Source organism: Streptomyces sp. CB02056, from assembly GCF_001905545.1.
In the GTDB taxonomy this organism is placed as follows: domain Bacteria; phylum Actinomycetota; class Actinomycetes; order Streptomycetales; family Streptomycetaceae; genus Kitasatospora.
In genome coordinates this window covers 396,289-446,528 of the sequence record NZ_LIPD01000006.1, presented here as the reverse complement: position 1 = coordinate 446,528, position 50,240 = coordinate 396,289, and the positions used below count along the sequence as shown (strand labels likewise).

The window sequence follows — 50,240 nt, the reverse complement described above, 5'->3', positions numbered from 1 at the left end:
ACAACATCACACAGGCCCTAGGACACCGGGGCCGAAGCGGGCGGCCCGGTCGGCGGCGGCCCGCCGCCGTCACGCGCCGATCAGGGCCCGCGGGTCGAAGCCTTCGTCGTCCCAGCCGTAGGTGGAGAAGCCCCTCCCGCCGGAGAGGTGGTGGGTGAGGGCGGCGTGGGCGGTCGGGAACATCGGCAGCGGGAGCCCGTCGGCCGGGGACCAGACCGCGTCGAGGTGCTTGTCCGGCTCGGTGTTCGTCAGCTCGCCGCGCCACGCGGTGGCGAGGAACACCGACAGCAGGAACGGGTGCTCGCCGTCCCAGCCCGTGCGGACCTGGACGGTGTGCACGAGCCGCAGGTCCGCCGGCTCGACGAGCAGCCCGGTCTCCTCCCGCAGCTCGCGCGCGGCGGCCTCGTCGAGGCGCTCACCGACCTCGACCTTGCCGCCGGGGATCGTCCACGCCGACGCCGTGATCCAGCTGTTCGCGGCGTAGTGCAGGGTCGCGACCAGGTTCCGGTCGCGGTCGTGGGCGATCACGGCCACGGCCTGGAGAAGGCTCTCCACGGTGCTGCCTCCGGGGTGGGTGAGCGGACAGTGGTCGGGGCTTGAGGAACATCCATGCCAATGCCGGCCCTGTCCGAGCCACCGACACGGCGTCAAGCATCATCGCGCCGCCACGGCGCCACCTTCAACGGTTGGACTGTCCGTCATCCGCTTCGAGCTCGGTCGCCGGCGCCTGGTGGGTGGCCGCCCACGAGGCCAGGAGCGCCAGATTGTCAGCGGTCGGTGTGCCCGCGGGTGCTGTGTAGACGTTGAGGAGCAGGCCGGGTTCGGCGGGCAGTTCCAGGGACTCGACGTCCAGGTCGAGCCGGCCCACGATCGGATGGCGAACACGCTTGCGGCCGGACCGGTGCAGTCGCACGTCCTGGGATGCCCACCGCTGCCGAAACAGCTCACTGCGCGTTGACAGTTCGCCGACCAGGGCGATCAGCTCCTCGTCGTGCGGATCGCGGCCGGCTTCCATGCGCAGCTTCGCGGCCACGTCACCGACGATCTGGTCGTAGTCGATAAAGAAGTCCCTGGCCGCCTCGGGGTTCAGATAGACGAACCTCGCTGTGTTCGCGGGCCGTCGCGGGTCGGCCAGCACCGGTGAGAACAGTGCGCGAGCGAGGTTGTTCGTGGCGAGCACGTCATAACGGCCGGTACTGATCCAGGCCGGTGCGTCGGAGATCGCGTCGAGCACCTGCTGCAGCGTCGAGCGCACCGTCACGGCGGGCCTACGCCGGCGTGGGCCGCCGGGCGCCCTGGATCGGCGCGCGAGGTGGAACAGGTGGTCGCGCTCGGCCTCGTCGAGTCGCAGGGCGGAGGCCAGCGCGTCCAGCACGCCATCGGAGGCACCGGCGAGGCTGCCGCGCTCCATGCGCACGTAGTAGTCGACCGATACCCCCGCCAGTAGCGCCACCTCTTCGCGGCGCAGACCTTTGACCCGACGGTTGCCGCCGTAAGCGGGCAGGCCCGCCTGCGCGGGTGCGATGCGGGCGCGACGCGAGCTGAGGAACTCCCGGATCTCGGTGCGTGGATCCATCGTGGCCGTCTCCTCACCGTAAGTCCGTCCCGCAGTCTAGGGGGTACCCGATGCGGTCGTCGCGATGCCGCCGTCCACCGGGATCACGGCGCCCGTGAGGTAGGAGCCGGCCCGGCCGGCGAGGAACACGGCGATGCCCGCCATGTCGTCGTCGCGGCCGATTCGGCGCAGAGGGGCCGCCGCCGCGATCGTGTCGCCGATGGCATCGAGTGCGGACGCCGTCATCCGCGACGGGAACACTCCCGGTGCTACCGCGTTCACCGTGACGTGCTGGGGGCCCAGCTCCCTGGCAAGCACTCTGGTGAGTTGATGGAGTGCCGCCTTGCTGCTGGCGTACGAGTAGTTGGGCGACTCGGCGACGTGGATGGCGGCGATACTGCCGATGTTGATGATCCGCGCGGGATCATCGGCGGTGCCCGCCCTGCGAAGTGCGGGGAGCAGCGCCTGCACCAGCCAGAACGGCGACTTGAGGTTGAGGTCGATCACCGCGTCCCAGGCCTCGTCCGGGAACGTCGCCAGCGGCTCGCGCCACATCGCTCCCGCGTTGTTGACGAGGATGTCCAGGCGTTCCGGGTCGCCCTTGACGAGATCGGCGAGGCGCTGACACTCGTCGTGCCTGGACAGGTCGGCGGGGATTGCCTGAACGTCGCCGAATTCGGACAGTAGACGCTGTGCCCCCGCGCACCTGTCCGCGTCGCGTGAGCTGATGACGACGCGGGCGCCCGCCTGGAGAAGGCCGCGCGCCATCATCATCCCGATGCCACTGGTGCCGCCAGTGACGAGGGCGTACTTCCCACTCAGATCGAAAAGCTCTGTGTGAGTGGTGAATTGCTTGTCCGCCATTGGTCTCCGTCCCCTTCTGTCGTGGACGAACGCGCCGACATGGTCGCGGATACGGGGCAGCTGAATCGACCTGATGGAGGTAGAGCTGCGGTGCGTGTCCATGGAGTGGTGTCGGCGCGTTCGACTCAACCAGGTTGGCAGGCGTTTCGGACGTCTGGGAGGCCCTGGTGATCCAGGTACTGTGAGAACCCCCGATGCTCGGCGACGGCCGGGCCCGCCGGTCAGTCGATGCCTTCGATGATGCGGAAGTCGCGCTCGACGCTGCCGGAGAGGGCCACCAGCGCCTCCTGGTACGCCTCGCTCTCGTAGGCCGCGACGGCCTGTTCGAAGCTGTCGAACTCGATCAGAACGACGCGTTGCGTGATTCCGGCCTCGTGGGCGACGACCCGACCGTCAAGGGACAGGAGGCGCCCGCCCCCGGCCCGGACTGCCGGACCGGCCAGCTCCGCGTAGGCGGTCAGCCTCTCGGGGTCGGAAACGGCGGGGTAGACACTGACCCAGTAGCCCTTGGCCATGGAAACCTCCTGTGTTCGGCCGGGCACGTCCGACGTCGGACCGACAATCGGATCGATCGATCCCGGCATCCGCAGGCTAGGGCTTGACGGGCGGTCGAGGGAAAGACCGGTACGGACTAGGCTCAGAACGGATCGTTATCAATCGGCGGGGAGGGCGCGTGGCGCCGGACACGGTGAGCCTGCGGTACTTCCTGGTGCTGGCACAGGAGTTGAACTTCACCCGCGCGGCCGCACGGATCGGCATCGCACAGCCCGCACTCAGCGCCCGGATGCGCCGGTTGGAGGCGGAACTCGGGACGGCCCTGCTGGTCCGCACCACGCGCAGCGTCGAACTGACCACGGCCGGTGCGGCTTTGGCGGAGTCCGCTCCGCCCGCGCTGGCCGCGCTGGACCGGGCGTGGGACACCGCCCGGAGCGCGGCGGCCGGCGCACTGGGCACGCTGCGCATCGGATACAGCCTCAGCGCCGGGGCCGAGACGGCACCGGCCCTGGTGGACAGGCTGATGCGCGACAACAGCGGACTCGAGGTCGGCGCGGTCCCGATGGCGACACCGGAGATCTCCCCGGCGGTCGCCGACGGCCGCATCGATGCCGGGATCACCCGCGGTGAACAACCGGGCGATGGCGTGCGCCGGTTCCTGCTGCGGCGTTCGCGCATCGGGGTCCAGCTGGCGCAGCACCATCCGCTGGCCGAACGCGCGGAGATCGAGATCGCCGACGCGGCCGCGTACCCGCTGCGGCTCCCGGACCGTGCGGCCAACCCCGTGGTCCACGATCAGCTGTCCGCGCTGTTCCGGGACACCCGACCGCACCCCCGGTTCCACACGCCCGCTGTCGCTTTCGACCTGTCCCAGCGCGACCTGCGGGACGGGGTCACCCTCGCCCCGGCCGGAGAAGCCGCGGCCACGGTGCAACCGGCCGGTCTCACCTGGCGACCGCTGCGGGGCGCGCCCGGCCTGACGCTCCACCTGGTCCTCCCACGCGAGCAGTCGCCGCTGCACCGCCGCATCCGCGCCGCCGCCGAGGCCCTGGCACACGAACTGCACTGGCTGCCGGACTGACGCACGGGAGGTCAAGCGAGGCGGACCTCCGCGGCTGGTCGGTGCGAGGGGGTTCGGTGGTGCCGGCGTCACACCGGCCAGCCGTGGGCGGAGAGCCGGTTGCCGTGGGCGATCTCGCGGAGGGCGTGCGCGGTGTAGGGCACGGTGTCGGCCGGCAGCCCGTCGAGCGGCCACCAGCGCAGTTCCGCGCACTTGTGCGGCTCCGCTTTGCGCACCTGACCGGTGTGGCGGGCCGGGCGGAAGAACAGCTGGAGGCGGCTGTGGTCGGTGTCGAGGTGGTGCAGGGTGTGGACGAGTTCGAGGTCCTCCTCGGCGATGGTGATGCCGAGTTCCTCCTCGGCCTCGCGCGTCATGGCGCGGGTGACCGGCTCGCCCCGCTCCATGTGCCCGGCCGGGAGGTGCCACAGCCCGTTGGCGTAGCTGGTGTTGCGGCGCCGTCCGAGCAGCACCGTGCCGCCGTCGAACAGGACGAGGTGGACCCCGACGACCAGCATGAGCGGGTCCGTACCCGGTGCCCCGGCGGCCGTGTCCGCGAGGTGGCCGGTGTGGTCGGTGGGGTCGGTGCGGTTCATGCGGTGCTCCCGGTGGACTGGTCGGCCGCGGCGGCGAGCAGGGGCAGGTAGTGGTGCAGGTAGGGCGGGACCTTGAGGCCGAGCACCTCGTCGAGGGGGACCATGCGGACGGCCAGGCCCTCGTCCCCGAGCCGCAGGTCGCTGTCGGGGCCCTCCCAGACGGCGTGCAGGACGCGGGTGAGCGGGAGGCCGTGGTCGTGGTGCGGGTCGGGGAGGGGCCGCAGGCCGGTGATCTCGAGGCCGGCCTCCTCGCGGACCTCGCGCACCGCGCTCTCCCGGGCGCTCTCGTCGGCCTCCCGCCAGCCGCCGATCGGAGTCCAGTGGCCGGGCCAGGCCATGCCCGGCCTGTCTTCGCGCAGGTTCATCAGCAGCCGACCGGCGCGGTCGGTGACGAAGACCAGGACGCCCTCGAAGTCGTCGTCGGCCGGCGTGGGGCGCTCCAGGTAGAGCGGGACACCGGAGCGGTGGGCGCGCAGCACCTGCCGGAGCCGCTGGTACCGGGCGGGGGTCATCCGGGCGTGCCAGTCGTGGGCCGTCTCGAACCGCCACTCGGTGTGCTCGGCCGGATCGAGGCGGATCCGGGCCTGCTGCTCGCGGGTCAGGACGCCGCCGTCGAAGACGAAGCCGCAGGCGGGGACGGGCTGCTCGGCGCCGGCCTGTTCGTGGATGACGGCGACCAGGCGCCTGCGGGCGACGGCTTCGGGATTCTCCGCGGCGAGGTCGAGGCCCAGCTCCTCCCGGGCCTCGCGCAGGGCGGTGGTGAAGGGGGTCTCGCCGTGCTCGACGTTGCCGCCGGGGAAGTTCCACACACCGGGGTCGACGGCGGAGCGCATCCCGAGGACGCGGCCCCGCGGGTCGGTGACCAGGAAGCAGCCGTAGGCGCTGGGTCGGGCGACGGTGGTGAGGTAGCCGCCGGCCGGCCGCCAACCGGGTACGGCCAGACGGCCGGTGAGCCACTCGATCACCGCGCGCTGCCCTTCGCCGGTCGGCGGCAGCCGCTCGGCGTCGGCCCACTGGTGGCCGTCATGGTCGGGCGAGAGGACGACCGGGGTGCCGTCCGGCACGACGGCGGTGAAGACGAACTGGCGTACGCGCAGGCCCCGTTGGCTGCTGAAGTCCAGGTGCCGCGCGTACTCCAGCGGCAGGCCGGTGAGCCCGGTCTCCTCGGCCAGTTCCCGCGCCGCCCCGGCAGGCACGGGCTCGCCGTCCTCCCGCCCGCCGCCCGGGTACTCCCACAGGCCGGGCAGGACGTCGTGCGCGGCCCGGCGGATCATCAGGATCCGGCCGGAGGCGTCGCGGACCACCACGCCGACGCCGATCCGCTCGACGCCCTCGCGGAAGGCCAGCTCGGTCAGCACCTGGAAGTCGATCACCTGGCGGACTCCTCGGACTCGCGGGCGGGCGCGGGGGACTGCTGCTGCGGCACCGCTCTCGTCAAGACGCATACCCGGAAGTCGAGTTCGGGTATGTGCCGGGGACGTCGCAGGCAACCGATGATGGAGCTGTTCGAATCCGGCGTTCAAGTGGATCGGCTCCGGGCGAGCCCGGGTCGAACGGGGAGTTTTCGAGCATCCACGGCACAGGGCAGGGCAGCCTCCGACCGGCCTTGTCCCTCATGACCGGTCTCAGAACCGGTGGCATTCCCCCGTGAGGGTGAGGTCGGATCAGGCGGTTTGCCAGTGTCGGCCGAGTACACCAGGCTGAGCTCGAAGCACGAGGACTGCCGGCGAGCCCGGATCGCGCACCGATGAGATTCCCGAGCCGCGCTGGTCCGTACGCCGGACACCCACGGACGGAAGGCTGGGCCATGCGGAAACTGGTCTACGGCATGAACCTGACCCTGGACGGCTACATCGCCGCGGCCGGCGACGACATCGCCTGGAGCGGACCGCCGAGCCCCGAGCTGTTCCAGTGGTGGCTCGACCAGGGGCGGGCGAGTGGCCTGTCGCTGTACGGGCGCAAGCTGTGGGAGACGATGAGCTCCTACTGGCCGACCGGCGACCAGCAGCCCGACGCCACCCCGGCGGAGGTCGAGTTCGCCCGGAACTGGCGGGACACGCCGAAGGTGGTGTTCTCCTCGACGATCAGCGAGGTCGACTGGAACACCCGCCTGGTCACCGGCGACGCGATCGCCGAGATCGCCCGGCTCAAGGCCGAGGACGGCGGCCTGATGGACATCGGCGGTGCGACGCTCGCCGGGGCGGCCATGCGCGCCGGGCTGATCGACGAGTACGTGATCGTCACCTATCCCGTCCTGGTGGGCGGCGGCACGCCGTTCTTCACCGCGCTGGACAGCTGGGTGAACCTGAACCTGGTGGAGACGCGGACGTTTCCCGGCGGCGTGGTCCTGACCAGGTACGAGACGAGGCGCTGAGCAGCGCCACCCACGCGCTGGTCTCGTATACGACACGGTCTATGGATGACGACATCAGCCGCGCGCCGCCGCCTGCGCGGCCGCCGCCCATCAGCGGCCGGGGTGGGCGGTCACGGTCACGGGGAGGGGCGCGGGGCCGAGGGTGGCCGCCGCGACCGGCCGGGGGCGGCTCCCCGGGACCGGGTCCAGCTGCCAGGTGGCCGAGACCGCCGCCGTCAGCAGGGCGAGCTCCGCGAGCGCGAAGTCGCCACCGGGGCAGCCGTGCACGCCGGCGGCGAAGGGGAGGTAGGCGCCGCGCGGGGGATCGGGCTGCCGTTGCGGGTCCCAGCGGTCGGGGTCGAAGGTGCCCGGGGCGCGGTACCAGCGGGGGTCGCGGTGCAGGGCGTACGGGCTGTAGAAGATCTGGGCCCCGGGGGCGAACCGGTGGCCGCCCAGTTCCACGGTGCCGGTAGCGCGGCGGGGGAACAGCCAGATCGGCGGGTAGAGCCGGAGGGTCTCCCGGACGACGCGGTGGGTGAGGACGAGCGCAGGGAGGTCGGCCGGGTCGACGGGGCGGTCGCCGACGACCCGGCCAACCTCCTCGCGGACCCGGCGGCGCAGTTCCGGGTGGCGCGAGAGCAGGATGAACAGCCAGGCGGCGGCCGCGCCGCTGGTGTGGGAGCCGCCGATCAGCAGGGAGGTCACGTCGTCGTGGAGCTGCCGCCGGTCGGCGCCGGCCGACAGCCGGGTCAGGCCGGCGTTGTGCGGGTCCGCGTCGATGAGGGCGTCCACGACGCCGTGGATGTCGTCCAGGGCGGTGCGGTAGCGCTCCCGCTCGCGGCCGGGCAGCCGGTCGAGGAGCGCGGCGGCGGGCCCGTAGGCCCTGCGGCCCACCCCGGCGACGACGACCGGCAGGGCCCGGTGGACGACGGCGGCGAAGCCGGCGGGCAGCGGACGGCCGAAGAGGGTCGCGGCCACCACGTCGATGGTCAGTCCCGCCATCTCGGCGTTGAGGTCGAGCCGTTGGCCGTGGTGCCAGGAGGCGGCGCGGGCGGTGGCCAACTCGGCCATGGTGTCCAGGTATCCGGGCAGACGGGCGGCGCTCAGGAGGGGCTGGACGATGCGGCGACGGTCCCGGTGGTGGGCGCCGTCGGCCACGGCGACGCCGGCGCCGAACAGGGGGCGGGCCTTGGTGAAGATCTCGCCGCGGTCGAACCGCCCTCCGGGCCCGGTCAGCAGGGCCATCACCAGGTCGGGGTGGTTGAGGAGGTAGGCGGGCCGCGGGCCGATGCGGAACTCGACCACGTCCCCGTACCGGCGCTGGGCGTCCAGGAAGGCCAGCGGCGCCCTGGCCAGGCGGAGCGCGTGCCCGAGGAGCGGGACGGCGCCCGGGGCCCGGGGCGGACGACTGCCGGTGGGGTCACCGGAGGCGTCGTCCGTGGAGGTGTCAGTGGGTGTCGGCATGGGGATCCTCTCCCGTCGTGATCGTTCCAGACCGGTACCGGGGCGTGCCCAGGCCCCACTCCAGGTGGCCCCGGGCCCAGCCGAGGAGCGCCTCGGCGCAGTGGTCGGCCTGCCGCCGCGGGCCGGGCGGCACGGCCAGCGCGCGGGTGAGGTCGGCCAGCTCCCGGCGGGCCCGCGCGTGGGCGTGCAGGCGTTCCTCGAAGGCGTCCGTCACGAGGAGGGCGGCGGCGTGCCGGTCTGTGCCGCCGTGGTGGGCGGTGACGAGTACCAGGTTGTGGGGGTCGCCCTGGGCGGCCTCCTTGTCCACGGTCATCAGGTCGTTGGTCCAGCACACCAGGTCCGCCGCCGCGACGAGGAGATCCTGGAACGGACGGGAGTAGTACAGGGACGGGGGCAGGACACAGCCGTCCGTCCGCTCGACCAGGTCGAACGAGGGCATGATCGCCCCGAAGGCCCGGCGCCAGGCGGGGAACCCGTCCAGGCGCGGGACGTGGGAGGCCTGCCGGTGGGCGGCCTGCCAGACACAGGCGGACAGGTAGTCGGCCACGTGGCGGCGGAACCGCAGGGCCCAGGGGGCGGGCATGCCGTCCGAGGCCCGCCCGACGATCTCCGCGAGGGCCCGTCCCACGGGCGAGGTGGGCTCGGAACCGCACGAGACGATGCCGAGCGGCTCCCGCAGGTACCCCTCCAGGAGGTCGGCGTCTCGCCCCAGTTCGCCCTCGTCGATCCGGTCGTCGAGGAGGAACAGCCAGGCCATCCACATCGCCACCAGCACGCTGTCCGGCCGGTCGGCCCGTGGATGGCACCACGCCGCCAGCAGCCCGGGGCGGATGCGTGCGAGGTTGCGCAGCTCCGCCGGGGTGTCGCAGAGGCCGGCGGCCTCGGCCCAGCGCAGAGCCTCGGCGTCGGCCGCGTCGGCGTGGGCGCCGCGGTGGGCCGTGACGTCCCGGATCGCGGATTCCCTGAGCGCGTCGGTCCTCACGCGGGCTCCTGGTCCGGCTGTTGTGCCGTCTGCTTCGGTCGGTGTGTCGTCCGGTCCGGCCGTTGTGCCGGCGGGCGTACGCCCCACATCGCGACCATGGCGTGCGCCGTGTCGACGAACCCGGGGCGGCGCAGGTGGGTCAGGGCCTCGGCCCCGTCCGCCTCCGCGAGGACCCCGGTGTGCGCCATCGCCGGCAGGAGATCGGCGATCGACAGCGCCCACGCCCGTCCCGCCGCGTTCGTCGCGGTCAGCGTCGGACAGTGCACCCGCATCCCCACATCCACGAGCCCCAGGCCCCGCAGTGGGGCGGGGAACGACCGGGCCCAGGCCGACACGTCGCTGCCGAGGGTCGTGGCCAGGGTGGTGGTGACGGCGGTCCCGAGACGCCGTACGACCGGGTCGGGGGAGGAGGAGGCGGGGAAGAACGAGGGGTCCTCGATGTACAGGCGGCCGCCCGGCTTCAGCCAGGACGCCATGCGCCCCGGCAGCGCGGCACGCTCGGGCAGGTGGCACAGGACGCTGCGGGCGACGACGAGGTCGAAGGTGCCGGGCGGGAACCCGTCGGTGCGCACGTCGTGCCGCAGCACGCGCAGCGCCGGGTGGCGCAGGCCCGTCAGGAAACGGAGGTCGGTGTCGGTGGCCGTCACCTCGCCATCGGGGTGGCGGCGGGCGAGCCACAGGGCCAAGGTCCCGGCCCCCGCCCCGATTTCCAGGCAACGGGCGTCGGCCGGCAGGTCCCAGCGCGCCAGATCACCCGTGGTCGCGGGGTCGCAGGAACCGGCCAGGGCGTCGAGACGGTCCGTCTGCGCGGGGTGGGCGAAGGCGAACACCTCCTCGCCGTACGCCGGGAGTTCACGTTCTTCCGGCGCTTCCTTCCGCATGCGATACCTCCTTTTCCCTTTTGATATGACCAACGCCTTTCGATTTGGGCCAGCAGGTTTTGACCAGACCGGCGCCCTGCGATCGGACCGGCGGTTTTCCGATTGGACCAGCGTTCTCGCGTCTCCCTCTTGACGACACGCCAGGGCGCTCAGTGCGGCGCACCGGATTTCATGCTTCGCTGTGCGCGCGGGAGACAGCGGCGGGCGGCGCTGGGCCGTGGATACGGCGAGGCGGGCAGCAGATCGAACGGCCAACTCCACGCATTTCCACCGCATTCCAGCCCGAGCAAAAGAAACCCGGGTGACCGGGATGTCCGAGGAGGCGTCACATGGCCGAAACCGCCACCGAGAACCGGGTGATCGTGGTCGGATCCGGAATCGCCGGAACGGCCGCCGCCTTCCGGCTGCGCCAGGCCGGCCGCGACGTCACCCTGCTCGAAAAGGAGGACCACGTCGGAGGCCGGATGTCCTCCCGCGAGGTTCCGGTCGGAGACGTCCGGTACCGACTCGATCGCGGCGCGAGCTGGCTGTCCCGGAACTACGCCCCCATGATCCGGCTCCTGGAGGACGCGGGGATGGCGACCCGCATGCTCCCGTGCTCGGACGAACTCGGCGTCCTGCGCGACGGCCGCGTGCACCGCCTCTCCCTCGTCAAGACCTCGGGACTCCTGAGCACCGGACTGCTCGGGTGGCGCGCCAAGCTCAAGGCCGTCAACCTGCTGCGCGACCTCGGGGCCGCCCGCCGCCGACTGCGCTGGGAGGACCTGTCCGGCGCCGCCGGGATCGACGGGGAGAACGCCCGGGAGCATGCCCTGCGCCGACTCGACCGGGAACTCCTGGACTACCTGATCGAGCCCCTGTGCAGCACCCAGTTCCTCGTACCCGCCGAGGAGGTCGCCGCCGTCGGCGCCTTCTGCATCATGTGGGGCACCTTCGGAGCCGCGAGCTTCACCTTCGACGGCGGGGTCGGCCGCCTCCCCGAACACCTCCTCGCCACCCCCGTGATGCGCTCCCCGGGCACCCGCCTCGAACTGGGCGCCCACGTGACGGAAGTGCGGGCGGAAGGGACCGGGGTCGAGGTGGTGTGGGAGCGGGACGGCGAGGTCCGGACCGAACGGGCCCGCGCCTGCGTGGTGGCCGTACCCGCCCCGGCCGCGGCCCGGATCGTCACCACCCTCGACGCGGACCAGCGCCGGTACCTCGACGGCGTCCGGTACGCCAGCGACGCCCACGTCACCTTCGGGCTGCGCCGGGCACCCGTCGAGACGGCACTGGGCGTCGCCGTACCGTGCCGGGAGCACCCGGACCTCTGCGTCGCGCTGTACGAGCACAACCTCGGCCCCGGCCGGGCGCCCGTCGGCCGGGGCCTGGTCACCCTGGTCTTCCGGCACCACTGGAACACCGCCCGGATGCACCTCGACGACGAGACGGTGATCGCCGACGCCCGCAAGGCCGTGGGCGAAGCGCTGCCGGACCTGGCCGCCCACATCGACGAACACCGCGAGATGGCGGTCGTCCAGCGGTGGGAGCACGCGGTCCTGGCCCGCCCGGCCGGCGGATACCGGGACCTCGCCGCCTTCACCGCGGGCCTGGACCCGGCCTCGCCCGTCCAACTCGCCGGGGACCACTTCGCCTACAGCACCACCAACTCCTCGCTGGCCACCGGCGAACGTGCCGCCCGCCGCATCCTGGAGCTGCTCTCCGCGCGGTGAGCGGGCGCGGCGGGAACGCGAAGGAACGCGAAGGAACGCGAAGGAACGCGCGGGAACGCGAGAGGACCCGGGAGCGTAGCCTGCTCCCGGGCCCCTGTTTGCCGCCCAATTGCGCACACCGGCACGTTTAAGGGTCGCGGATCAGGTTGAAATCGACGCGTTCTACCTTTGAACTACCGTGCCACGGAGCGGCACAGACAGGACTTGAACCTGCATTCGTCGATATTCGTCCGCACCCGGTCGATCCGGTGTTCGGCGGCGAATGCTGAGACTGGAGCGAGAGTCTGAGATTGACAGGGCCTGCCTCTGCCTGATTGGGCTACCCCGGCCGGTGGTGCCGGGGGGAGGGCTCGAACCTCCACTGTGACCCCTGGTCAGCTTCAACGTCAGTGTCAGCTTTTCGCACCGCGCACGGGCCCACCCATCCGGCTTCCCAGGCAGGGGACTTGTCGCGCTCGGCGCACCCGCCCGGCTCCCCGGGCGGGCGATCATGAGGCTACCGGAACAGGTAGCCGAAGACGGCGTCACCCACCCGCTGGTCGGTGACCTCGACGGCGTTGGCCTCCTCGCGGGCGAACTTGACGGCCTGCTGGAGCTTCTCCACCCGCTCGGCGAGCTCGTTCACCCGGCGGGCCGGCAGCGCACCGGAGAACTTGACCGTGGTCCAGTAGCCGACCGCGACGTCCTCGTAGTAGACCTCGACCTGGGCCGGGTGCTTCTCGGTGGCCTCTGCCTTGACGTGGTTGCGCGGCACCTTCTTGGTCCGGATGGTGCGCACCGGCTCGGTCTTCCAGGCGTCGGTGGACGGGTCGAGGTTCCAGGACTCGGAGGCGTCCAGCACCGGGAGCTTCTTCACGAAGGTGAACAGGTCGGTGAGCTGCTTCTCCAGGAAGAGCAGGTACGGCACCGGCACCCGGGAGAGGAGCACCTGGCCGTCCACCACGACGTCGGCGCGGGCGTCGATGTTGGCCCAGTCCTTGGTGGCCGTCACGTCGAAGAGCCGGGTGAGGGTGTTTGCGGTGGACCGCAGGATGTCCTCGGCCTTCAGCTGCACCCGGGTCGACTCCGGCGGCAGCTGCTCGCCCTCCTCGTCCTTGGGCTGGTAGGCGCGGGAGATCCCGGCCAGCAGCGCGGGCTTCTGCAGGTCCTGATGGGCCTGCGTCAGCTCCTGGAAGGACTTGGACTTGACGCCCTTTTCAACGGCGATGATCTGGTTCAGCTTTGCCACGTCCGGGACGCTACCAGTCCCGGACTGATCGGCGACACCCAATTATCGACCGGGTGTTCGGCGCTCCCGCGGGCTGCCTGACCTGGCGCCATGGTGCCGGATCCGCACGAAGGTTGAGCCGATCGCCGGCCCTCATGGCCTGACGGTCGGCCCGGAGCCCATGCATCAAGTGGACTTGAGTCCAGATTAGTATTGCAGTACACATTGATGCTCTGGCGTACCGATCGGGGGATCGGCTGATGAGCGTCCTCCTCCCGGCCGAGATCGCCTCAACCGGCAGTCCTGCCACGGCGGGGCCACTCCACACCTGAAACGGACCCATGGATCCACAACGTCCATCGATCAGACAGAACACCCGCGCCCGGAAGGTTGCCGGACAGCGCGACCGACGGCCCGATGACGCGGCGACCGCAGGTGTGACGCTCCCTCACGCCCGGGCGCTCCTGCGGACCGGTTCCTTCCTGCTGTCCCTCGCGCTGCTTCTGGCCGCCCTCATCCGCCCCGCCCACGGTGCGGCAGCCGAGCCGGAAGCCGGCTACAGGGATCGACTCGCGACGGTCATATCGAATCTGCGTCAGGGGCTGCACGGAACGCCCCACGACTACACGGTCACGGTCGGCGGGACGACCACGGAGGTCAGGAACGTCGAGCTGACGGGCACCGGCATCGCACTGCTCGACATCACTCCTCTCGGGCCCGAGGGCGTGGGAGGCGTCCAGCTGATCGTGAGGGAAGCCAACTCCTACGTCATCGGATTCCACATCGACAGCCGGTACTTCTATCTCCGCAAGGACGGCGGCGCTATCGAGACGGACGGCCCTGGAACCGGTTCCCAACGGGTCGACCTCGGTTATGAGGGCAGGTACCAGGACCTGAGGAAGCTCGAAGATCCGGACTACACCGTCGCGGAGTCCGACATCGAGAGAGCCGTGCAGGCGCTTGCCTTCGCGAAACCGGCGGGTGGCAAGGAACCATACGGCACTCTGCGGGGACCGCTGGGCGTCCTCGTCGTGGCAGTGGCTGAGTCGGCCAGGAACAGGGTGGTCGAGAAAGGCGTGCTGGACGCCCTCGCCGATCCATCCGGGAAGGGGCCCTTCCCCGTACGCGACTACAAGGACCTGATCCTCGAGTGGGGCAAGATGGGGAAGGCGATCGATGCCGGCGCCACCTACAGGGTGATGGGTCCGAACGGGAAGCAATTGGTGATGAACACCGACTTCCTGCGACGGATGCTGGCCATGAAGCGCCCATGCAAGGTCGCATCCCAGCTGTCCGTCCGCGCGGGCTCGGTGTGCTCGGACGATTCCGCCGCCATCGTGTCCATGGGCGACAGCTACATCTCCGGTGAGGGCGGACGCTGGGCCGGAAACGGGGACGCCACGGGCTCCGGATCCAGCCTCGGTACCGACCGCGCCGCGACGGACTGCACCGAGGACGTCGCCGGGGCGGAGGCCTGCCGCTACGACCTGACGAAGGTCTACGGTGACACCTCCTACCAGGGCGGCAACGGGTGCGACCGCTCGGACACGGCCGAGATCAAGGGCGCCGACCTCTACGGCGTCCCGCCGGGGAACCGCTTCAACATCGCCTGCTCCGGTGCCGAGACGAAGCACGTCCGCGGCGAGGGATTCAAGGGCGAGGCGCCGCAGGTCCAGCAGCTGCGTGAGCTGGCGAAGCAGCAGGACGTCAAGGTGATCGCGCTGTCCGTCGGCGGGAACGACCTCGACTTCTCCGGGATCCTGACGCGTTGCGCCCGGCGGTTCATGCTCGGCCAGGGCGCCTGCCACGACGGTGAGGACGGTCCGCTGAAGAGCAAGTTGGCGGGTCTTCAGGGCAGTGTCGAGGGCACGGTCGACGACATCCGCGCCGCCATGCGGGACGCGGGGTACGAGGACGGCGACTACACCCTGGTCGTCCAGTCCTACCCGAGCCCGTTCCCGCAGCCCCTGGGCATGCGCGAGACCGGCGACACCTACGACCGGTACACCAAGGCGGGCTTCCCCTTCTACGACGAGGACGCCGCCTGGACCAACCGCACCGTCACCCCGGCGATCTCCGACGCCCTCAAGAAGGCCGCGGTCGCGAAGAAGGCCGTCTTCCTCGACCCGCGGTCCGCCTTCGCGGGGCACGAGCTGAACTCCAAGGACGCCAGGACGGCCGGGGTGGAGAACTCCCCGCGGTCCCCGCTGGCCGCCGACGCCGCCGAGTGGGTGCGCTGGGTCGACCACCTGCCCGGCGTCCCGAGCACCCGCAAGCAGGGCGAGGCGCAGGAGTTCGTCCACCCGAACGCCTTCGGGCAGCAGGCCCTCTCGGAGTGCCTGAGCCAGACGGTGCGGCAGCACGACGCGCACCCGCAGTACGGCACCTTCGCCTGTGACGGACGGGCCGGGGCGGCACCGGGTGCGGTGACCGTCCGGCACACAGGGCTGGAGAGCCGGGACCCGTGGGACGTGCCGAAGCTGACGGTGATGCCGCTGGGCGACTCGATCACCCAGGGCGTGGGCAGCGCCAACGACAGCCTGGGCTACCGCAAGGAGCTGTGGCAGGCGCTGAAGGACCACACCGGCAGCCTGGACTTCGTCGGCTCCCTCAAGCACGGTGACGGCGGCTTCGACGGCGACCACGAGGGCCACTCGGGCTGGCGGATCGACGAGTTGACGGACAACGCGGGCTACCGCGAGGGGGACCTCGACACTTGGCTGCCGGCGGCGAAGCCGAACGTGATCACGTTGATGGCCGGCACCAACGACCTCAACCACGGCGCCCCGACCACACCCCAGGACGCGCGCGACCGGATGGACACCCTGCTGGGGAAGATCCACGCGATGGCGCCGGACGCGACGGTGGTGCTCGGCTCGGTTCCCCCGACCGACCCCGCCACGCCGTGGGCGCGCTTCCAGCCCCTGTTCGAGGCCTACAACAAGCTCCTGCCGCCGCTGGTGGAAACCTGGCGGGGCAAGGGCATGAAGGTGGGCTTCGCGGACATGGGCGCCGTCACCGCGGGCGACATGAGGGGCGGCGACGGCCTGCACCCGACCCCGAGCGGCTACACGAAGATCGCCGACGCCTTCTACGAGGGTGTCGCCGCCGCGGCCGCCGACGGCTGGATCACCGAGAACGTCGAGGTCAAGCCCGCCCCGTACAGCGGGGGCGTCCTGGGCGACGGCCCGGTGGACATCGACGGTGACGGCAAGGCCGACTACCTGGTGGTCGGCGACGACGGCTCGGTCCAGGCGTGGCTGAACCGGGGCACCGACGCCAAGGGCGGCGGAGGCTGGCAGAGCGTCGGAAGGATCGCCGCCGGGGTCGCGCCGGGCGGCAAGGTCCGCTTCGCCGACCTCGACGGCGACGGGAAGGCCGACTACCTCGTCCTGAACGACGACGGCTCGGTGCAGGCCTGGCTCAACCGGGGGACCGACATGCCGGGAGGCACCGGTGCCCCCGGCGGCGGCGGGGGGATGGACCCGTCGACCGGCTCCGGCGGGACCACCGGCACGGGCACGCCCGGTGGAGGCGGGGGCATGGACCCGTCCGGCGGACCGGGCGGGACCACCGGCACCGGCACACCCGGCGGAGGCGGCTGGCAGGCCATCGGCACCGTGGCGGCCGGCGTCGCCCCCGGCGGCAAGGTCCGCTTCGCGGACGTCAACGGCGACGGCAAGGCCGACTACCTCGTGGTCGAGGACGACGGCTCCGTCTCCGCCTGGCTCAACACCGATGGCCGGGGCGGCTGGACGGGCGTCGGGCGGATCGCGGCCGGAGTGGCCACCGGGGACAAGGTCCGCTTCGCCGACTTCGACGGCGACGGCAAGGCCGACTACCTGGTGGTCGGCGACGACGGCTCGGTGAACGTCTGGCTGAACAAGGGCACCGACATGCCCGGCGGAGGCGGCTGGAGCGGTCTCGGAAAGGTCGCCGCAGGCGTCGCGCCGGGAGGCAAGGTCCGCTTCGCGGACGTCGACGGCGACAAGCGGGCCGACTACGTCGTGGTCGGCGACAACGGTTCGCTGGACGCGTGGCTCAACAACGGAGGCGACACCGCCGAGCGCGGCTGGACCGAACTCGGCCAGGTCGCCACCGGTGTTGGTCTGCCGAGCAAGTACGTGTGGCTGGGCGACTTCGACGGGGACAGGAAGGTTGACTACCTCGCCAGCAAGGGCGGTGGGGTTTTCGACCAGTGCATGCTGTTCAACCGGGGCGGTGACGGGCGCGGCGGCTGGGAGGACCCGGTCCCGAAGGATCCCGCCTGTGACCGAGGTTCCGATGAACTCCCGAACTCCACCTCGTACTTCACGGACTTCGACGGCGACGGCAAGGCCGATCACCTGGAGGTGATGCCGGACGGTCGGGTCATGTGCTGGGCGGGTACCGGGAAGGGCGGCTTCCGCAGCGGTGGCACGGTGGCCGCAGGCGTCGCCCCGGCCGCGAAGGTACGACTCGCCGACTTCGACGGTGACGGGAAGGCCGACTACCTCGTCCTGGAGGACGACGGCTCGGTGAGCGTCTGGCTGAACAAGGGCGGTGACGGGTACGGAGGCTGGGAGGCCATCGGCCGGGTCGCCGCCGGCGTCGCCCCGAGTGGGAAGGTGCGCTTCGCCGACGTCAACGGCGACCGACGCGCCGACTACCTGGTCGTGGAGGACGATGGCTCGGTCAAGGCGTGGATCAACAACGGCGGTGACGGGCACGGTGGTTGGCGGGAACTCGGGCAGATCGCCGCGGGCGTCGCCCCCCGCGACAACGTGCGGTTCGCCGACTTCGACGGCGATGGCAGGGACGACTACCTCGTCCTGGCGGACGACGGCGCGATGAGGGTCTGGCTCAACCATGGCGGCGAGGCCCCGGGCTGGATCGAAGCCGGCCGGATCGCCGCCGGTGTGGCTCCGGCCAACCGGGTCCGGATCTGACCCCTCCGGGCTCCGGATCTGACCCCTCCGCCACGACGACCACGACGGCCCCGGCACGGTACCGCCCGTGCCGGGGCCGTCGTCGTGCCGCCGCCCGCCGGGTGGCATCAGCGCTCCGGCGCCGGGAATGTATGAGGGGTTGTCCGGCATCGGGCCGTGACGATCCGGAACCGGCCCCGGACTCGGCCGGGGCGGTACGAAGGAGCGGCGGCCATGGGCGAACCGGACGGCAGGACGGCACTGGTGACGGGCGGGTCGCGCGGGATCGGGCGGGCGGTCGCGCTGCGGCTCGCCGCCGACGGGGCGCTGGTCGCGGTGCACTACGGCGGCAACGAGGAGGCCGCTGCGGAGACCGTGGAGCTGATCGCCAAGTCCGGTGGCCGGGCGTTCGCGGTGCGGGCCCGGTTCGGTACCAGCGGCGCGCTGGACGAACTGTTCGAGGGCCTCACGACCGGGCTGGCGGAGCACGGCGAGGACGGCCTGGACGTCCTGGTGAACAACGCGGGCGTCCACCTGGCCGGTTCGATCGGGCAGATCACCGAGGAGGAGTTCGACCGGGTGATGGCGATCAACGTCCGCACGCCGGTCTTCGTGATCCAGCGGGCCCTGCCGCTGCTCCGGGACGGCGGGCGGATCGTGAACGTGGCCTCGGCCGCTGCCCGGATCGGCTCGCCCCTCCAGATCGGCTACAGCGTCAGCAAGACGGCACTGGTGGCCCTCGCCGCGCCCCTCGCCAACGAGCTCGGCCGGCGCGGGATCACCGTGAACACCGTCAACCCCGGCGTGATCCTCACCGACATGACCTCCGCGTGGACGAGCGCCCCGGAGGCGATGGCCGGACTGGAGTCCATCACCGCCCTGGGCCGGATCGGCCTGCCGGAGGACGTCGCGGACGTCGTGGGCTTCCTCGCCGGCCCGCAGGGCCGCTGGGTGACCGGCCAGGCCATCGACGCCTCCGGCGGCACCTACCTCGGCCCGATCCCACCGGCGTGACAGGGACCGGGCCCCCTTCGGGGACGTATGGGCGGTCCCGTCACCTGGGCGGGTGAGGGGCGGTCCGTTCGTAGACGGCCCCTCCGGGGATGAACCATCCTGCCTTCTTCCGGACGGCCGGGCTCGGGTCCTGCGCGGAGGACGTGCGCAAGGCGGCGACGGCTCGGGCATCGGTGTGGGCGAACTTGCCGACGAGCTCGGCGGCCATCGCCCTGGCCCGCGGGTCGGGGTCGGAGGCCAGGTGCCGCAGCGCTGGCTCGAGGACCCGGTCCGCGCCCGGTGCGCACGTGTCCCCCTTGCACCGGTCGCACGCCAGGGCGTGGAACGCGGCGATCCTGACCCGGGCGTCGGGATCGTCGGCCATGGTGATGAGCTCGCCCATGGACTCGGTATCGACCAGGTGGTCCAGAAGCCGGCAGCAGCCTTCCCGTACGGCTGCGCTCTCGTGGGACAGGCCGGCGCGGATGGCACCGAGCGCGTCCTCCGCGCGCCGCAGCAGCTCCCGGTAGGCCGCTACGGCACGTTGCGGGTCGCCCAGGCACGAGACGAGGGCTTCGTTGTCGGTCCTGACGAATCCGAGCATGGGCTCAGTGTCGAACCACGCGAGGCGGCCGGGCAAAGGGATTTCGCCTCGGCGGAGGGGCCGTCGGGCTCAGTGGAGGGGCTGCTGGAAGAGGACCTCCGGGTACGCCGTCGACGGGCGGTCGAGCAGCCGCTGGGGGATGCCCTTCAGTTGCAGGTCGAAGAAGGCGCCCACGTAGGACCGGGTGATCTTCTCGGCGCGCAGTGGGGCGAGCGTGGCCTCGGGGTCGGGCAGGCCCGCGCGGGCGCCGATGAGTGGTGCGTCGGTGAAGCTGCCGTGGTCGGAGCCGGTCACGGACAGCCAGCGCTTCCAGCCGTCCGTGCGGGCCCAGGCCTCGTTCCAGGTGGTGTCCCAGCCCGAGGGGTTGTGGACGGACTGGGTGCCGAGAAGCAGGAAGGGCCGTCCGTCCAGGCCGCCGGTGGGGAACGGGTCGAAGAACTTGCCGTCCATGTTGACGCCGGCGCGGATCCGCTGGTCGGCGGCCATCGTGCTGGCCGCGGAGTTGCCGCCGATGGAGTGCCCGGCCATGCCGATCCGGTCCCGGTCGATCATGCGGGCGTGCGGCCAGGCGGGGCGGGGGCCGGTCAGCTGGTCGAGGACGAAGGAGATGTCCTTGGCCCGGCTCGGGGGGACGGCCGCGATCTTGTCGTCGTTCAGGTCCTGGCAGACGGCGCAGGTCAGGGTGCGCCCGTCCGGGAAGGTGGTGCCGGAGGTCTCGTAGGTGTGGTCGACGGCGGCGACGACGTACCCGCGGCTGGCCAGGTCCTCGGCGAGGCCGGTGAGGGTGCCGCGGGGGAGCGTGAACCCGGGGGAGAGGACGACGAGCGGGTACCTGCCCGGCGCCGGGCGCGCGTCGGTGCGGGCCCACGGGTGGAGGCCGGTGGCCGCCTCGGGCGGTATGGTGCCGCCCGGCACCTGGAAGTCCAGCAGCAGCCGGGCCTCCTCGGCGGTCAGGTACGGGGTCGCCGGACCGCCCGTCCCGGGCCGGGCTGGGTAGTACATCGACACCATCAACTGCCGCGCCCCCGCGGCCGGCACCCACGGGTCCGGGCGGTCCCGGTCGACGAGGTGCAGCGTGCTGCGGCCGACGGCCTGCGACCCCGTCGGCCGGGGCAGGTCGAGCTCTGCGGCGGACACCTCCGCCGAGGAAGCGGCGGGAGCGGTGGCGGTGGCCGCGAGCGCCGAACTCGCCCCGGCGATCGGCACCGGCAGGACGAGGGCGAGCACGGCGGCCACGGCGGTGCGACGGAGTCTGGTCATGTGAGAAACGGTAGGTCGCGAACTCCGATCCGACCTCGCCGTGAAGACTGAGACACCGTCATCTCCGCGGCGTAGCAACGCATCACCTCCGCGGATGACAGGAGCCCGCGATTCCCGGCCGGACGGTGGGCAACCGGGCAGCGGGCGTACTGCGCATGCCGTACCACGGCAGCCGTTCAAGGTGTTGCGGGCGAAGGCGTTCGCCCGCGCCCGAGCGAGGGCGGTCGCACCGGCCGGACCGGTTGCCGGTGCTCAGCGGCGGTACGCGGCCGTCGCGATCTCGACGAAGGACCGGATCAACGGGTTGGTGTCGCCCTCGTTCCACGCCGCCACCACGCGGCTCGGCGCCATGTCGGTCAGCGGTACCACGGCCAGCTCCGCGGGCAGGTCGTGTCCGAGCGGGGCCAGGCCGACGCTGCCGTTCCACAGGACGGCCTGCTGGCACTCCTGGACGGTGCGCACCACGGCGCCCTCGCGCGGCCTGCCGCCGTTCCAGTACGACTGCCAGACGGGGTCGGTGCCCTGGGGGAACTGGAACCAGCGGCGGTCGTCCAGCTCGGCGAGCCGGAGTCGGCCGCGGCCGGCCAGCGGATCGTCGGCGCGCAGGACCACGCCGACCGGGTCGCTGCGCAGAGTGCGCACCGTCAGGGCGGTCTCGTCGAACGGTGCCCGGGTGAGGGCGACGTCGACGAGTGCGGCGCGCAGCCCGCAGGTGGGGTCGGTCAGATCGGTGTCGCGGACGCGGATGTCGATGCCGGGGTGGCGTCGTCGGTAGGCGGCAGCCAGCCTGGTCACGCCGGGGTCGGTGAGGTTGCCGAGGATGCCGACGGTGATGGTCGCGGCGCCGGCTGCCGAGCTCACGCGGGCACGGACGCGGTCGGCGTGGTCGAGCAGGGCCCGCGCCTCGTCGAGCAGCACCGTGCCCACCGGGGTGAGCGAGACGCCGGCGGGCGAGCGGTCGAACAGCCGGGCCCCCACCTCGGCCTCCAGCTGCTTGATCGCCCGGCTGAGCGGCGGCTGGGTCATGTGCAGTCGGGTGGCGGCCCGGCCGAAGTGGAGTTCCTCGGCGACCGCCACGAAATACCGCAAGGTACGAAGCTCCACGCTGGAACGATACCCGCCGGGTATCGATACCGCAGGACGGGTCTTGGACACCCGTGAGGCCCCGGCGGTGCACTGGTGGACATGAGCGAAGAGACCACGCCCGAAGAAACCACGCCCGAAGAAACCACGACCGAAGAAACCACGACCGAAGAAACCACGACCGAAGAAGCCATGGCCGAAGGAACCAGGACCGAGGAAACACGGAGCAACGGACCGCAGGTCGGCCCCGCCCTCTCGGTGGTGGGCCCCGGCGGCGGCGAGACGATCGTCCTGGGCACCACGCGCATGCGCGTCCTGGAGGACGGCAGCCACACCGGGCACCGCCTCGCGATCGCCGAGTCCGTCCTCGCCCCGCACACCCAGGGACCGCCGCAGCACCGCCACGCCCGGCACGACGAGGGCTTCTACATCCTCTCCGGCACCGTGCGGTTCACCGTCGGGGACGAGGACCACGACGCCACCGCGGGGACGCTCGTGATGGTCCCGCCCGGTACCCCGCACACCTTCGCCAACCCGACCGACCAACCCGCCACCATGCTCAGCACGTTCACCCCCGACCTGTACGTGCAGTACTTCCGGGACCTCCAGCAGGTGCTCGCCGACGGCCGGCCGCTGACGCCGCAGGCCAATGCCGAGGCGATGAGCCGCTACGCGACCGAGCCCGCCACCGACCTCGCCTGAAGCAGTCGACCGGTCCCCGTAAACCGGTGACACGTGAACAGGAACACCGAACGGAAACCATGAACACCGCCTACTGGATCCTCGCGGGCCCGCTCGCCCTCTTCTACGCCTACGCGGGCACGCTGAAGGCGACCCGCAGCCCCGATCAGCTCCGACCGATGATGGCCTGGGTGGACCGCGTACCGTTGCCCGCCCTCAGGGCGCTGGGGACGGTGGAAGTGCTCGGCGCGATCGGCCTGGTCCTGCCGCCGCTGACGGGCGTCGCGCCCCCGCTGGCACTGGCCGCGGCCGTCGGCCTCGTGCTGCTCCAGGCCGGCGCGGTCGCCGTCCACCTGACCGGCGGCGACCGCCGGATCGCGCTCAACCTCGGGCTCGTCAGCACCGCGGCCGTGACCGTCTGGCTGGCCGCCGGACTCTGGTAGGGCACTGCCCTCCACCAGTGCAACCGCTCAGATCGGCAGGTCCCAGCCCGGGCCGTCCTCCGTACCGATCCACACCCGTTGTCCGGCCGCCGAGACGGTGATCCCGAAGCCTTCCTGGTGCGGCTCGCCGGCCCGCTGCCACAGCCGTACGGCCTCTTCGACGCGGTCCCACAGCCGTAGCGGGCCCCGTTGGGTGACGGTCCATCCTCCGTCGGGGCGGGGTGCGGTGCGGGCCTGGGAGCCGGTGGCGACGTCGGAGAGGATCTGGGTCGCGCCGGTGCCCATGCGTTCGGCGGAGGGGGCGGCGAGCTGGGCGACCCAGCTGCCGGTCCAGGTGTCGACGACGGCCGGGTCGATCAGGCTGGGCCGTTCGTCGCCGGGCAGCATGGCGAGGGTCGAGCGGGGCGGGCGGTCGTGCGGGCGGGCGATCATGAAGCTGGTGTAGCCGGGCAGGAACCGGCCGGTGGCTTCGCCGGGGCCGGTCACGGTGAGCTCGGCCAGGCCGGAGGCGTAGCTCCAACCGGACAGGGTGACCAGGATGCGGCCGCTCGGCTTCACCTGGTGCAGCCAGGGCATCGGCAGGTAGCGGACCGAGCAGGTGGCGATCAGCCGGTCGTAGGCGCCGCCGCCGGGGTCTCCGCGCAGTCCGTCGCCGACGAGGAGGCGGGGCCGGTAGCCGGCGGTCCGGAGTGCGGCGGCGGCGCGTTCGGCGACCCGTGGGTCGTACTCGATGCTGGTGAGGTTCCCGTCCCCGAGCCGGTGGGCGCCGAGGGCGGTCGAGTAGCCGGTGCCGGTGCCGATTTCGAGGACGCGGTGTCCGGTGTCCGTGCCGAGTTGCTGCCACATCCCGAGGACGAGGGACGGCAGGGTGGAGGAGGACGACGGGGCGCCGACCACGGGTTGTCCGTCCGCCTCGTCCGCGCCGGTGTGGCCGTCGAGTTGGGTGATGAGCGTCCGGTCGGTGTAGATCCCCTCGAGCCAGCCGGGGTCGCCCTGCCGGACCGGCCGGTAGGCGGTCGGGTCGCTGCCCTCGACCGGGAGGAAGTACGCCCCGGCGAAGGCTTCGCGGGGGACCGCTTCGGCCGCCTTGATCCATGCCGGGTCGGACAGCGCGCCGTTCTCGGCGAGGTCGGCCGTCAGGGCGGCGCGCAGCTCTTCGGACGTGCTCATGCGTCGGGGCCTCTCTGCAGCTCGTCAGCGAGTGCGTGTGCGATGCGGTCGGTGGTCTCGGGCGGTTGCCAGGCCCACTGGCCGTTGGGGTTGCATTCGAGGAACGACCAGGTGCCGTCCGGCGTGACGGCGAAGTCGAACGCGCCGAACACCAGCCGGAAGTGGCCGAGGTAGTCGGCCACGGACCGCGCGACCGGTTCGGGTACGGCGATCGGCGTGCAGGTCATCAGGTCCTGCCGGTGGCGCCAGTCGAGGTCCGGGCTGTCGATCCGCACGCCGAACAGCCGGTCGCCGACGGCGGTCACCCGGGCGTCGTACGCCTTGGGGACCCGGGCCTGGAACAGGTGCGGGCAGGCCCGGACCGCGTCCGTGATCTCCTGCGCCCGGACGTCCCGCACCCACACGGCCCGCGGTTCGCCGTCGACGGAGTACGGGGTGTTCCACACGGGCTTGTAGACCGCTCCGGCCCGCTGGAGGGCCACGAAGTCCCGTGCCTCCTGCGGGTCGTTGGTGATGAGGGTGTCCGGGACGGCGAATCCGGAGCGCTGCGCGGCGGCGAGTTGTGCGGGTTTGTGTTCGGCGGCGCGGTTCGCCCACGGGTGGTTGACGTAGTGCGCCCCGGGGAGGGAGGCGAGGATGCCGCCCGCGCCCCACACGGACTGCGAGGCCGCGAAGCGGCGTTCCGGGCCGTCGAGGTCGGCCGGCCCCTCGTAGGGCGAGGCCCGGCGCACCCACACGGCCCCCACCTCGGTGAGGTCGAGCTCCCGGCTCGCGGTGCGCAGGGTGCCCCGCCGACCGTCCGTACGGAACGAGGCGGTCAGCGAGGCGCCCGTGTGCAGGTCGGTGCCGGGGTCGAGACGGACCACGGGGGAGCGGCGGTGCGCGAGGACGCGCAGGACCACGTCCGCGGTGACGTCGTAGGGGTTGGTCAGCACCAGCACCGGCCGACGGTGTCTCGGCGTCAACTGCCGCTCTGGTCCTGGTCGTAGGACTCGGTGCTGTCGGCGTCGGTCGCACCGCCCGGCGCGGCCCCGTCGCCGGGGCGGGTGCTGGTGGGGGTGAGTCCACTGGTGCTGGTGCCGTGGGAACCCAGTTCCACCGTGCGGCCGTCCTCGTCCACGACGACCGCGATCTGCGTCTCGGGGTCGATCACGGGCGTGAGCGCCGGGAGCGTGGCAGTGGTGGCCGCGTACGGCGTCATCCTGCCGATGCCCCACGGTACGGGCGTCTGCGTCATGCATCCTCCTCGTATCGATGGTGCCGGTTCACTGGCGACCACTTTGCTGGTGCACGAAGGTGCTTTCAAGCCCGTTCCGGCGGACGGAATATGCCAGGTTGCGGAGGCGATCTCCCGGGCCCCGCCCCGACGGCCACGGGGCGTGGGCCGTCGGCGTCGCCGGCCCGGGGCCCGTCTGCGAGCGCTGCACCGGGGACCGGTCACGGCCGCCGTCGGGCGGGTGGCCGTCGGGGCGGCGCCCCCGGCGGGCGGTGCCTGTGGTGTTCCGTCCGGGGCAACGGTTGGGGCGGCTTGGCGGGTTCACCGTTTCGAGTAGAGAATTCCGGAAAGAGAAGTTGCCTGGTCAAGGGCGTGCGGTGAAGCCGGAGTTGTGAAGTGCGCATGGCATTTCGACGACTTGCCGCCGGCCCGGATCCCGCCAATGCAAGGAATTCGCTCAGTGCTTAGTTGATTCGTGCGAATCCCTTCCGTTCCTCGATCGAATCTGACAGCATCGTCCGCTATCCGGCGACCGATTGCCGGTGATCAGTGCGCCGCACGCGACCGCGATCGCGGCCGCCCCTGCTGCTGTCGGCCTTCCTCATCGGACGCCGCCGTCGAGACGTGGCCGCCCGCCCGCGCCACGTGGAGGAGATGTGACCACCCAGGCCGGCACCCGCGTGCCCACCCCCGACACCGCCCGGCGCCCCGCGCGCTGGGTCCGCACCAGGCTGCGGGCGAACCCGCTGGCCGCGCTGCTCATGGCGGCCCTCGCGTTCGTCACCGTCTTCCTGGCGGCGGCCTTCCCCCTCGTCATGGACCGGGGCGCGGACACGGCGCTCCAGTCCTTCGTCAGCGAGAAGGGCGTCAACCCGACCAGCCTGCGGACCACCTCCAAGACGCGGGAGGACGACAGCATCGCCGAACTCGACCGGGTGCAGCGCCAGCTCGTCGAGCAGGTCGACGGGCGGCTGACGCTGTCCCCGTCGGGTCAGGCCTACGGCGCCCGCGCCCTGGCCGACCGCTACATGACCAACCCGGGGTACGCCCACCTCTCGGACAAGGAGCCGTACCCGGCCCTCAGCCTGCTCTACCTGCACGACCTGGCCGCCCGGGCCACCCTCACCGACGGCACCTGGCCGACCCCCGGCGCCGTCGGCGATCCGCTGCCGATCGTGGTCAGCAAGAAGGCCGCCGAGACCATCCGCATCAAGCTCGGTGACGTCATCGACAACGGCGACGAGGGCGCGGGCGTCCGGCGGACCACCGTGGTGGTCGGCCTCTACGAGGTCAACGACCCCCAGGACCCCTTCTGGGACGACCTCGGCTGCCCGGCCCGCGCCTGCCTGAACACCGACGCCGAGCACGAGCACTGGACGACCAGCGGGTTCGTCGACGGCGGCAGCCTGCCCGCGTTGGTCCACTGGGGTTCGAACGCCGAGAACTTCTGGCGGCTGCCCGTCGACCCCGCCTCGCTGCACGCCGACCAGCTCGACCGTACCCGCGGCGTCATCACCTCCTTCCTGACCGGGCACGACGCCACCGTTCTCCACGACGCGATCGGGCGCCCCGACCTGCACACCGTCTCCGGCCTGCGCGACGTCCTCACCAGGGCGGACGAGCGCTACCGGGCCTCGCTGCCGCTCAGCGTGATCGGACCGGTCGGCGTCGCGGGCGTCGCCACCGTGGTGCTGTTCCTGGCCGCCGCGCTCACCACCGACCGGCGCGCCGCCGAGATCCGGCTGCTCCGGGCCCGCGGCGGATCCGTCGCCGGGGTGCTGCGGCGGTTGATCGGCGAGGGGGCGGTCACCGTCCTGCCCGCCGCCGTGCTCGCCACGACGCTCGCCCTGGTGCTGCTGCCCACCCCCCGGTGGGACCGCGCGGTGCTGGCGGCCCTGGTCGCGACCCTGATCGCCCTGCTGGGCTTCCCGGTCCGCGCGGCCCTGCTCTGGGTGCGCCGGCGGCCGGTCAGCGGACGACGCCGACTGGTCGGCGAACTCGCCGTCCTGGCGGTCACCGCCGCGGCCGTCGCGGAGGTCCGGCGCCGGGGCGTCGGCCACCCCGGGGCCGGAGTGGACCCGCTGCTGGTCGCCGCGCCGCTGCTCCTCGCCGTCACCGGCGGACTGCTGCTGGCCAGGATCGAGCCGGTGGTGGTCGGCCGGCTGGCCGCCCTCGTCGGCCGGGGCCGCGGCCTGATCGGCTTCCTCGGCCTCTCCCGGGCCGCCCGCGACGCCTCGGGCCGCCGCAGGCCCTCCGTGCTGCCGCTGCTCGCCCTGCTGATCGCCGTCACCACGACCGGCTTCGGCGCCACCGTGCTCGACACCGTCGACGACGTGCGGACCCGCGCCGCGCGCATCACCACGGGCGGGGACATCGGCGTCTCCCTCCCGGACTACGCCACCCTGACCGAGCCGTTCACCAAGGCCGCGGCCGCCCTGCCGGGCGTCCGGACCTCGACCGGAGTCTGGATGGAGACCAAGGCCCGGGTCTTCGGCGGCGACCAGGACTACACCGAGGCCAACCTGGTGGTGGTGACCGATCCGATGGCGTACGCCGAGATCGCCCGGGCCCTCGGGGTCGGCGAGTTCGACCCGGCGAAGCTGGCCGGGACGCCAGGCGGCCGGGACACCCCGGTGCCCGCCCTGGTCAGCCGCGACCTGGCCCAGCACCTGGCCGCGGGGCCGTCCCGGGTGCGCACCCTCAACGGCAACGACCTGCGCCTCACCGTCGCCGACACCGTCGGTGCCACCCCCGCGCTGCCGGACCCGGGCAAGCCGTTCGTCGTCGTCCCCGCCGGCCCCACCTGGGAACGACTGCCGGACGCCAAGCGGGTGAACCAGTGGTTCGCCGTCGGCGACATCGACCCCGACCAGGTCAGGACGGCCCTGCGGGACAACGGCGGAGCCAGGCCCGTCGGCCTGGCCAAGCTCATCGCGGACGGCTCCACGGCCACCGGCAAGGACACCCACGGCCTGCCCGCCGGGTACACGGTGCACAGCAGCCGGGAGACCGCCGCCGCGCTCGGCGCCGACCCGCTGCAACACGCCGCCGAGCGGCTGTTCTGGTACGCGGCCGCCGCCGGAGCCGGATTCGCCCTGCTCGCCGTCCTGCTGACGCTCTTCCGGGCCGCACCCGACCGCACGGCCGTGCTCGCCCGGCTGCGCACCATGGGCCTGCGGCCCCGGGACGGGCTGGCGCTGATCATGACCGAGGCGCTGCCGCAGACCCTGGCGGCGGCCGTCGGCGGCGGCCTGGTCGCGCTGGCGGCGGTCGCCCTGCTGGGCGGCGCCTTCGACATCTCGACGCTGGTCGGCGCCAAGGTCGGGGACGTCATCACCCCCGTGCTGCTGCCGGTGCTGCTGCCCACCGCGGGCCTGGCCCTGCTGGTCGGCCTCGGGGTGGTGCTGGAGACGCTGGTCGCCGGCCGGCGCCAGATCGCCACCGAGCTGCGGGCGGGGGAGCAGGCCTGACGGCGGGGCCGGCGCCGGGAAGCCCCGTCGTCGGCCCATCGCCCGGATCGGTCGGCCCGTCAGCCGGGTCACTCGGCCCGTCACCCGGATCACTCGAAGAGGCGATTTCGGTGCGGTGACGCCATGGGGGCGCGGACCGGCGGCCGGGCCGGGCGGCGCCTTACCGGAGCGGCCCGAACGCCGGAGGAGTTCCGTGGACCGGTCGGTGACGATTCACCCGATGGGCTGACAGGGCACCGGCCCGGGGTGGCTCCGACCGGTATACGTGACGTCATCCATCGTTCGGAGAACCACCTGCGAGGGGCCCATGACCGATACGGCCGACACGTCGTCAAGGACGGCCGCCGAGAGGCTGCCGGCCGCCTACGCGCCCCGGGTGGCCCTGATCCGGGGCGCGATGGAGGCCGGGAACACGGCCCTCGCGACCCGCCTGGCCGAGGAGCTCCACCGGTACGTCGCCCTGGAGCGCGGCGCCCTGCACCCCGAGACGCTGCGGGCGCAGGAGGTGCGGGCGTACGTCGCGGCGGTCGGCGGCGACCCCCTGCGGGCGGCCGAGCTGTTCGCCGTGGCCGCCACCGCGTGGGCCGGGCTGGGCGCGTCGGAGCAGTGGGCGGCGTCGCGCAACGCGGAGGTCTGCCGGCGCCGGGCGGAGTCGGCGGCGGCCGCCCCCTCGGCGGTCCCTCTGGTGGTCCCCGTCGGCCGGCGGCCGCCCGGCTGCCCGTCCCCGGTCCGGGCGTTCGGGCGCGGCACGGTCGTCGCGGTCGTCCTCGCGACGGCACTGCTCTCGGGAGCGGCGGACGCCGGCCCGCGGGCCTACCTCGGGATGGGCCCGCGACCGGTCCCCGACGACCAGCCGGCCGCCCCCGCCGTCGTGGGGGTCCTGGAGCGCTCCGCGCCCTCGGCCTCACCGGTGCCGGTCCCCGTGCCGTCCCCGTCGGAACTCGCGACCGCGCAGCCCGTCCCCGCGCCGGACGCCGGGCCCGCCGGCGACCAGGAGGACCAGGCCGCCGACCAGGGCGACGGCGGGCCAGGGCGCACACCGGTGCCGAGCCCGGGGCGGCGACCGGGCTTCCCGGCCGCCGGCTCCCGGCCGCGGCCCGCTCCCGACGCCGGGCGGCCGTCCGGCGGCCCGGCCGCCGACGCGGACCCCTGCGCCGCCGCAGGCGCGTACGGCGGCCAGTTCCTCGGCTCCCTCGTCGAGCTGTGCCACCGCGCCGCCGGGGTGTCGGGCAAGCGGTCACCGGCCCCCTGACCCCGTCCTCCGGAAGGGAGACGAGCCGCGGAAGCCCGGCAGCGGGCAGCGCGGCTCGTCCACGGCAGCGCGGCCACGGCTCCGGCGAGGTCAGCGGTCGAGGGCCCACAGGTCGTCATCGCACAGGCCGGTCCGGCAGCACACGGGCAGCCAGTCGGCCGCGAGCTCCCGGACATGGTGCAGGCGAGCCCTGTCGGGCTCCACCACCGTGAGGATCTCGAAGGCGGTGCCCGCCCCGACGAGGGACCGATTCGCCATCACCTCCCCGTAGAGCAGCCAGAGACCTTGCGCGGCAACGTTTCTGCACAGCTCCGGAAGATCGAGTCCTCGTCGGGCGGACTCCGCGTCCGTGCCCTCGCCCGCCACCAGGCACTGAAGGAGCTCGAGGAACCGCGCGCGGGCCGCCGGTGCGACGTCATCGGCCAGTGCCGCCAGCGCAACGGACGCCACCGCGGGAGCCGGCTCCCACAGGACGACCGGGGACCAGACATGCCATTCGAGGTCGACCTGGCCCGGCTCCGCCCCGGATCCCCCGCCCGCGAGCCGCAGCAGATCCCGGGCCAGGTGCTCCGCCGAACCGCCGCAGCCGCACAGCATGCCCTTCCAGTCCTGCCGGGCTGTCTCCATCTCGACCAGTCGCATAGCTCCCACACCCTAGACGCGCTCGCGAGGCCCGACGACACGCGGGGCGCCTCGGCCCCGTGCCCTCCGGCAGCTGCCCCGTCCGTCCTCTCGGCGTCCCCTCGGCGTCCCATTCCGGCGTTCCAGGCCGGCCTCGTTCCCGCTGGTCAGAGCCCCCTTCGCCGTCCCACCCTCCCTGGTGCCGCGCCAGACGTGGCGGCTGGGACGGACCGTCGCGCAGGCTTCGGCCGTCCGACCGACGCAGCACCCGAGCCCATGCCGAAAGGGGCGCGACCACATGTCCGTCCGTACCTCCCGCACCCGTCTGGTCAGCGCCGCCGCGAGCCTCGTGGTCGCCGCCTTCTCGCTCACCGCGTGCAACGACAGCGGGGTCATCGATACGGCGACCGGCCCCTCGCTCAGGGCTGCGGCGCCCGCCGCTGCGTCCGCCTCGACCTCCATGGCCCCGTCCGTCGACGCCGGTGGCACCACCGGGTCCGCCAGTCAGGAGCCGGCCGCCGCACCCCGGCCCACCGCCCCGAAGCCCGCCACCGGCACCCCGACGCCGAAGACCCCCGCCGCCCCCGCGGCCGCCAAGCCGGCCACCTGCGAAGGCTCCAACACCGCGACCACGGCCGCCCCGCTGAACCGCCCCGTGAACCACCTGCTGCTCACGGTCACCAACACCGGCTCCGGCACCTGCTACCTCTACGGCTACCCGGCCGTCCGCTTCGGCGAGGCCCAGTCCGTACCCCCCGTCATCACCGACTCGAAGCCGCAGGCCGTCGTCACCCTCCAGCCCGGCGAGTCCGGCTACGCCTCCGTGAACCTGTCCTCCACCGACGGCACCGACGGCTCGAACGGCCACACCGTGAACTCCCTGACCGTCTACTTCCACGGCCCCTCCGGCAACGAGAGCGTCGGCACCGGGGCCCACCCGTCGCTGCCCGCGGAGGGCGCCTACGTGGACGACTCCCTCAAGGTCGGCTACTGGCAGCAGTCGCTGGACGACGCCGTCTCCTGGTGACCCGGGCAGCCTCCGACAAGCCGACAGCACCCTACGAGAGCAGGCACACCAGCATGCGCAGCACGCCCCGCAGGATCGCCCGGCTCCTGGTCGCCTACGGCGGCGCGGCCTTCCAGGTCCTCGTCCTGGGCCGTCAGGACGGTCCGGGCCCGGTCCCGTCGAGGAAGCCGCCGTCACCCGGTGCCGGTTCCTGACGCCCCGTCGCAACCCGCCGACCTCGGCAAGCGGGCCCGGATTCCGCGCGCCCGCAGAACGCTGTTTGGAGTCCCCATGGCCCTACGGATAGCCGTCACCGCCGAGCCGATACCGTCGCACGTGTCCGCGCTCGACTTCGTCATCGGCCCGCGCGGTCCGGCGCACCGTCGCGGCGTTCCGGACCACCGCCCCCGAGCGGCCGGACCGTCCCGACTCCTCCCGCCCGCTCGTCTACGTGAGCCTCGGCACCCTGACCACCGCGATGTCCGGTCTGCGCGGTGTCGTGAGGAGCGTGTACCGGGAGGTCATGGCCGCCCTCTCCGCGACCGGCCGCGACGCGATCGTGTCCGCTGGACACCTCGCGCGGGACCTGCCGAGCGCGGACCCCCGCATCACGGTCGTCGAGCACGTCCCGCAGCCCGCGCTCCTGCGTCAGGTGGACCTGTTCGTGACGCACGGCGGACGGGCCTCCCTGCTCGACGCGGTGCAGGCGACGACACCCGTCCTGGGCCTGGGCGTCCTCGCCGACCAGCCCGGCAACACCACCGCGTTCGCCGGGCACGGCCTCGGCCCTCCTCGCCGACTCCCGCTACGCCGTCGCCACGGCCGCCGCCGACGCCGAGCTGTCACGGCTGCCACCGCTGGACATCGCGGAACTGCGGGCGTGTGTGTGAACCGTGGGCCTCAGCACGCCGCGCGCTGCGGGGACGACGTCTGGACCTCGTATCCCCGGATCGCGAGGGGGGAGTACGCCGGATCCGTTCGTCCTTGACGGGCGGTCACCGTCGGCTTCCATCCGAGCGGCTCGCCGACCCGGCTGTGCCCGCTCTCCCGCGTCATCCCGTGGGGGCTTCCCGGCGTGCGGCGCAGACGGTGCCCCGGTTGTCGACGACGGCGCAGGCGCGGGCGTCGGCGGGGCGGGCGGCGCGGACCATCTTGCTGTGGGCGTCGTGGCCGGACTGCTGGCGGTACTCCTCCTGCTCGGGCGGGGTGCCGAAGACCTGGACGCGGTCGCCGGGGGAGCCGCCGCTCATCTTGGCCCAGGCGGCGTGGCAGGAGGGGCTGTAGCGCAGTTCGATCAGGACGCCGAAGTCGCGGTCGGCCGCGGCGGTGGCGGCGTCGCGGTCGCAGACGGTGCCGACCGGGTCGACGTGCAGGCAGGACGCCCCGTCGCAGGAGGCGGCCGCCGTCGGTGCGGGCATCGCCTGCGGGGCGGGCGCGACGGTGGCGCCGGTGTCCGGGCCCGCCAGGGCGTAGAGGAGCGCGCCGGCGGCGGCCGCCGCCACGGCCGCGCCCCCGGCGGCCCACGCCGCCCGGCGCCATCGCCCGCCACGGGGTTCCTGACCGGCCGTCGGTTCGGCACTGGGCGCCGGTGCCTCCGGTGCGGTGGCCGCCGCAGGCTCCGGGACCGGCTCCGGTGGCGGCGCGTCGCCCGTGCCGCCGTCGATCGCCGCCCTGAGCCCGAGCGCGCGGACGAGCGCGCCGTCGGCGACCGCGTAGTACGCGGCCAGGGAGTGGAGCGCCGCTTCCGGTGCCGGGTACCTGCCGTCGGGGTTCTCGTAGCGGGAGAGGGTCGTCTGGGCGATCGCGGTGCGCCGGGACACGGTCACCTGGGTGGGGTTCCCGGCCTCCTGACGCCACCTCCGCAGCGTCCGGGCCAGTTCGGCGCGGGCGGCTGCGGCCGTCGGCTGGTCCGGTTCATCGGCTGCCTGCGGCGGCCGGTTGTGCGTCATCGGCTCGGTCCCTCTTCCCTCGGCTGTGCGTAGGCCCAGGTCAGGGCCGTACGGAGGCGCTCCGCATATGCATGGGTAACCAGGCGTTCACACAGCGTAGGAGTCCGGCGGTCGGGCGTGCAATCGTGGTGGTCGGCCGGAGGACGCATCCCCGGCGGAAACCCCACCCCCTCCCGTGTCCCGGGCAGGCCGCGGCCTGCCCGGGGTGGTGGAGGGCGCATCCAAGGAGAGATCATGAACATGACACGCTCGCGTCTGCTCGCCGCCCTCGTGGGCCGCGCCGGAAGGACCGCCGCCGTCGCCCTAGTGGCCGCCGGGACGCTCGGCGGCCTCGGCACCGCCGCCGCGGCCACCATCGGCCCCCTCCCGGCCGGTGCGCACGCCGTCCGGACCACCACCGACACCGACTCCGCGACCGACTCCGCGACCGACACCGCCACCGTGTCCGACGGCGCCACCGCCCGTTCCGCGCTGCGCGAGCGGATCGTCTCCATCGCCCGCGGCCAGATCACCCCGGCCGGCCAGGACCCCGAGAAGACCGGCACGTGCGACAAGTACTTCGCCTACGCCGACGGGACGGAGAAGCAGAGCAAGTGCGCCAAGACCGCCTGGTGCGCCGCGTTCGCCGACTGGACCTGGCACCAGGCGGGTGTGAAGCCCGCGCCGACCACCCTGTCCGGACGCGGCGTCGGCAAGTGGGGCCAGGAGCACCACCTCTTCCACAACCGGCAGCCCGCGCGCGGCGAGCGCCCCTACACCCCCGTCCCCGGAGACCTCGTCGTCTACGGTCCGCCCGCCTACGCCAAGGGTGGCCACGTCGGGGTCGTCGTCGCCGTCAGCCACGACGGCACCATCGACACCGTCGAGGGCAACGTCGGGGACAAGGTGACGCACCGCCACGTCAAGCCCGCGGACGCCCGCGGCGGTGGGCAGAAGCTCCACATCTCCGGCTACGTCAGCGTGCCCGGCGCCTGACCGGCCCGCCTCCACCAGCGCCGGGGCCCGGGCGGATCATCCGTCCGGGGCCCGGCCGTCGCCGCCTGGCCGTCGCTGCCCGGCCTCGACCGGTAGGTTCACCGTGGCGCGTTCGAGCACGTTCGACGCACTTCACGAGGGGGAGACCACCGGTGGACGTACTGGCGATCATGGAAGCACTGGCCGAACAGGGCATCACCGTGCTGCTCAAGGCCGACGCCGAACGGATGGCGGAGCAGCGCAAGCCGTGGACGTTCGTGGCCAGCGGCGCCCCGCTGCGTGACGACATCCTCGTGCGCACCGATGCCGCCTCGGTGGAGCAGTGCCTCGAAGCCTGCCTGCCCCGCCTGCGGGAACTGGGCATTTCGCTGCCGGAGTGACGAGAGCGGCCCCGCTCCGGTCAGTCGCCGGCCGGTCGGTCGGCGGGTGCGGCCGGGTCGTCATCGACGAGGAGGATCGGCCCGCCGCGGAGAGCGCCGTGTGGGTCGCCTGGGCCGCGACCCTGCCCGCCGACGGGCCCACCGGCGGCGTCTTCTACGACGGCGAGCGCCTCGCCTGACAGCGGGGGCCGGCCTGCCGCCGTGTTCAACCCGGTGTCCCACCGCTGCCGTTCGGAACGGAGTCCACGATGAAGTCAGTACGGTTCAGCCGTTTCGGCGGCCCCGAGGTCCTGGAGGTCGTGGACCTTCCCGACCCGCACCCGGGCCCCGGCCGGATCCGCGTCGCGGTACGCGCCGCCGGCGTCAACGCCAGCGACTGGAAGAAGCGCGCGGGCCTGATGGACGAGGAACTGCCGCAGACGCTGGGACACGAGGCGGCCGGTGTCGTGGACGAGGTCGGCGAGGGCGTCACCGACGTGTCCGTCGGCGACCGCGTCGTCGGCCTGTCCGAACACGGGGGCGCCCAGGCCGAGTCGGCCGTGCTGTCGTACTGGGCGCCGCTGCCCGCGTCCGTCCGCTTCGCCGACGCCGCCGCCCTGCCCGCCGCCCTCGAGACCGCGGCGCGCGGACTCGACCGGCTGGGCGTGGTCGGCGGCACCGTGCTCCTCGTCAACGGCGCCTCGGGCAACGTCGGCAGCGCCGCGGTCCAACTCGCCGTGGCCCGCGGCGCGCGGGTGATCGGCACCGCCGGCCCGGCCAGGCACGCGTACGTCCGGGCGCTGGGAGCCGAACCCGTCGCCTACGGCCCGACCCTCGTGCCGGCGGTCCGCGCGCTGGCGCCCGGCGGGGTCGACCGCGCACTCGACGTCGCCGGCAGCGGAGCACTGCCCGGCCTCATCGACCTCACCGGCGGCCCCGAGAGCGTCGTCACCCTCTCCGACGTCGTCGGCGCCCGTGAGCATCGGGTGGCGTTCAGCCGCGGCGACGACGGCCGGGCCCTCTACGTCCTCGCCGACCTCGGCGAGCTCATCGCCACCGGACGCCTCGCGCTCCCTCAGGTGCACACCTTCCCGCTCGACCAGGTCGCACGGGCGCACCACTTCGGCGAGAGCGGCCACGCGACCGGCAAGATCGTCCTGGTCAACGCCTGACAGGGGTCGTACGCCGGGTCTCCGCAGAGGACGACCTGATCCTGCGGGGCCCCGGCCCGCGCCCTCGGTGGTCCGAATCATCCGAACTGTCCGGGGCGTCCGGTCCCGCCTCATGGGATACGACACCGCAGGTGGGGGCGGTGATCAAGTCCGTCGGAGCCCTCGTCATAATTACTCTGCCTGCGATCCACGCGGCCTGACCCACCCGACCGGGCCCGTGCCCACCAGGTCAGACTCCTGTCCCTTCTCGGAGGACCGCACCGTGCGCCCCAACCGAACCAAGGGCCTGCTCGCCGCAGGCCTCGTCACCGTGCTCGGTGGCATTCCCACCGCCGCCACCACGGCTTCCGCCGCCACCACCGGCTCCGCCGACGACGCGCCCGGGGTGCTGCGGGTCGACGCCTGGGACCCGGCGTGCTCGGACTCCGGGACGGGGACGGCGGCGAAGCCGTTCTGCTCCGTCAACGCGGCCGCCGCGGCGGCGCTGCCGGGGCAGACCGTCGAGGTGGCCCGGGGCACGTTCGGCTCCGGCACCGCGGTCACGAAGTCGGGTGAGCCCGGCCGGCCCATCACCATCCGGGGCGCGGCCGGCGGCACCGCGGTGGGCGGCGACGTGCGGCTGTCCGGTGTGCACGACGTCGTGGTGGAGTCGATGCACGCCCGGGAGGTCCTGGTCACCGGTTCCAGCCGGGTCACGGTGGTCCGCACCGAGGCCTCCGGGATCAAGGCCGTCGACAGCCCCGGGACGACCCTCACCAACAACACGGTGGCCGACGGCTGCACGGCCGGCATCGAGCTGGCCGGCGACTCCTCCGGGTCGAACCTCTTCAACAACGTGGTGCGCAACCACTTCTCGCCCTCCGCGCCGTACTCCTGCCCGAACCCCGAGGGTGCGGAGATCGTGGTCTCCGCCGCCTCGGCGAAGGACACCCGGGCCGGCTCGAACACCGTCGCGCCGTACTGGACGAACTCCGGCAACGGCACGCCGTACGTCTGGGCCGGCACCCGGCACCAGACGCCCGAGTCGCTCGCCGCCGCGACCGACGGCCGGGCCGGCAAGCACGACTACGTGGTGCCGCGCTGGCAGTCCGGCAGCGCGCTGAACAGCGAGGTCGTCGACTCCGCCGACGAGACCGCGCCGGGCTTCGTGCCGGCCGCGCACCCGGCCGACGACCCGTCGCGGCCGAACCTCGGCACCGGCCTGGGCTACCACGACCGCGGCGCGACCGAGCGCCAGGAGCCCATAACCTCGGCCCAGTTGACGGCCGACCAGCAGCGGGCCCCGTACGGCACCGAGATCACGCTGACGGCGACCACGGGCCCGGAGAAGGCCCACTGGCCGACCTCCGTGATGACCTACCGCTACGACTTCGGCGACGGCACCCCTGCGGTCACCTCGAACTCCCCGGTGGTCAAGCACACTTACACCAAGCCGGGCACCTTCTCCGCGAACGTCACCGTGGACACCGGCGGCGGCCAGCCGTTCACCGGCGGGTACGGCGTACAGGTGCAGGTCACGACCCCCGGGCCGCTGACCGCCGGCGCCACCGTCCAGCAGGTCGTCCCGGACCGGTTCGATACGGCCGACGCCCCGCCGCTGGGCGTGCGGGTCGACCCGTCGGGGACGTCCTCGCCGTGGCAGGTCTCCAAGGTCGTGGTGGACTACGGCGACGGGACCCCCGCCGTCACCCGGAACACCCTGGACGCGGTCGTCCACGGGTACGCCTCGCCGGGCGACTACACGGTCACGGTGACGGTCACCGACACCGCCGGCCGCACCAGCACCGCCGCGTACCCCTTCCGGGCCGCGTACGCCCCGACCGGGTTCCTGCGCACGGAGGCGTACCGGCTCGTCGACACCCGCCAGGACCCGAACCTGGACCTCCGGGGCGGCGCCGAGGTGCCCTTCACGGTCCCGACCGGCAGCGCGCCCGGGGCGAACGGCGTGCCCGGGAACGTCACCACGGTCGTCCTGAACGTGACCGTCACCGACGCCACCGAGGACACCCACCTCACCGTCTGGCCGACCGGCCAGGCCCGCCCGATCACCTCGAACGTCAACGTGGCGGCCGGCCGCACCTCGTCCAACCTGGTCACCGTGCCGATCGGCGACGCCAAGCGGATCAGCACCCTGCTCAACTCCGGCCGCGCCGAGGTGATCGTCGACGTCGTCGGCTTCTACCGCCCCAACGGCGGCGACCTGTTCACCCCGCTGGCGCCGAGCCGGCTGGTGGACACCCGGGAGAGCAGCAAGCTCGGGTCCGGCGAGACGCGTGCGGTGAAGGTCGCGGGCGTCGGCGGCGTCCCGGCGGACGCCACGTCCGTGGTGCTCAACCTGACCAGCACCGACACCGCCACCGACACCCACCTCAAGGTGTACGCGGGCGGCGGGACCAAGCCGGTCAGCTCCAACCTGAACCCGGAGCCCGGCAAGGACAAGGCCAACCAGGTCATCGTCCCGGTCGGCCCGGACGGCACCGTCAACGTGTACAACCACAACGGTTCCACCCACGTGATCCTCGACGTCTTCGGGTACTACTCCCCGAACGGCAAGGCCACGTACACGCCGACCGTGCCCGTCCGCCTGACCGACACCCGTACCGGCCCGTTCGCCAAGCCGGGCCCGGACAGCACCACCGTCGTCGGCGGCATCCCGGCCGGCGCCCGGGCGGCCGTCCTCAACGTGACGTCCACCAACACCACCGAGGACAGCTACCTCACCGTGCACGCCCACGGCGCCCCGCGCCCCGGCACCAGCAACCTCAACCTGCTCGCCGGCCAGACCGTGCCCAACCACGTCACCACGCCGGTCGGCGCGGACGGCAAGGTCGACATCTACAACCACGTCGGCAGCACCGACATCATCGCCGACCTGTTCGGCTACTTCACGGACGCCTGGCCGCAGTCCTGACGCCGTAGCCCTCTGACCGCTGGTGGGTCCGCACCCGAGCCCGGGTGCGGACCCACCGGCGGTCCGCCGTCGGACGGGTGACGGTCAGGGCGAGCAGCGGCGACGAGCGTGGTGCCCTGCCCTGTGGACTGCCGGAAAAGGTGTTGCTCGCGCCCCCGGGCCCCGTGGCACCCTGACCCGGTGCTCAACACGCTCCACCCCACAGACCTGACCTGGGACGACGTCGACCCCGCCGACCACCCATTCGACCCCGCCTCGGTGGCGGGGGTGATCCGCTCCCTCGGGCCAGCGCGGCGGGTGCCCTCCCGGCTGGACCCGGCCATCGATCTGACCAGGGTCAACTGGGCCTGGGAGGTGGCCAAACCCTGGTCCGACGCCATGACGCACGTGCTGATGGAGCGCTACGGCCGCTGGGCGGCCGGGTGGCGCTGGTCGCTCGGCGAGGGGGACGTCGACGGCGGGCCGGTCGGGAACTGGTGCTGCGGATCGCACTCGATCACCAACCCGGAGCAGACCCTCGACCGGGTCGTGGCGGCGCTGTGCGAGTGGCGTGACTGGCTGGAGCGGCTCGCGGAGTGGTTCGAGGCCTACCCCTTGGACCCGGAGACCCTGGACGCGGACCGGATCCTGTGGGAGCGCGCCGCCCGCAACCTGATCCTGCAGGTGGCCGACCGGACGGGCGCCGAGAGCGGCTGGTACGGGCACTGCCGGCAGGTCCTGGAGTGGTTCCTCGGCTACTGGGGCGTCGCCCCCGAGCCGGCCGAGCGACTGGTTCGACAGGCGGTCGCCGGCCGGTTCAAGAGCTGGACCGCACCCGACACCGTCCTGGCCGACGAGGTCGCGGAGCGACTCGTCGGCCCACTGCGTCCGCAGGACATTGACTGGTCGCCGGACCCGGGCGAGCTCCCGGACCACCTGGAACGCTGGCTCGCCGTGCGCGAGAGCGTGCCGTGGTCGGACGGTGCCGACGGCGAGGACGGCACGGACAGCGGGCCGGTGACTCCCGCCCGCGACGGAGCGGCGGAGGACTTCCGCTTCTTCGACGCCGCCGTGGACCCCGCCCGCGCCGCCGGCCTGCTCACCGCACTGGAGCTGGTGCGGGCCGACGCGGCGCGTGGTGCCGTGCTCGACTTCGAGCTGCTGCGCGGCTGGCAGCAGCACGTGCTGGGCACCCCCGAGCCGCCGCCGCTGCGCACCCGCCCCGCCTTCGCCAAAGGCGGCGAAGAGCGCTACGGGATCGGCCCGGACACCCGTGCCCGCCTCGACGCGTGCCTGGCGCAGGCCGCCGACGGCCGGATCCCGCTGGCCGCGAGGGCGGCCCGGGTCTACCTGGATGTCTGCTTCTTCCACCCGTTCGACGACGGCAACGCCCGCGCCGCCCTGCTCACCCTGCTGTTCGTGCTGGCCCGCGCAGGCGTCACCCTCGACTCGGTGCTGCTCATCCGCCGGTTCGGCTACCGGGCCGACGACCCGCACGACGCGCTGAGCCTGTGCCGCTCCGTCGAGATCCACCTCAGGCAGAGCCGCGCCGCCGCTCAGTGACCGGCGGCCGTTGACACGGGGCCCAGTGGGGGCGGCTACAGGTCCGCGAGCCAGGGGTGCCCCGGGTGTACGCGGGCGAGCAGGCCGGTCAGGGTCTCGCGCTGAGCCGGGGTCAGGTGCGGGACGGTCGCGTCGAAGTCCGACTGGTCCTTCTCGCGGACGTGCTTGGCCTTGAACAGCAGGACCAGTTCGGGGGCCAGATACGGGATGCCGTCCCGGGTGTGGTGGATGATCTCGCGGTAGGGGAGCCGGATCGTCTCGTCGCGCCGGCAGATCCAGGTGTCGCCGTCGTGCGGTTCGCGGAACACGTCGAGCAGGTAGTCGCCGGTGGCCGGATCGCGGAGCCAGGTCTGGTGGACGGCGGCCAGTACCTCCGGCGCGGCGTCCGCCCAGATCCGGCCGCTGCCCGCCGCGTCGAAGGCGTACCCGGGGAAGCGGTCGCGGACCTCGGGGAAGCCCGCGGCCGGAATCCCGATCTCGATGTCGCCGTGAGCGCGCGTCCGCCTGCCGCGGAACAGGTCCAGCGCCCACCCCGCGGCCACGTACCAGGGCGTGCCGATCCCGGCCAACCGCTGCGCGACCTCACCCGGAGTCCAGCAGGACGACCACCTGGCGGGGAGGGCCTCGATCTCGTCGGGGGACAGTTCGACGCCGCCGTCGGGCAGTTGCTTGCTCATCGCTGGAACCTATCAGTGGAGGGCCCGCCGTGGCCGTGGGCGGCGTACGTCCCGCGACCGATCCGCTCTGCCACGGCCCCGCACGGCCCGTCAGCTCACGGGCCGCCGCGCCCAGAACAGGACGTGGCCGCTGTCGCCCTCGGGGACGAACTCCTCGTGCGCCACCTCCAGGCCGGCGCACAGCAGCCAGGACCGGTTGGTCGCCGCGTCCGCGTGACTCCACCACATCGCGGCCCCGCCGCCGAGCCAGTCCTCGTCGGTGCCGGTCCAGGCCTGGTGCCCGGTGGTGACGAGGAGCCAGCCTCCTGGCCGCAGCCACGAGGCGATCCGCCCCAGCAGAGCCGGCTGCTCCCCGACCGGAATGTGGATCAGCGCGTACAGGCAGACCACGGCGTCGAAGGCCTCCGGCGGGAACGCCAGGGTCGTGGCGTCCGCCCGGATGAACTCGGCCTCCGGCACCAGCTCCCGTGCCCGCCGGATCTGGACGTCGCTGATGTCGACGCCCGTGACACGGCGCCCTGTTGCGGCGAGGGACCGGGCCACGGGGACTCCGGTCCCGCACCCCACGTCCAGCACCGTGCCCGCTTCCGGGAGCCGCCCGAGCAACTCCTCGATCCACGATCCGTACTTCGTCTCGCTGTTGAACGCGCGTTCGTAATGCGCGGACAGCAGGTCGTATCCACGCCGGACCAGGTCCTTCGGGTCTTCGTCATCCACAACGGCGCACCGTAGCCGTCCCTGACCGGCGGAGCGACAGCATTTCGGCTGCCGTCGGCCTCGACGGGTGCCCTCCCCCCGGCAGCGCTCGGGAGGCTGACTGTGCGTGCTGACAGTGTTACGCTCCCAGTAAAAGAGAGTTGACTCTCACTTGTCGGCCGGAAGGGCACTCGTCCGCCCTGGTCCGGACGGGCAAGGAGAGCACGGCTCCGTCAAGCGTTCACTGCTCTTGTGGCCCTTCGGCCGGCGAGGAGAGACCATGACCGCCCCCGCACCGCAGTTACCCTTCGAGCGCCCCAACGCCCTGGACCTGGCGCCGCTGCTCGCGCGCCTGCGCGAGGAAGGCCCGATCGCCCGGGTGACGACACCCGCCGGCGACCCGGCCTGGCTGGTGACCCGCTACGAGGAAGCCCGGGAGATCCTGAGCGACACCCGGTTCTCCCGGCTGCGCCCCGACACCGAGGGCGCCCCGAGGATCTCGTCCTCGGCGCTGCACACGCGCCCCGCCCCCTCGCCCGAGGAGGAGGACCGGGAGCACACGCGGATGCGCCGGATGCTGGCGCCCGCGTTCAGCGCGCCGCGGATGCGGCGGCTGGGCGAGCGGATCGGGGAACTCGCCGCGTCCTGCCTGGACGCGATGGACGAGGAGCGTTCGCGGGATCCGCGACGCGCCGTCAACCTGCACGACCACCTGTCGTTCCCGCTGCCGGTGATGGTGATCTGCGAGCTGCTGGGCGTGCCGGTCGAGGACCGTGGCCTGCTGCGCGGCTGGTCCGAGCGGATCGCCGCTCTGTACGGCGGGGCCGACGGGGCCGCCGCCATGGCCGAGTTCGAGGCGTACGTGTCCGCCATCGCCGAGGAGAAGCGCAAGCGGCCGGGCCAGGACGTGATCAGCGACATCCTGGCCGTACAGGCGCAGGACCCCTCGTTCACCGAGGAGGAGATGGCCCGCCTGGCGGTGGGGCTGCTGTTCGCGGGCCACGAGACGACCTCGGCCCGGATCGACCTGGGGGTCCTGTTCCTGCTGAGCGACACCGGTCGGCGGGACCGCTTCGCCGCCGACCCCGAGGGGTCGGCCCGCGCCACCGTGGAGGAGGTCCTGCGGATGGCCGCGCCCGGCGCCCTGGGCCTGACCCGCTACGCCCGCGAGGACGTCACCCTCGCGGGGACGGCGATCGCGAAGGGCGAGGCGGTGCTGGTGGCGATCAACGCCGCGAACCGGGACGGGCGGGCGTTCGAGGAGCCGGACGCCTTCGACCCGTCGCGTTCCCCCAACGCGCACCTCGCCTTCGGGCACGGCGGCCACTACTGCATCGGCAACGCGCTGGCCCGCACCGAGATGCAGATCGCGCTGACCGCGCTGTTCCGGCGCTTCCCCGGCCTGCGGCTGGCGGTGGACGCGCACAGCCTGCGCGACCACTCCGAACGGCTGGCGGGCGGCCTCGGCGAGGTCCCGGTCCTGTGGTGAACGGGGAGCGGCAGCGCGAGCAGGCCACCGCGCGGGTGGTGGCGGACACCTCGCGGTGCGTGTCGTCGGGGCAGTGCGCGGTGACCGCGCCGTCGGTGTTCGACCAGGACGAGGCCGGGCAGGTCGTCGTGCTCGCCGCCGAGCCCGTCGGACGGGCGGCGGAAGAGGCCCGGGAGGCGGCCGCCAGGTGCCCGGCCTCGGCGCTCCGGCTGGATCCGGCGCGCTGACGGCCGGTGGTGTCGGCGGCCCGGCGGGGCCGCCGACACCAGGCGGGGCGTCAGGGCGTGCGGGAGTGCAGTGCGGGGGCGGGGCACGGCAGTGGGCGGGCCCCGGCGGGGGAGAGGCCGTCGAGGACCAGGGCCAGGTACCGGCGCCAGCCGTCCTCGCGGGGGTCCATCGTCCACAGCACCGAGACCAGCATGACGACGATGCGGTGCAGGTCGTCGGGCACGAGGTCGGCGCGGATCACGCCCGCGCTCTGACCGCGCGCCAGGAGGGCGTCGAGAGCGGCGAAGAACTCCTCGCCGGTCGCCGGGGTCAGGACGCCGGCGGCGCGGGCGGCGGCCAGGACGTTGTAGTCGCCGGCCACCGACTCCAGGGCCGCCGCCAGCACCCGGGCCAGCCCGGACGCGGGGTCGGGGTCGTCGGCGGCGGACTGGATGACGGGCCGGACGCGCTCGCCGAAGCCCTGGTCCAGTACGGCCCGCAGGAGCGCGGCCTTGTCGGGGAAGCGGCGGAACAGCGTGGCGGCCCCGACACCGGCCCGGCGCGCCACGTCGTCGAGGTGGGCGTCGGGGCCCTGTTCGGTGAAGACCTCCCGGGCGGCCCGGATGATCTTTTCCGCGTTGCGGGCGGCGTCGGCGCGCAGCAGCCGGGGGGCGTCGGGGATCATCCCGGCAGCCTATCCAAGAGTGGGTGGACCGCCGCCGGCCGTCCGGGACGCGTGCCCTGGCCGGGTGTCAGACCGTCCAGGGTCAGCGGCCGGGGTCAGCGTCCGGGGGCCTCGGCGAGCCGGGCGACGTGGGCGAGGACGGCACCGGCGCCGTCCTCGCCCGCCATGAGCCCGGCGACGGCGGCCGCACGGCGGCGGACCGGCTCGGCCAGAGCGGTCGTGATCGCGGCGGCGAGGCGCTCGGCGGTGAGGTCGGCGAACGGCACGGGCTGCGGGGCCACTCCCAGCCGGTGCAGCCGTGCCGCCCAGAACGGCTGGTCGGCCATCACGGGCACCGGTACGGCGGGGACCCCGGCGCGCAGCGCGGCGCCCGTGGTGCCCGCCCCGGCGTGGTGGACGACGGCGGCCGTGCGGGGGAACAGCCAGTCGTGGGGCACGTCGCCGACGCAGAACACGCCGTCACCCGCCGCCTCCAGCCCGGCCCAGCCCGCCTGGACCACCGCGCGCACCCCCGCCTGCCGTACCGCGGCCGTCACCAGCTCGCCGAGCCGCTCGCCCTCCCCGGGGGCCATGCTGCCGAAGCCGATGAACACCGGGGCCGGACCGGCCTGGAGGAAGTCGACCAGGTCGCCCGGAGGCTGCCAGCCCAGCGGCCGCGCGGGCCACCAGAAGCCCGCCACGTCGACCGGGGCCGGCCAGTCCGCCGGGCGCGGCAGCAGCACGGGGCTGTAACCGTGGACGACCGGACGGGTGTGCCCGAGCGGTTCCGGCGACGTCCTGCCGGGAAGGCCGAGGCGCTCGCGCATCCGGTCCACGGCGCTCGAGAACATTCGGTCCGCGCCCCGGAGCCGCTCCTGGCCGGCGGCGAGATTGCCCTCCGGTCCCAGGTCCGCGCCGCCGGCGGGGCCGGGCAGCGGGAACTCCGTGGTGGCGAAGGCGGGCGTGAGGTACGTGCCGAGGACGGGCACACCGTACGCGTCTCCCGCCGTCAGGCTGAGCGGCGACGGGGCGAAGGCGGTGAGCAGCAGGTCGGCCCCGCCCGCGACGGCGTCCGCCACGCCGTCGGCGAGCCCGTCCACGAACGCGGTCATCAGCGCGCGGATCTCCTCCGGGGAGGTCGCGCGGGCCCTGGCCCGGATGAGCTCCTCCGGATCCCCCGGCAGCGGCCGGTGCTCCAGGCCGCAGGACTCGAGCAGCGCCGCGAAGGTCGGATGGGCGACCACGGCGACCCGGTGCCCGGCGTCCACCAGACGCCGGCCCAGGCCCGTGAACGGTGCGACGTCCCCGCGGGAGCCGGTGGTGACGATCAGAATACGCATGGGGCAATTCTCCACGCCGGGGCCGGTGTTGATCCAGGCTTGGCCCCGGAGGGGGAGCCTCCGTCCACGTGGGGCCGGTTCGTCCGAGCCCGGCCCAAGAGGGCGTATCAGGAGAGAGCCATGCCCACCGCACCGATCACCCCCGGCGACTTCCCCACCAGCCCGCTCGCGCTGCGCTTCGCCGACCCGGCCCGGCAGGCCAAGGCCCGCGCCTTCGCCTCCGAGCAGGCGGCCGCCGCCACCGAAGCGGCGGACCTGCTGGCCCAGTTGTGGGACACCGCCCCGGGTCGGCCGGCCCGGGCGGCCGCGCTGGCCGCCGTCCACGAGCGGCTGGTCGACTGGCGCTACCGTCTCGCCGTCGCGATGGGCCCGCCTCCCGGTCCTGCCGGTGCCTTCTTCAACCCGGAGCGCTTCCGTACCCCGATCCGGGAGGGCGACACCAACTTCGACCGGCTCGGCGAGGTCGGCCGTCTGCGCGAGGGCGCGGAGTGGGACCAGGCCACGCGCGCCTACACCGGGGGCCGGGCGACCCCGGCCTCGGAAGCGATGCTTCGCTACGGCCGTCTCGCCGAGCGGCGCTTCGCCGCCGAGGGCGTCGAGGGCGACACCCTCCAGAACTGGGTGCTCCTGCCGGACGGGCGGCGGATCGCCGGCAACCGCCTCCTGCGGGGCGAGGCCGCGTACCGCGCCGACGCCGAACTCGTCGCCCGCTACGCGGCCCGGGGCCTGGACGCCTCCCGGATCGAGACCGGCGGCAGGCCGGTCTACTCGGCCACTCCCACACCGCGGGACAGCGCCGTCCTGCACTCCGCCGCCCTCGACCTCCTCGCCCGCCCCCACCTCACCGTCGCTGACTACCTGGCGGCCCGCTACCTGCTCTTCCAGGCCCCACAGAACAAGAAGGGAAGCGACGCCGTGACCAGGACGTTCATCGTCACGGTCGGCGCCGTCGCCCTTCCCGGTGCCGTGCCCGTCCTGCCCGAGGACGTCGACCTGCGCTGCTACGTGCTCGGCCAGAGCCCCTGCCATCCGTAGCCGGGCAGAGCCCGGTCGGCCCTAACCGGCCCGCGCTACGGCCGCCAGCGCCCGCCGGAGAGCTCGGCGAGCGCCTCGGTGAGGTCGGGAGGCAGGGTCCGGACGACGTTCATCGGTTGCACCAGGTACCACCCGTCCCGCCCCCGCCAGCGGGCCGGGGGCAGGGGCGCTCCCGTCCGCGGCCGGACGTGGATGCCGTGGACGGGGGTGTCACGGCCGCGGAGGTGCACCCGGCGGACGGCGACCTCGTCCACGTCGCGCCACTCGTAGCGGCAGCGGTGCCGGCCCGTCCGGGCGGCGATGAAGGTGTCGGTGATGTGCAGTTCGATGTGCCGCCGGCGCAGGAGGCTGATCAGCATCACCAGCAGGCCGAGGGCGGGCACGCCGACGATCGGCTTCCAGGAGTCGAGTCGGTCCCAGGTGCCGCTCACCGTGATCCGGACCAGGTGTAGGCCCAGCAGGGCGCCGAGCGGGCCCCAGTGCGCGAGCATGACGGCGCGGACGCGGCCGGTGAGCAGGTACGAGTTCGGGTCGCGCCGTACGGTGAGGCCGCGCCAGGTCGAGGCCGGGGGGCAGGGTCAGGTCGGCGAGGGGACCGGTCGCGACCGTCGTCGCTCCGTCCGGCGTCGCCCGGGGCACCGGGACCCCTGCGGCCCCCGAACCTCCCTGACCTCCCTGGCCTCCCGAGCGGGGCCCGGCCTTGGCGGCCAGGTGCTGCTGGAGCCGCAGGTTGCGGAAGCGGTACGTCCCGGCGGTGCGCTGGAGCAGGCCGGCCCGGTGGGCGTCCCGCAGGAAGGTCATCAGCGTCCAGGGCAGTCGGCCGACGAGTGCCAGCGAGCACCGGGCCAGCAGCCACCGGCTCCACGGGCTGAGCAGCAGGAACGTCGCGCCCGCCCCGCACCAGGTCGCCAGCGGGTAGGACCAGTCCACCTGGTGGTACCGGTAGAGGTGGGTCCGCGACCAGTCCATCAGCCCGATCCCGGCGGCGAGCAGCGGTGCGAGGACCAGCAGCGTCACCAGGACCGAGGTCCGCTCCGAGCGCAGCAGCGAGTCGGGGGTCGCGGCGTCCACGGTGTCCGAGGGGGCCGCCAACGCGACCATCAGATAGGCGGACAGCAGCACCGCCGCCACCAGTGCGAGACCTTCCTCCGCCGGTGCCAGGAGCTGGAGCACGACCAGGGTGAGGATCACCGGCGGCCCGCCGATCACCACCATGAGCCGCCAAGCCCGGCCCAGCCTCCCGTTGCGGCCGGCCGAGCGCAGGGCCCCGGCGAAGCGCAGCGGGTTGACCCGCCGTCGGGGCGTCGAGGTCTCGTCCCCGAACCAGCCCTGCCCGGCCGTGCGGACCAAGCCCGCGAGGGCGACACCGAGGCCCACGGCGGTGCCGAAGCCGAAGGGGTGGCCGGAGCCCCCGACGGCCCCGAGCCCCAGGTCGATCAGCACCGACAGGGCGATCCCCACCACGATCAGCGCGGGCGCCGCCAGTGCCCGCGGCAGTGGCGCGCCGAACAGCCGCCACCAGGCCAGCTCGGCGGTCTCCTGGCGGTTCATCAGCCGGGCCAGGAAGGACAGCCAGGCCCGGGCCCGGTCCGGTTCCCACCGCCGGGGCGGGTGCAGGCGGTCGGGCGCCGGCGGCAGCGCCGGGAACGAGGCGGGCACGATCCGGTCGAGCAGGTGCTGCTCCACCTGCCAGGCGGTCGCGAAGCGCCCGCGGTCCAGCAGCTCGCCCGGGTCCGCCGGGGCCCGCTCGTACCCGCGCCGCAGCAGCCAGACCATCAGCGGCGTCGACAGTGCCCGGCTCACCGGGCTGCCGGGCGCCGCGCGGAGTTCGGCGAGCAGCGGCGCCCACTGCGCGGCGCGCGAGGGCTGCCGGGCCCGGTGCAGGTAGGAGGCGACGTCGCCGGGGGCCAGCGGCAGCGCCTCGATCGCCGAGTCCACCCGGAGCACGTCCCGCTGGGTGGCCACCAGTTCGCGGTAGGGCTCGGTCCGGCAGATCAGCACCACCCCGCCCTCCTGGCCCAGTTGGCGCCCGAGGGCGCCGAGCACAGCGGTCCGCCGGTGCTCGGGCAGTTCGTCGAGGCTGTCCAGGACGGGCAGCAGGCGGCGCTCGCTCACCAGTCGGCGGGCGGGGTGGAGCCCGTCCACCCGGGGCAGACCGGGGTGCTCCTCGGTGATCCGGCCGGCCAGCCAGTCGTGGAAGTTGACCCGCTCGGCGTCCCAGGACTCCAGCGAGAGCATGACGGGCACCGGGACGTCCTCGCCGCGGGTGAGCCGGCGGGCGAGCAGCTCCAGGGTGAGCAGCACGGCGAGGGTCGTCTTGCCCGCGCCGGCCCCGCCGAGGATCAGCAGGCGGCGGTGGTCGAGTCCCAGCAGAGCCTCCGCCATCGTGCCGACCCGGTCGCCGCGCCCGCCGAGTTCGGCCCCCGGCGCGAGCGCGGTGCGGCTGTGCACCCAGCGGACGGCCAACGGTTCGGGGTCGGCCATGTCCCAGGCGTCGGCCTCGGCCCGCCACTGGTACAGCAGGCTGCGGGCGAGCCGCTCCTCGGCGAGGCCGAGCGGTGTCTCCGCCGCCACGGCCCGGGGCGGCACGGTGAGGTGCAGCTCCCCGTTGAGCACACCGATCTGCACCAGGTAGTGGACCGTACTGTCGGTGACGACGTTCCGGATGTTCGTGGGCCCGTGGCCGTCTTCGAATTCCACCACTCCCCGGCTCCGCCCCTGTGTCGACCGCTGCCGCGCGAACTCCCTTTCTACCAGGGCCCGTCCGACCTGTTCGACGGACCGTCGGTTCTCTGGCGGTTCCGGGCCGGGCGGACGGGCCCGGCCCGAACCGGTACTCGGCCGGAAGAGCACCAGGCCGGCCGGTTTCACCCAGCCCGTGCGCTCGGCACTCCGGCCCACGGGTCTGTCACAGCCCCCTGCGATGATCACCGGCAGTGTCGACAGAACCGGAGCAGAGCATGGCCGAGCAGGTGGAGCAGGGCGTCGCGCGGGTGGCCGAGAGCATCGCGGCGAACGCACCCGAGAGTTGGACGGAGGCGGTGCTGGCCAGCCGCCAAGGCCTGTTCGGCCTGGGCGTCTCCGGTCGGTACACGATCGCCGGTGAGAAGCCGCGGCCGGTCCACGGGGTCGCGATCTTCCAGGGCCTGGACGACGTGACGGCGGCGGTGGGAGCGGCCCGCGGTTGGGAGCGCACGAATCTGGAGATACGGTGCCGGCCGTCCGGCGAGTTCGCCCTGACGGCGTCCCGGCAGGTCGTCTCCCGACTGCACGATGCCCGTCCCGGGTTCCTGGCCGTCCTGGACCACGACTGTCGGCTGTCCCAGCCGGGTGTCGCCCAGGAGGAGAGCGG

Annotated in this window: 46 protein-coding genes (1 of these 46 running past the window's edge); 22 read left to right on the top strand and 24 right to left on the bottom strand. The window is 73.4% G+C overall.

The features are described 5' to 3' along the window. Positions 1–69 precede the first annotated feature (69 nt). The 4 genes from AMK13_RS19095 to AMK13_RS19080 all read right to left on the bottom strand — a co-directional run bounded on the left by AMK13_RS19095 (position 70) and on the right by AMK13_RS19080 (position 2,934). Complete coding sequence (locus AMK13_RS19095) at positions 70–555, bottom strand: NUDIX domain-containing protein (protein ID WP_074003274.1); 486 nt, start codon at positions 553–555, stop codon at positions 70–72. A 124-nt stretch (positions 556–679) separates the two neighbouring features. Then, positions 680–1,576, bottom strand: coding sequence for a helix-turn-helix transcriptional regulator (locus tag AMK13_RS19090; protein WP_074003273.1), 897 nt, complete (start codon positions 1,574–1,576; stop codon positions 680–682). 36 nt (positions 1,577–1,612) lie between these two features. After that, on the bottom strand, positions 1,613–2,419 hold the full coding sequence (locus tag AMK13_RS19085) for an SDR family oxidoreductase (protein ID WP_074003272.1): 807 nt from the start codon (positions 2,417–2,419) through the stop codon (positions 1,613–1,615). Positions 2,420–2,640: 221 nt separating this feature from the next. After that, complete coding sequence (locus AMK13_RS19080; RefSeq protein ID WP_074003271.1) at positions 2,641–2,934, bottom strand: DUF1330 domain-containing protein; 294 nt, start codon at positions 2,932–2,934, stop codon at positions 2,641–2,643. Between the two features lie 158 nt (positions 2,935–3,092). Between AMK13_RS19080 and AMK13_RS19075 the strand changes: the two genes are divergently transcribed. After that, positions 3,093–3,995 (top strand): LysR family transcriptional regulator, encoded by a 903-nt coding sequence (locus AMK13_RS19075; RefSeq protein ID WP_074003270.1) that lies wholly within the window; start codon positions 3,093–3,095, stop codon positions 3,993–3,995. 68 nt (positions 3,996–4,063) lie between these two features. Here the strand turns inward: AMK13_RS19075 and AMK13_RS19070 are convergent, their stop codons facing one another. Both AMK13_RS19070 and AMK13_RS19065 read right to left on the bottom strand, forming a co-directional pair. Continuing rightward, the gene (locus tag AMK13_RS19070; RefSeq protein WP_241852945.1) at positions 4,064–4,567 is read right to left on the bottom strand and encodes an NUDIX hydrolase; all 504 of its coding nucleotides are present in this window, start codon (positions 4,565–4,567) and stop codon (positions 4,064–4,066) included. Then, on the bottom strand, positions 4,564–5,940 hold the full coding sequence (locus tag AMK13_RS19065; RefSeq protein ID WP_074003269.1) for an NUDIX hydrolase: 1,377 nt from the start codon (positions 5,938–5,940) through the stop codon (positions 4,564–4,566). The genes AMK13_RS19070 and AMK13_RS19065 overlap by 4 nt, the downstream gene beginning before the upstream one ends. Positions 5,941–6,374: 434 nt before the next feature. Between AMK13_RS19065 and AMK13_RS19060 the strand changes: the two genes are divergently transcribed. Further along, a complete protein-coding gene (locus AMK13_RS19060; protein ID WP_074003268.1) occupies positions 6,375–6,941 on the top strand; it encodes a dihydrofolate reductase family protein in 567 nt (188 codons plus the stop codon). Between the two features lie 90 nt (positions 6,942–7,031). On the opposite strand, the gene AMK13_RS19055 is transcribed toward AMK13_RS19060, so the two are convergent. Genes AMK13_RS19055 through AMK13_RS19045 form a run of 3 tightly spaced genes read right to left on the bottom strand, consistent with a single transcriptional unit; the run spans position 7,032 to position 10,247 of the window. After that, positions 7,032–8,384, bottom strand: a complete 1,353-nt coding sequence (locus AMK13_RS19055; RefSeq protein ID WP_074003267.1) for a cytochrome P450 — start codon at positions 8,382–8,384, stop codon at positions 7,032–7,034. Continuing rightward, positions 8,368–9,366 (bottom strand): (-)-delta-cadinene synthase, encoded by a 999-nt coding sequence (locus AMK13_RS19050; RefSeq protein ID WP_074003266.1) that lies wholly within the window; start codon positions 9,364–9,366, stop codon positions 8,368–8,370. The genes AMK13_RS19055 and AMK13_RS19050 overlap by 17 nt, the downstream gene beginning before the upstream one ends. Further along, entirely contained in the window at positions 9,363–10,247 is an 885-nt protein-coding gene (locus AMK13_RS19045) for a class I SAM-dependent methyltransferase (protein ID WP_074003265.1), read from the bottom strand. Before AMK13_RS19045 ends, AMK13_RS19050 begins: the two co-directional genes overlap by 4 nt. 329 nt (positions 10,248–10,576) lie before the next feature. Between AMK13_RS19045 and AMK13_RS19040 the strand changes: the two genes are divergently transcribed. Then, positions 10,577–11,959, top strand: coding sequence for a protoporphyrinogen/coproporphyrinogen oxidase (locus AMK13_RS19040; RefSeq protein WP_074003264.1), 1,383 nt, complete (start codon positions 10,577–10,579; stop codon positions 11,957–11,959). 496 nt (positions 11,960–12,455) lie between these two features. Here AMK13_RS19040 and AMK13_RS19035 read toward each other — a convergent pair whose 3' ends face one another. After that, complete coding sequence (locus tag AMK13_RS19035) at positions 12,456–13,187, bottom strand: DUF7873 family protein (protein ID WP_049649138.1); 732 nt, start codon at positions 13,185–13,187, stop codon at positions 12,456–12,458. A 416-nt stretch (positions 13,188–13,603) separates the two neighbouring features. Here AMK13_RS19035 and AMK13_RS41950 point away from each other — a divergent pair, with 416 nt between their 5' ends. Together AMK13_RS41950 and AMK13_RS19025 are read left to right on the top strand one after the other, a co-directional pair. Further along, complete coding sequence (locus AMK13_RS41950) at positions 13,604–18,094, top strand: FG-GAP-like repeat-containing protein (protein WP_074003263.1); 4,491 nt, start codon at positions 13,604–13,606, stop codon at positions 18,092–18,094. Between the two features lie 213 nt (positions 18,095–18,307). After that, a complete protein-coding gene (locus AMK13_RS19025) occupies positions 18,308–19,087 on the top strand; it encodes an SDR family NAD(P)-dependent oxidoreductase (protein ID WP_074003262.1) in 780 nt (259 codons plus the stop codon). A 40-nt stretch (positions 19,088–19,127) separates the two neighbouring features. Here the strand turns inward: AMK13_RS19025 and AMK13_RS19020 are convergent, their stop codons facing one another. From AMK13_RS19020 to AMK13_RS19010, 3 genes are all read right to left on the bottom strand, one after another. Next, a complete protein-coding gene (locus tag AMK13_RS19020) occupies positions 19,128–19,670 on the bottom strand; it encodes a HEAT repeat domain-containing protein (protein WP_074003329.1) in 543 nt (180 codons plus the stop codon). A 69-nt stretch (positions 19,671–19,739) separates the two neighbouring features. Next, positions 19,740–20,930, bottom strand: coding sequence for an alpha/beta hydrolase family protein (locus AMK13_RS19015; protein WP_074003261.1), 1,191 nt, complete (start codon positions 20,928–20,930; stop codon positions 19,740–19,742). A gap of 252 nt (positions 20,931–21,182) precedes the next feature. Continuing rightward, positions 21,183–22,034 carry a LysR family transcriptional regulator gene (locus AMK13_RS19010; RefSeq protein ID WP_241852944.1) on the bottom strand — a complete coding sequence of 284 codons (852 nt, stop codon included), beginning with the start codon at positions 22,032–22,034 and terminating at the stop codon, positions 21,183–21,185. 171 nt (positions 22,035–22,205) lie between these two features. Between AMK13_RS19010 and AMK13_RS19005 the strand changes: the two genes are divergently transcribed. Beyond that, complete coding sequence (locus AMK13_RS19005; protein ID WP_074003259.1) at positions 22,206–22,715, top strand: cupin domain-containing protein; 510 nt, start codon at positions 22,206–22,208, stop codon at positions 22,713–22,715. Positions 22,716–22,774: 59 nt separating this feature from the next. Next, positions 22,775–23,137, top strand: a complete 363-nt coding sequence (locus tag AMK13_RS19000) for a DoxX family protein (protein WP_074003258.1) — start codon at positions 22,775–22,777, stop codon at positions 23,135–23,137. A gap of 27 nt (positions 23,138–23,164) precedes the next feature. Here the strand turns inward: AMK13_RS19000 and tgmC are convergent, their stop codons facing one another. Genes tgmC through tgmA form a run of 3 tightly spaced genes read right to left on the bottom strand, consistent with a single transcriptional unit; the run spans position 23,165 to position 25,544 of the window. Further along, entirely contained in the window at positions 23,165–24,307 is a 1,143-nt protein-coding gene (gene tgmC, locus AMK13_RS18995; protein ID WP_074003256.1) for an ATP-grasp peptide maturase system methyltransferase, read from the bottom strand. Continuing rightward, positions 24,304–25,248 carry an ATP-grasp ribosomal peptide maturase gene (tgmB, locus tag AMK13_RS18990; RefSeq protein WP_241852943.1) on the bottom strand — a complete coding sequence of 315 codons (945 nt, stop codon included), beginning with the start codon at positions 25,246–25,248 and terminating at the stop codon, positions 24,304–24,306. The genes tgmC and tgmB overlap by 4 nt, the downstream gene beginning before the upstream one ends. A 20-nt stretch (positions 25,249–25,268) precedes the next feature. After that, on the bottom strand, positions 25,269–25,544 hold the full coding sequence (tgmA, locus tag AMK13_RS18985; RefSeq protein WP_049649147.1) for a putative ATP-grasp-modified RiPP: 276 nt from the start codon (positions 25,542–25,544) through the stop codon (positions 25,269–25,271). Positions 25,545–26,179: 635 nt separating this feature from the next. Here tgmA and AMK13_RS18980 point away from each other — a divergent pair. Both AMK13_RS18980 and AMK13_RS18975 read left to right on the top strand, forming a co-directional pair. Next, positions 26,180–28,993, top strand: coding sequence for a hypothetical protein (locus AMK13_RS18980; protein ID WP_074003252.1), 2,814 nt, complete (start codon positions 26,180–26,182; stop codon positions 28,991–28,993). A 307-nt stretch (positions 28,994–29,300) separates the two neighbouring features. Next, complete coding sequence (locus AMK13_RS18975; protein WP_074003250.1) at positions 29,301–30,245, top strand: hypothetical protein; 945 nt, start codon at positions 29,301–29,303, stop codon at positions 30,243–30,245. Positions 30,246–30,335: 90 nt separating this feature from the next. Here AMK13_RS18975 and AMK13_RS18970 read toward each other — a convergent pair whose 3' ends face one another. Continuing rightward, positions 30,336–30,887: a hypothetical protein gene (locus AMK13_RS18970; RefSeq protein ID WP_074003249.1), complete on the bottom strand. Its 552-nt coding sequence runs from the start codon at positions 30,885–30,887 to the stop codon at positions 30,336–30,338. A 277-nt stretch (positions 30,888–31,164) separates the two neighbouring features. On the opposite strand from AMK13_RS18970, the gene AMK13_RS18965 reads away from it, so the two are divergent. The 3 genes from AMK13_RS18965 to AMK13_RS18960 all read left to right on the top strand — a co-directional run bounded on the left by AMK13_RS18965 (position 31,165) and on the right by AMK13_RS18960 (position 32,860). Then, on the top strand, positions 31,165–31,893 hold the full coding sequence (locus AMK13_RS18965) for a DUF4232 domain-containing protein (RefSeq protein ID WP_074003247.1): 729 nt from the start codon (positions 31,165–31,167) through the stop codon (positions 31,891–31,893). A 53-nt stretch (positions 31,894–31,946) separates the two neighbouring features. Further along, positions 31,947–32,087, top strand: a complete 141-nt coding sequence (locus AMK13_RS43550) for a hypothetical protein (protein ID WP_158077722.1) — start codon at positions 31,947–31,949, stop codon at positions 32,085–32,087. Between the two features lie 263 nt (positions 32,088–32,350). Continuing rightward, complete coding sequence (locus tag AMK13_RS18960; protein ID WP_241852949.1) at positions 32,351–32,860, top strand: glycosyltransferase; 510 nt, start codon at positions 32,351–32,353, stop codon at positions 32,858–32,860. A gap of 64 nt (positions 32,861–32,924) precedes the next feature. Here the strand turns inward: AMK13_RS18960 and AMK13_RS18955 are convergent, their stop codons facing one another. After that, entirely contained in the window at positions 32,925–33,821 is an 897-nt protein-coding gene (locus tag AMK13_RS18955) for a helix-turn-helix domain-containing protein (RefSeq protein ID WP_074003244.1), read from the bottom strand. Positions 33,822–34,061: 240 nt separating this feature from the next. Here AMK13_RS18955 and AMK13_RS18950 point away from each other — a divergent pair, with 240 nt between their 5' ends. From AMK13_RS18950 to AMK13_RS18925, 6 genes are all read left to right on the top strand, one after another. Continuing rightward, positions 34,062–34,796 carry a CHAP domain-containing protein gene (locus tag AMK13_RS18950; RefSeq protein ID WP_143204571.1) on the top strand — a complete coding sequence of 245 codons (735 nt, stop codon included), beginning with the start codon at positions 34,062–34,064 and terminating at the stop codon, positions 34,794–34,796. 152 nt (positions 34,797–34,948) lie between these two features. Next, on the top strand, positions 34,949–35,176 hold the full coding sequence (locus tag AMK13_RS18945) for a hypothetical protein (protein ID WP_049659115.1): 228 nt from the start codon (positions 34,949–34,951) through the stop codon (positions 35,174–35,176). Then, a complete protein-coding gene (locus AMK13_RS44110; protein WP_074003242.1) occupies positions 35,173–35,355 on the top strand; it encodes a hypothetical protein in 183 nt (60 codons plus the stop codon). The genes AMK13_RS18945 and AMK13_RS44110 overlap by 4 nt, the downstream gene beginning before the upstream one ends. A 69-nt stretch (positions 35,356–35,424) precedes the next feature. Beyond that, positions 35,425–36,327, top strand: coding sequence for an NADP-dependent oxidoreductase (locus tag AMK13_RS18935; RefSeq protein WP_074003241.1), 903 nt, complete (start codon positions 35,425–35,427; stop codon positions 36,325–36,327). A 262-nt stretch (positions 36,328–36,589) separates the two neighbouring features. Next, complete coding sequence (locus AMK13_RS18930) at positions 36,590–39,238, top strand: PKD domain-containing protein (RefSeq protein WP_074003239.1); 2,649 nt, start codon at positions 36,590–36,592, stop codon at positions 39,236–39,238. Positions 39,239–39,418: 180 nt separating this feature from the next. Then, positions 39,419–40,780 carry a Fic family protein gene (locus tag AMK13_RS18925; RefSeq protein WP_074003238.1) on the top strand — a complete coding sequence of 454 codons (1,362 nt, stop codon included), beginning with the start codon at positions 39,419–39,421 and terminating at the stop codon, positions 40,778–40,780. 35 nt (positions 40,781–40,815) lie between these two features. Here AMK13_RS18925 and AMK13_RS18920 read toward each other — a convergent pair whose 3' ends face one another. After that, entirely contained in the window at positions 40,816–41,457 is a 642-nt protein-coding gene (locus AMK13_RS18920; protein WP_074003236.1) for a nucleotidyltransferase domain-containing protein, read from the bottom strand. Between the two features lie 90 nt (positions 41,458–41,547). Then, complete coding sequence (locus tag AMK13_RS18915) at positions 41,548–42,174, bottom strand: class I SAM-dependent methyltransferase (RefSeq protein WP_074003235.1); 627 nt, start codon at positions 42,172–42,174, stop codon at positions 41,548–41,550. 259 nt (positions 42,175–42,433) lie between these two features. Here AMK13_RS18915 and AMK13_RS18910 point away from each other — a divergent pair, with 259 nt between their 5' ends. Together AMK13_RS18910 and AMK13_RS18905 are read left to right on the top strand one after the other, a co-directional pair. Continuing rightward, a complete protein-coding gene (locus AMK13_RS18910; RefSeq protein WP_074003234.1) occupies positions 42,434–43,642 on the top strand; it encodes a cytochrome P450 in 1,209 nt (402 codons plus the stop codon). After that, positions 43,636–43,869: a ferredoxin gene (locus AMK13_RS18905; RefSeq protein ID WP_074003233.1), complete on the top strand. Its 234-nt coding sequence runs from the start codon at positions 43,636–43,638 to the stop codon at positions 43,867–43,869. The genes AMK13_RS18910 and AMK13_RS18905 overlap by 7 nt, the downstream gene beginning before the upstream one ends. A gap of 50 nt (positions 43,870–43,919) precedes the next feature. Here the strand turns inward: AMK13_RS18905 and AMK13_RS18900 are convergent, their stop codons facing one another. Then, positions 43,920–44,534, bottom strand: coding sequence for a TetR/AcrR family transcriptional regulator (locus tag AMK13_RS18900; RefSeq protein ID WP_049653081.1), 615 nt, complete (start codon positions 44,532–44,534; stop codon positions 43,920–43,922). A gap of 95 nt (positions 44,535–44,629) precedes the next feature. Continuing rightward, positions 44,630–45,853: a glycosyltransferase gene (locus tag AMK13_RS18895; RefSeq protein ID WP_074003232.1), complete on the bottom strand. Its 1,224-nt coding sequence runs from the start codon at positions 45,851–45,853 to the stop codon at positions 44,630–44,632. A gap of 120 nt (positions 45,854–45,973) precedes the next feature. On the opposite strand from AMK13_RS18895, the gene AMK13_RS18890 reads away from it, so the two are divergent. Continuing rightward, entirely contained in the window at positions 45,974–46,888 is a 915-nt protein-coding gene (locus AMK13_RS18890) for a hypothetical protein (RefSeq protein WP_074003231.1), read from the top strand. Positions 46,889–46,923: 35 nt separating this feature from the next. On the opposite strand, the gene AMK13_RS41055 is transcribed toward AMK13_RS18890, so the two are convergent. Then, positions 46,924–47,142: a hypothetical protein gene (locus AMK13_RS41055; RefSeq protein WP_079272275.1), complete on the bottom strand. Its 219-nt coding sequence runs from the start codon at positions 47,140–47,142 to the stop codon at positions 46,924–46,926. Then, positions 47,099–49,588 (bottom strand): NACHT domain-containing protein, encoded by a 2,490-nt coding sequence (locus AMK13_RS18885; protein WP_143204570.1) that lies wholly within the window; start codon positions 49,586–49,588, stop codon positions 47,099–47,101. The genes AMK13_RS41055 and AMK13_RS18885 overlap by 44 nt, the downstream gene beginning before the upstream one ends. 236 nt (positions 49,589–49,824) lie before the next feature. Between AMK13_RS18885 and AMK13_RS18880 the strand changes: the two genes are divergently transcribed. Beyond that, positions 49,825–50,240, top strand: partial view of an SMI1/KNR4 family protein gene (locus AMK13_RS18880; RefSeq protein ID WP_241852942.1) — the 5' end (the start) only. It continues 1,201 nt past the right edge of the window; 416 of the gene's 1,617 nt are visible here — the first part of the coding sequence; it begins with the start codon at positions 49,825–49,827; its stop codon lies beyond the right edge, outside the window.

Excerpts from the sequence above, each read along its gene's own strand:
- AMK13_RS19090 (WP_074003273.1), bottom strand. The coding sequence starts at position 1,576 with ATGGATCCACGCACCGAGATCCGGGAGTTCCTCAGCTCGCGTCGCGCC.
- AMK13_RS19085 (WP_074003272.1), bottom strand. The coding sequence starts at position 2,419 with ATGGCGGACAAGCAATTCACCACTCACACAGAGCTTTTCGATCTGAGT.
- AMK13_RS19080 (WP_074003271.1), bottom strand. The coding sequence starts at position 2,934 with ATGGCCAAGGGCTACTGGGTCAGTGTCTACCCCGCCGTTTCCGACCCC.
- AMK13_RS19070 (WP_241852945.1), bottom strand. The coding sequence starts at position 4,567 with ATGAACCGCACCGACCCCACCGACCACACCGGCCACCTCGCGGACACG.
- AMK13_RS19060 (WP_074003268.1), top strand. The coding sequence starts at position 6,375 with ATGCGGAAACTGGTCTACGGCATGAACCTGACCCTGGACGGCTACATC.
- AMK13_RS19055 (WP_074003267.1), bottom strand. The coding sequence starts at position 8,384 with ATGCCGACACCCACTGACACCTCCACGGACGACGCCTCCGGTGACCCC.
- AMK13_RS19045 (WP_074003265.1), bottom strand. The coding sequence starts at position 10,247 with ATGCGGAAGGAAGCGCCGGAAGAACGTGAACTCCCGGCGTACGGCGAG.
- AMK13_RS19040 (WP_074003264.1), top strand. The coding sequence starts at position 10,577 with ATGGCCGAAACCGCCACCGAGAACCGGGTGATCGTGGTCGGATCCGGA.
- AMK13_RS19025 (WP_074003262.1), top strand. The coding sequence starts at position 18,308 with ATGGGCGAACCGGACGGCAGGACGGCACTGGTGACGGGCGGGTCGCGC.
- AMK13_RS19020 (WP_074003329.1), bottom strand. The coding sequence starts at position 19,670 with ATGCTCGGATTCGTCAGGACCGACAACGAAGCCCTCGTCTCGTGCCTG.
- AMK13_RS19015 (WP_074003261.1), bottom strand. The coding sequence starts at position 20,930 with ATGACCAGACTCCGTCGCACCGCCGTGGCCGCCGTGCTCGCCCTCGTC.
- AMK13_RS19005 (WP_074003259.1), top strand. The coding sequence starts at position 22,206 with ATGGCCGAAGGAACCAGGACCGAGGAAACACGGAGCAACGGACCGCAG.
- AMK13_RS19000 (WP_074003258.1), top strand. The coding sequence starts at position 22,775 with ATGAACACCGCCTACTGGATCCTCGCGGGCCCGCTCGCCCTCTTCTAC.
- tgmC (WP_074003256.1), bottom strand. The coding sequence starts at position 24,307 with ATGAGCACGTCCGAAGAGCTGCGCGCCGCCCTGACGGCCGACCTCGCC.
- tgmA (WP_049649147.1), bottom strand. The coding sequence starts at position 25,544 with ATGACGCAGACGCCCGTACCGTGGGGCATCGGCAGGATGACGCCGTAC.
- AMK13_RS18975 (WP_074003250.1), top strand. The coding sequence starts at position 29,301 with ATGACCGATACGGCCGACACGTCGTCAAGGACGGCCGCCGAGAGGCTG.
- AMK13_RS18970 (WP_074003249.1), bottom strand. The coding sequence starts at position 30,887 with ATGCGACTGGTCGAGATGGAGACAGCCCGGCAGGACTGGAAGGGCATG.
- AMK13_RS18965 (WP_074003247.1), top strand. The coding sequence starts at position 31,165 with ATGTCCGTCCGTACCTCCCGCACCCGTCTGGTCAGCGCCGCCGCGAGC.
- AMK13_RS43550 (WP_158077722.1), top strand. The coding sequence starts at position 31,947 with ATGCGCAGCACGCCCCGCAGGATCGCCCGGCTCCTGGTCGCCTACGGC.
- AMK13_RS18960 (WP_241852949.1), top strand. The coding sequence starts at position 32,351 with ATGTCCGGTCTGCGCGGTGTCGTGAGGAGCGTGTACCGGGAGGTCATG.
- AMK13_RS18955 (WP_074003244.1), bottom strand. The coding sequence starts at position 33,821 with ATGACGCACAACCGGCCGCCGCAGGCAGCCGATGAACCGGACCAGCCG.
- AMK13_RS18950 (WP_143204571.1), top strand. The coding sequence starts at position 34,062 with ATGACACGCTCGCGTCTGCTCGCCGCCCTCGTGGGCCGCGCCGGAAGG.
- AMK13_RS18935 (WP_074003241.1), top strand. The coding sequence starts at position 35,425 with ATGAAGTCAGTACGGTTCAGCCGTTTCGGCGGCCCCGAGGTCCTGGAG.
- AMK13_RS18920 (WP_074003236.1), bottom strand. The coding sequence starts at position 41,457 with ATGAGCAAGCAACTGCCCGACGGCGGCGTCGAACTGTCCCCCGACGAG.
- AMK13_RS18910 (WP_074003234.1), top strand. The coding sequence starts at position 42,434 with ATGACCGCCCCCGCACCGCAGTTACCCTTCGAGCGCCCCAACGCCCTG.
- AMK13_RS18900 (WP_049653081.1), bottom strand. The coding sequence starts at position 44,534 with ATGATCCCCGACGCCCCCCGGCTGCTGCGCGCCGACGCCGCCCGCAAC.
- AMK13_RS18895 (WP_074003232.1), bottom strand. The coding sequence starts at position 45,853 with ATGCGTATTCTGATCGTCACCACCGGCTCCCGCGGGGACGTCGCACCG.
- AMK13_RS18890 (WP_074003231.1), top strand. The coding sequence starts at position 45,974 with ATGCCCACCGCACCGATCACCCCCGGCGACTTCCCCACCAGCCCGCTC.